Raw genomic sequence first — 55199 nt, forward strand, 5'->3', positions numbered from 1 at the left:
AAGACGCCCAGTCTTGACCCAAATTCGCGCCTTGCACTTCATCCCAAACGGGACTGGCTCGCACTCACGCCTATTTATGAAACGGGTTCTAGTTTTCAACATTCAACGCGACGAGGCAGGCGGTGCTAAGCAAACGGCAATGGCAGTGGTGTGCGGCTCATGAACTTGGGATCAAGCTAGTTTTGTTGTACTTGTTTTTGGTGTTCTTGTTGGTCTACGGCTATAACTTTCTCAGTGTGTTTTGGTGGAATAACAAGATACCCATTCAGCATCGCCTTGACGTGTCTCAAATGGATCATCTCGAATGTGCCACCGATGAAATTTCAAAATTCATCATAAGAAAAAGAGCAAATCCGGATCCACTGACGCGCTATGACGCATCTCCTCTTCTTCTCGAAAAATATATGACTACCACTTTCGGATTAGAAATCGTGGGACTGCGGCCGGAGTGTGTAGGCGCATATATAGCCGATACGGTGGGATGGCCAGAACCCTTTGCGATTGTGATAGTAGACCGAGATACGGAAAAAAACATCTTTCGAATTACGTACCTGCGTGACCACCTTAAACGCTAATTAATTTATGAAAATTTAAGGAAGGAAAGCATGCTTAGCAGAAGGCAATGGCAGTGGTGTGCAGATCATGAACTTGGGATCAAGCTGGTTTTTCTGTACTTGTTTTTGGTGTTCTTGTTGGTCTACACCTATAACTTTCTCAGTGTGTTTTGGTGGAATAACAAAATTCCTATGCCTTATTACTCAGAAGGTTCGATGATGAAACATCTCAAATGCTTCGATGGTGAGAGTCGGGATTTCTTTATCGACAGGCGACCAAACATAGAACCGCTTGGAAGAGAAGATGCTTCGTTTCTACTATTAGAAAACTATGAAACGACAATCTTCGGGTCAGAAGTTCTGGAAAAACGCGCTGAGTGTCCGGGTGCTTACATCGCATACACTGCTGGCCGTACAGAACCTTATGCGATCTTGGTGGTAGACAGAAAAACGGGAAAGAACGTCTTTCGAATCGCATATCTCCGCGACTATCTTGAGCGCTAAATTTATTAGAAAAATTCGATGATCGTCCTGACGTGTCTCAAATGGATCACCACATGCGCACCGATATTGGAAGGAAGAAGTGCATCGGATTGCTCACTCACGAACTCGACCATATCTTGCCCCACAGTGATCTCCTTGAGCCAAAAACACCCCTGATGCCACTGAGCATTCTTCACGCGGACTGGAGGTATAAACATCATTTCTGAATAGATCGCTGCGCTCCAATTTTGTCTGGCATCGGCTTTGATCGACGAAAAATCATATGGAACAAAAACTAACTTTTTTGAATTTTCACAAAAGTCTATTTTGCTGCATTTCATTAATTTTACGACCGAACATCGTCGGGCAAAATCGACCTCTGTTTACCGTAAATGTTCGATAGGCTACGGGATGAAATCACGGTTCAATGTCGCAGGTTTTTATAAGACTTTTTGGCTAGACCAGTAGTCAGACGGACTATCGAATTGCATTTGCCGAGAACCTATCGGAACGCCATTTCCAGGAGGAGAACTTGTGAGCACTGGTCCCATTAATGAAATCGCCTCAATCAGAAAAATGCGCGAGATCGTCATTTCAGGCATGTTCTTGATGGCCACTTCATACGTCGCAGCCGAAAGCCATCAGGAGAAAGATGTAAAAACTAGAGCAGCAGGATGCTCTCCTGACTCAGTTATTCCGAGTCAGCCAGCAGAGGAAATTTCGATTGTCACAGCAGAGCAACTGCTATTAAAGCTACGGGAGATTCACGAGAATTTTCTCTTGCTGGACAAGGCGTTCATCAGTGAAAAAAATCTGAAGACAACATTTGGTCTTGCAAAAAGATATTACCCGCCGCTACTAGATATTCCCGAGGATCTGAGTTTCCACATACAGCCAGCGAGATCTGGGTTACTAGAAACAAATCTACATTTCTCGACTGCAGTGCTTTACCGAGACAAACCACGTTCGAGAGTGTCTCGCATACATGTAGCGCCCTTCCAAGACTCAAAGCTCTACCCAGCCGATTTGGTTGAGCGAACCATTGCAAAAGATATTGTGGGGAGGGACTTTATAGCTGAGGCAGCCTTAGGCCTTTCCGACGCAAGAGTCAGCCATCCGACCGAAAGCTATATTTTGCGAGGACCGGCACTCCATCCGAAAGGGTTTCTCGTGTATAGCCACGTCATTGAAAATGAAAATTTCAGGTCGGATTTGCATGTTCGCCTAGATGAATCCGGCAATGTTTTCAATATTGGAATTAAACAAGAGGAAAAGTAAAAATGGAGAATTTATCCGCTCAAACAAAAAAATTCATCAAGGGCTTTGGAGAAGAATATAGCCTTCCAGATGTAGCAGAATTCTTGATTAGCGCTAGCACGCTATCGCCATATTTAGCGAGCCAGCTTAATGCGTTTTCAGATAGAAATCTGAACCTAAAACTAGGTTCACCGGGAAAGGGAACCAGTTCGGATGAGTTCATAGTGGCCATAGATCCAAATGTAATCAAGAGCTACATGCGCACCGACATCGGCAGAAAACAGCTCGCCACCTTGCTCGCTCACGAACTCGGCCACATCTTGTCCCCCGGTGGCCTTAATGACCCCATAACCACCCCCGACGCAGCCGTACGATCCGCACATCGAGCAGAAGGAATAGCGCTCACATCTGAAATGATCGTTGCGTCTCAATTGGGCCTGGGTTCCATCAACGGTTTCAGTTATAGCGACAATGCTCAACTCAAACCGAGAGGTACACTCTCCGCCGAGTTCAGAAAAATGACTGATTTCGCCGACGTCAGCACCTGGACAATGAACAGCCAGGCCGCCTTGGCCGCAGTCTCCGCAAAAAGTCCATTGGTAGAGAAATTTGGTGGTTGGAGTGGTAAAGCCAACAGCTCCGTTGCCCCGAAACTGACGTATGACGAATACAACGCGGGCTTCGCTGCATTGACCAAATGCGGCATCAGCAATCCCAACACCATCGACTGGGAAAAGGTCTTCCCCAATCAGATCAAGATCGAGACCGACATCAACAATGAATGCAAGATCAAGTCTGTTAAAGATCTTCCGTTGAAGACCGGCGGCACGATGCATCTGGAAGGCCTGATCGACGGACAAGGAAAATTGCTCAGCGCCGCCATCACGATGGCCCTCGATGACACTGCCAAGATCGACTCCGCTGCGCTGCGGCTTGTGAAGACCTTCAACGGCAGCGACGACGTGCCGACTTATGAATTGAAGAGCGGCACCGGAAGCACCTCGCGCGGCAATATCGCTTCCAACGGCAATATCTCTTTCCACGTCGATGGAAAGATTTACGTCTTCAGCGAAGACAAGCAGATCGGCAGCTTCACCCTGGCCAACAACACCGGCACCCTCGCCGACGGCACCTCCGGCAACTTCCGCTACGACGCCGCCTCAGGCCAGATCACCCGCAGCAGCAACAACATCGGCGGTCTCAACGTCAACGGCTTCGCCTATACCGACCGCTCCAACAACGGCATCCGATGGAATGACCGCAGTTACCAGTTCAATGACGTCAACGCCGCCAACTCGGCCGATCACGCAGCCTGGGCGGCCTTTGCCAATGGCGCGCTGGACAAATCCGGTTTCGAAAACTTCGTCAATGCCTCCACCGATTTCCTGGTCAACAATCGCTTCACCTACACGCCAGGCATCCAGTACACACCCAGCTTCCCGCTACCGGACCTGTTCCCCATCGGCGCCTTCTACGAAAGCAAATCCACCGTCACCGACCGTGCAGACTCCATCGCGCAACGCACCTTCCGCATCCTCAACAGCACCAATCTCGCCCTGAGCGCCACGCAACTCGGCAACTTCGATGCCAACCGCGACGGCCAGCTCAATGGCAGCGAACTCAATGGCCTCACAGCCTGGACCGACAGCAACGAGGACGGTATCGCCCAGACGCCCGAACTGACCACACTGTCGATGGCCATGATGCGCGCCGGCCTGACCACCGTGCGGGCGACGGACTACGGTTTCTACACGGCCGGCAACGCCGGCTTCCGCGGTGAAGCACAACTACAACGCGCACCGGCTTCGCCTTCCGGGGACAGGGAGCCCGTCCTCCCCTGGGCGCAATTCAGCAGCTACGACTTCCTGCGCCGCTCCGACAATACGTATTACATCAATGCCACGCAGTACATCCAGTTCGGCCCCAACCAGGTCAAGATCAACAGCAACAACCGCGACAGCCTCATCGGCACCGATGGCGACGACAGCTTCAGTGCCAATTACTATGCGGCCTACAACGGCATCTACTTCAACACCGATCTGCTGGTGAAATTCTATGCAGGCGGCGGCAACGACCTGATGGGCGGAAGCAGCCGCAACGATACGCTGTGGGGCGGCACTGGCAACGACGCCCTGTGGGGCTACGAGGGCAATGACACCTTGTACGGTGAAGAAGGCAACGATGAACTCATCGGTGGCGCGGGCAATGATCTGCTCGACGGCGGTACCGGCGACGATATGCTGTTTGCTGAAGCCGGCAATGACACCTTGATCGGCGGCGAAGGCAACGATGAACTCCAGGCCGGCGACGGCAATGATGCCCTCTACGGTGGCGCAGGCCATGACAGGCTGTTCGGCCAGGCCGGTGACGATACCCTGTACGGCGGCGACGGCGATGATGTACTGGTCGGCTTTACCCCATCCAACGACAGCAAGCAGACCCTGGCCGCAGGCGAATCCGACAACGACACCCTGCGCGGCGGCAGGGGCAACGACAGCCTGTATGGCGGCCTGGGCAATGACACTCTCGATGGCGGAGAGCACAACGACCTGATCTTCGGCGATGCCGGCAATGACACCCTCTTCGGCAGCGCCGGGGAAGATGAACTCGACGGGGGTGCCGGCAACGATAGCGTGGACGGCGGCGCCGGTATCGACAAGATCTTCGGCGGCGTAGGAAACGACACGCTGTGGGGAGGTAGCGGCAACGATATCCTCGTCGGCTTCACACCGTCCAATGACAGCAAGCAGAGCCTGTCAGCCGGCGAGACCGACGATGACACGATGTACGGCGGCACGGGCGATGACTTCATGGTCGGCGCATTCGGCAACGACCAGATGTGGGGTGGCATCGGCAACGACGAGGCGCAAGGCGGCGTGGGCGATGACCAGCTCTATGGCGAAGAAGGAAATGACCGTCTCTTTGGCGGGGCCGGCAATGACGTGATCTATGGCGGCACGGGTGACGACATCATCGTCGGCGGTGCGGCTTCGAATGAGGCCGGGCTGGCGGCCGGAGTGAGCGATAGCAACTTCCTCTATGGCGGCACCGGAAATGACATCATCATTGGCGGCATCGGCAACGACTATATCGACGGCGGCGCGGGGGCCGACCAGATGGAAGGCGGCAAGGGCGATGACATCTACATCGTCAACAGCATCAACGATGTCATCCTCGAACATGCGGGCGAAGGCTACGATACCGTCATCGCCAGCAGCAACACCATGCTCGGCACCAACGTGGAGGAGCTGCGCCTGCTGGAGGGCGGCAACTTCAACGGCACCGGCAACAGCGGCGCCAACAAGCTCATCGGCAACAGCCAGGCCAATATCCTGGATGGCGTCACGGGTGCCGACATCATGATCGGCGGACAGGGCAACGATATCTATTACGTCGACGACCTCGGCGATCGCGTCATCGAACTGGCCGGCGAGGGCAACGATACGGTGCTCTCCAGCATCAGCCACACGCTGGGCGCACAGATCGAGAACCTCGGTTTGCTGGACTTTTCCAAACCCGAGAAGGGCGTCGCCGATGGCGTCGACATCCTGGTCTATGGCTATCCCAAAGCCAATGAACTGGACTACATGCAGGGCAATGCGGTGCGCGACTATGCCGGCACCTGCGCCCTGACCAGCATCGCCAATCTGGCCATCCAGGCCAACCAGAACCTGTCGGAAGCCCAGGTGGTGCAGCGTGCCATCGACAACCAATGGTGCGTCACCGACAGCACCGTCAGCGACTACGAACGCGGCGGCTCCAATTACCTCGGTCAGCGCGCCCTGCTGGACAGCTACGGTATCCGCAACGGCCTCATGCAGGGCTACAACGAACAGGGCATCGCCAACCTGATCAAGGGTGGCCGCGGCGTGATCATCGCCGTGAATGCGGGCAAGCTGTGGGGGGAAGACGCCTACCTCGACGGCGGCGCTGTCAACCACGTGGTGACCGTGACCGGCGTGGCCTGCGACGCTGCCACCGGTGCCATCAACGGCTTCTATATCGCCGACTCGGGCCGTGGCCTGGTCAGTGACATGACGCGCTACCTGTCACTGGAAGAGTTCCGACGCGATGCCAACGTCGCCAATGCCTACAGCATCTATACCATCGACCCGATCAAGCTGCGCAACGAGAACATCGACGGCACCGGCAACGAACTGGCCAACATCATCACCGGTAACCGGGGTGACAATATCCTCACCGGTGGCCGGGGCAATGACACGATCATCGGCCAGGCCGGCAACGACACCTATCGCTTCAGCCGGGGTGACGGCATCGACACCCTCATCGACAACGATGCCACGCTGGGCAATATCGATGTGCTGGAACTCTCGGGCATCCAGCAGCAAAACCTGTGGTTCCGGCATGTGGGCGACGATCTGCAGATCAACGTGATGGGGACGGCGGACCAGATTGTGGTCAAGGGCTGGTACAGCATGGGCGCAGAGGAAAGCACCGGTCGCATCGAACGCATCAAGACTGCCGATGGATTGAATCTGCACGATACCGATGTCGAGCAATTCGTCCAGGCCATGGCCGGCTTTGCTGCACCGTCGGCTGCGCAAACCAGCTGGACCAACGGGCAGACCAGCAACGGCCGCATTCTGATGACCGTGACGCATTGATTCACAGCAGCGGCGGCAGCTCACTCGTGTGAAAGCGGGTCCTGCCGCTGCCAGCGATCCCGGTGCTCCACACTGCACCGTTCTCCTCGTCATCAAGACACCTCCCTGCGAAGTACACCAGCGTGAACGACCAAGAGAACCATCCTGAAACTCCCGATAGCGGCCTGCTGTGCCTGCTCATGATGGCCAGGCTGCACGACATCGCTGCAGATCCGCATCAGCTGCGGCATGAGTTTGGCCGCGAGCCCTTCACCATCCAGACCCTGCTGCTGGCCGCCAGGAAACTGGGGCTGTCCGCCCGCTGCGTCAGGCAAGACCCGGCCCGCCTGGAACGGGTGCCGCTGCCGGCCATCGCCGTGGACCGTGACGGCAAGTTCTTCCTGATCGGAAAGATCGACCGCAGCCAAGCCATCTGGCGCATTCTTGTGCAACGCCCGGGCGAGCGGCCTGCCATCATGCTGCGCCCTGCCTTCGATGAATGCTGGAGCGGCCAGGTGATCTTCATGACCAGCAAGGCGAGCTTTGCGGGCAGCATGAGCAAGTTTGATTTCACCTGGTTCATCCCGGCGGTGGTCAAGTATCGCAAGGCGCTGGGTGAAGTGCTGTTGATCTCGCTGATGCTGCAGCTGATCGGCTTGTGTACGCCGCTGTTCTTTCAGGTGGTGATGGACAAGGTGCTGGTCAATCATGCCATGAAGACGCTCAACGTAATCGCTATCGGGCTGATCGCTGCGACCTTGTTCGAAGCCATCCTGGGCGGCATCCGGACCGCCTTGTTTGCCCATACCAGCAGCAAGATCGATGTGGAACTGGGCTCCAGATTGTTCGCGCATTTGCTGAGCTTGCCCATCACCTATTTCCAGTCGCGGCGTGCTGGCGATTCCATCGCGCGCATCCGGGAGCTGGAGAACATCCGCTCCTTCCTGACCGGCAATGCCATGACCCTGCTGCTGGATCTGGTGTTCTCCTTCGTCTTCCTGGGCGTGATGCTTTGGTACAGCGTTACCCTGTCCTTGATCGTGCTGGTGTCGATTCCTCTGTATCTGGGCCTTTCCTTCATCTTCACACCCATCTTGCGGACCAGGCTGGACGACAAGTTCAACAAGAGCGCGGAAAACCAGGCGTTTCTGGTGGAGTCGCTCACCGGCATGGATACGATCAAGTCCCTGGCCGTCGAGCCACGCTGGCAGCAGAAATGGGACAAGCAATTGGCCGCCTACGTCAGCGCAGGACTCAGCACCGCCAACATCGGCCTGCTGGCAAGCGGCAGCGTCAGCCTGGTCAGCAAACTGGTGACGGTCGCCATCATGTGGCTGGGCGCCACCCTGGTGATCGACCAGCAACTCACGGTCGGCGAACTGGTAGCCTTCAACATGCTGGCGGGCCAGGTGGCCGCTCCGGTGCTGAGGCTGGCCCAGTTGTGGAACGATTTCCAACAGGTCGGGATCTCGATGAGCCGGCTCGGCGATGTCCTGGATACCCGCTCGGAAGTCACGGGAAAGAAAACCCGCTTGCCAAGGCTATCCGGTGCAATCGTCCTTGACCAGGTTTCGTTTCGATATCGCCCGGAAGCCTCGGAGGTACTCCGCTCTCTCACCTTGAGCATTCGGCCTGGCGAGGTCGTGGGCATCGTCGGTCGCTCCGGCTCGGGCAAAAGTACCCTGACCAAGCTGGTTCAGCGTCTCTACGTCTGTGATCGCGGCAAGGTCATGATCGATGGACAGGATTTGGCCATCATCGATACCGCCTCGCTGCGCCAGCAGATCGGGGTGGTATTGCAGGAAAACATGCTGTTCTCACGCTCCATCCGGGACAACATCGCTCTCACCGATCCCTCCCTGCCGATAGAAGCCGTCATCGCTGCGGCCAAGCTGGCGGGTGCCCATGAATTCATCTGCGAGTTGCCCGAGGCGTATGACACCCTGGTCGGCGAACATGGGACTGGCCTCTCCGGCGGACAGCGGCAGCGCATTGCCATCGCCCGCGCACTGATCTCGAATCCGGCCATCCTCATCTTCGACGAAGCCACCAGCGCACTGGACTATGAATCCGAAAAAGTCATTCAGGACAACATGCGCCAGATCTGCGCAGGAAGAACCGTGCTGATCATCGCGCATCGCCTCTCGGCAGTGCGTGATGCCCACCGCATCATCGTTCTGGACAAGGGTCAGATCGTTGAAAGCGGGCGCCACGACGAGCTGCTGCGCAAGCCCGGTGGCATCTATGCGCATCTGCATGAACTGCAAATGACACAAGGCGCTTCCAGCACTTCTCCATTGGGTTGACGATATGAAACTGCTTCAATGGATGGCCGCATGGCGCGCCCTGTGGCAACGCTACCTTGGCATCTTTCTGCATTTCTGGAGCGTGCGGAAAAACCTGCGCACGGATTACTACAACCAGCAGGAAGCCCAGTTTCTGCCAGGCGTACTGGCCCTGCAGGAGTCGCCGGCTTCACCGACCTTGCGATGGACAGGGCGCATTCTGATGAGTCTGGTGGCCTTCTTCTTCCTGTGGGCGATCTTCGGACGCATCGACATCATCGTCCATGCCACCGGCAAGATCATTCCCTCATCCCGTACCAAGACCATCGCTTCGATCGATGTGGCCAGCGTCAAGGCTCTGCATGTGGTGGAGGGACAGACGGTCAAGGCAGGCGAGTTGCTCATCGAGCTCGATTCCAGCAGCAGCGACGCTGAGCATGACAAGGCCGCCGATGCCGTGGCACAGGCGCGATTGCAGCTTGCGCGGGCAAACGCATTGCGCGAAGCCGTAGCATCCGGCGCAAACCCGAGATTGCCGCAGGTACCGGCAGCGACTGCTGCGCAATGGGAAGCGGCGCAGCGGCAACTGGAAAGCCAATATCGGGATGTCAAAAGCAAGCTGGATCGCCTGGATGATGAAATCGTACGCTACGGTGCCGCCCTGCCCTTGGCCAGGCAGCTTGCCGAAGACTATCAATCGCTGCTGGCCGACAATACGGTCTCGCGCCATGCCTGGCAGGAGAAAGAGCAAGCCAGGATTGAGCTCCAGGGACAGCTTGCCGATGCCCGCAACCAGCGTTCCGCGCTGATTGCCCAAACCCTGAAAGAAGCGCACGACGAGGGCATCGACGCCAGCAAGCGAATCGAAGCAGGCTTGCAGGATCAGCGTCGCGCTGGCGAGCACAGCAAGTTGCTCAAGCTGGTAGCGCCGGTCAGTGGAACGGTGCAGCAACTCAATGTCCATACCGTGGGTGGCGTGGTGCCGGCAGCCCAGCCGCTCATGCAGATCGTTCCGCAGGAAGCAGCCGTGGAGGTGGAAGCGTTTCTGGAGAACAAGGATATCGGCTTCGTCCAGGTTGGCCAGGACGCCAAGGTCAAGATAGAAGCCTTCGACTACACCAGGTACGGCACGGTCCCGGCAACGGTGCGGCATGTTTCGCATGACGCCATCGAAGACGAGAAGCGCGGCCTGATCTACGCCAGCAAGATCGTTCTGTCACGCCATACGCTGGCAGCAGAGGGGCGCACGCTGGCGCTTGCGCCGGGCATGTCGGTCACCGTCGAGATCCGGACGGGAACACGACGGGTCATCGAATACGTGCTCTCCCCTCTGATTCGCCACCAGCAGGAGTCCCTCAATGAACGTTAGAACTGTCTGCGTAGTCCTGATGGCAGCAGCGCCGGTATGTCTGACGGACATGGCCCACGCACGGGAATGGCTGGAACGGGCCTCGGCGCCTCTTGAGGATCCCTTGTTGGCGCGACCACCGGAACTGGACGAAGGCAAATTGCTTCCGGGAGATGCCCATACCCTGGTTTGCGATGGCCGTTCTGCCGTACCAACTGCGCCACTCACCTTGGGGGATGCGATCGACCTGGGCTTGTGTCATCACGCCCAGGTGAAGGCCGGCTGGGCGCGCATCAAAGTGCAAGCAGCGCAAAAGGGTGAAGCCAGGGCGGCCTATTTACCCAGCATCAACGCTGGACTGCGCTTTCAGCAAGAACGCGTGCAGCAGCCCGATTCGCTACTACCTCTGGAGAACCAACGCAAGAGCCGCTCCCAGTACTACACGCTGACCTGGCGCCTGTTGGACTTCGGTGGCCGCAGCGCCAACCTGCGCGCAGCCGATGCCTTGCTCGACGCCGCCCTGGCCAGTCATGACGCCATCTTGCAAAAGACCATGAGCAGCGTCATTGCGGCCTATTACGACGTTCAAACAAGCGGTGCCAATCGCCAGGCCCGTGAACTGAACGAACGCCTGGCACGCCAGATCATGGAGATCACCCACAAGCGTGCCGAACGGGGCATGGCCGCGCGCTCCGACCTGTTGCAAGTCCAGACCTCCCTGTCCAAAGCGGAACTGGAACATGCGCGTGCCATCGGCCAACATGAAAAAGCCCTGGTCACCTTGTCGGTCTCATTGGGACTGCGAGGACAGGGAGCTCGCCTGCAAGTCCCCATCGACAGTCCCGACTCGGCCATCGAGGCCGGTCAGATTGCGCAAGACCTGGTGCAATGGATGGAGCTCGCTGGGCAGCAACATCCTGCCTTGCTTGCCTCCAGGGCGCAATTGGCCTCGTCGCGCGAGAAGCTGGCGGCCACGCGCGCCGAAGGCTTGCCCAGTCTGGATTTTTCTCATGGATACTACGTCAACGGACGCCCCAATCAGGGGAGTGCGGGCACGCAAACACGCGAGACGGTGAGCGCACTGGCCTTGAACTTCCCGCTCTTCGACGGCTTTGCTCACACCTACAAGGTACGCAACGCCCAGGCACAGATCGACCTCCGGGAAGCCGGACTGCTGGAGGCCGAGGGGCAGGTCATCAGCGAACTCGCCAATGCCTTCGCGGAGAATCAGGCTGCCCAACGCAACCTGAGCTCATCCCTGCGCCTGCTGGAAAGCGCGAAGATGGCCATGGAAGACGTTCAGCGCAAATATGAACGCGGACTGAGCGACATCATCGGCATCCTCAATGTGCAGGCCGCACTGGCCGATGCAAGCCAGGAACGCATACGTGCCCTGGCCGAATGGCGTTCTGCCAGGTTGCGGCTATTGGCCAGCGCCGGAGAATTGGGACGCACGCGGATCGCTGAACAAGGCAAGTGAGGGGTGGCGATCAACACACGACGGGCGCTCAAGGTGGTTCAGCGCTGCATGCTCTCCCACACCTTCTGCAAGCGCTTCACCGACACCGGCATCGGCGTCTTCAGTTCCTGCGCGTAGAGCGACACGCGCAGTTCCTCCAGCATCCAGCGGAACTCGGTCATCTTGGGATCCACCCGCCCGGCGCGATCCTTGAGCGCGCGCTGGTAAGGCTGCGCCACCGAATTCCACTCGGCCAGCAAGCGCGTATCGCGGGCCGGATCGGCGCGCAGTTTGTCCAGCCGTACGTTGATGGCCTTGAGGTAACGTGGGTAGTGACTCAGATTGGTGTAATCCGTCTCGGCCACGAAACGCTTGCCCACCAGTTGCGACAACTGCGCCTGCATGTCGGTCGCCGCAGCCGCATGCGCCTTGATACCCTGCAGCTTCTTGGGCAGGGCGTGATACTCGGCCAGCACCTGGCCGCACAGGCGCGCGATCTCGTTGACCAGCAAACCCAGACGCGCCTTGCCCTCATCACGGCGGCGATTGAATTCGTCCGCATTGCGCGGCAGCGGGTCTTGCAGGAAGGCGCGTTCCAGCCCGGCATTGAGGATCTGTTCCCGCAATTCCTCCTGCGAGCCCAGGGCCATGAATTGCATGCCCATCTGCTGCAGACCCGGAATGTTCTTCTCCAGATACTTGAGCTGTTCCTTCATCTGCAACGCAAACAGGCGACGCAGACCCGCATGGTGGAAGCGCGCCGCCTCGGCCGGATCATCAAAGACCTCCAGGTCGCAATGCGTCTTGCGATCCACCAGCGCCGGGAATCCGATCAGCGTCTGCGCCTGCTTGCCACTGCCGCGCGTGATCTCCAGCAGTTCGGGCAATTCGCCAAAACTCCAGCTGGTGAGATTGCTGTACTCGCCCACTGACGCGGGGGCCGCCGGGGCTGCATTCGCGGCTCCCTTGCCGAGGGCTGCAGGTGCCGGTGCGGTGCTGTCCTCCTCCTCGCGCGGGGCAATGGCAACCTGCTCGGCCAGCTTCTGGAACTGCTGGCGCGCCTGGCCGCCGAATTCGGCTTGCAGGGCCGCGAGGTTGCGGCCCATCTCCAGCTGGCGACCATGCTCATCGACGATCTTGAAGTTCATCGCGTGGTGCGCCGACAGCGTCTCCTGCTTGAAGTCGCTGGGCTTGACCAGGATCGTGATCTGCTCGCGGATGTCGGCAATGATGGCGTCGATCAGGTTGCCCCGGCCAAAGGTCTTGCGCTCCTCCATGCGCTCGCAGAAACGTGCGGCGTAATCGGGCAGCGGTACGCAGTGGCGGCGCAACTTCTGCGGCAGGGACTTCAACAGCAGATGCACCTTCTCCTTCAACATGCCCGGCACCAGCCAGTCGCAGCGATCCGCCGAGACCTGGTTGAGCGCATACAGCGGCACGGTCAGCGTGACGCCATCGCGCGCCGCACCCGGCTCGAAGTGATAGCTCAAGGCCATGGCGATGCCCGCCACGTTCATGGTCTTGGGGAACAGCTCGGTGGTGACGCCCGCTGCTTCATGACGCATCAGGTCGTCACGGTTCAGGTACAGCAACTTGGGATCGGCGGCCGTGGCTTGCTTGTGCCACTTCTCGAAGTCCACGCCATTGCAGATGTCGTGCGGGATCAGCTTGTCGTAGAAACCGATGATCAGTTCATCGTCCACCAGCACATCGAGGCGACGGGACTTGTGTTCCAGGTTTTCGATCTCCCGCACCAGTTTCTGGTTGTGCGCAAAGAATGGTGCGCGAGTCTCGAAGTCGCCACCGACCAGGGCGTCGCGAATGAAAATCTCGCGCGCGTCGGCCGGGTTGATCTTGCCGTAGTTGATGCGGCGCTGGCTGTACACCACCAGCCCGTAGAGCGTGGCGCGTTCGGAGGCGGTGACCTGGGCGGCGCGTTTTTCCCAGCGCGGTTCGCCCCAGGATTTCTTGAGCAGATGGCCGCCCAGTTTCTCCAGCCATTCGGGCTGGATGTTGGCGACGCAGCGCGCATACAGGCGGGCGGTATCGACCAGCTCAGCGGCCATCACCCAGCGGCCCGGCTTCTTGGTCAGATGCGCACCGGGCCAGATGTTGAACTTGATGCCGCGTGCGCCCAGGTATTGCGCATCGTCCTCACTCTTGAAACCAACGTTGCCCAGCAAGCCCGTCAGCAGCGCCAGGTGCAGCTGGTCATAGGTGGCGGGGGCTTCATTGAGTCGCCAGCCCTGTTCCTTCACGATGGTCAGCAACTGCGAATGGACATCGCGCCACTCGCGCAGACGCAATTGCGAGAGGAAATTCTCACGGCAGTGTTCCTGCAGCTGGCGATTCGATTTCTTGTGGGCGATGGCCTCCTCGAACCACTTCCAGATCTTCAGATAACTGGCGAATTCCGATTTCTCGTCGGCGAATTTCTTGTGGGCGTTGTCCGCTGCATTCTGCGCATCCATGGGCCGGTCGCGCGGGTCCTGCACGGATACCGCTGCGGCGATGATGAGCAGTTCGGTCAGGCAGGCATTGTCGCGTCCCGCCAGGATCATGCGCCCTACGCGCGGGTCCAGCGGCAACCGGGCCAGCTGCTTGCCCAGTGCAGTCAGGCGATTGACGCCGCCCTGCTCTTCTACCGCACCCAGCTCCTGCAACAGCTGATAGCCGTCGGCGATAGCGCGACCCAGCGGTGGTTCAATGAAGGGGAAACTCTCCACATCGGTCAGGTGCAGCGACTTCATGCGCAGAATCACCGAGGCCAGCGAGGAGCGCAAGATCTCGGGATCGGTGAACTTGGGACGCTGCAGGAAATCCTGCTCATCATACAGACGGATGCACACGCCCGCGGCCACCCGGCCGCATCGTCCGGCACGCTGGTTGGCCGCCGATTGCGCCACCGGCTCGATCTGCAACTGTTCGACCTTGTTGCGATAGCTGTAACGCTTCACACGTGCGAGACCGGCATCGACCACATAGCGGATCCCCGGCACGGTCAGTGAAGTTTCCGCCACATTGGTCGCCAGCACGATGCGACGGGCATTGCTGGTCTTGAAGACGCGTTCCTGCTCCTGCGCAGACAGGCGCGCAAACAGCGGCAGGATTTCCACATGCGGGGGATGATGCTTGCGCAGTGCTTCGGCAGCATCGCGAATCTCGCGCTCGCCGGGCAGGAACACCAGCACGTCCCCCGACCCGATGCGCGCCAGTTCATCCACGGCATCGACCACGGCATCCATCAGGTCGCGCTGCTCGCGGTCCTTCTGGGCCTGGCTGGCGCGGCCCTCGGCGCGCGCACGCGCCTGCGCCACTTCGGTGGAGACGCCGCTGCGGTCGGCATTGTCGATGGGACGATAGCGGATCTCCACCGGATACAAGCGGCCCGAGACCTCGATCACCGGAGCCGGTACGATCTCGCCCTTGACCTCGCGGCCAAAATGGCGGGCGAAACGGTCGGCATCGATGGTGGCCGAGGTGATAATGATCTTCAGATCGGGGCGCCTGGGCAGCAACTGCTTCAGATAGCCCAACAGGAAATCGATGTTGAGGCTGCGTTCATGCGCCTCATCGATGATGATGGTGTCGTACTGGCGCAAGAGCGGATCGGTCTGGGTCTCGGCCAGCAGAATGCCGTCGGTCATCAGCTTGATCCATGCGCCCTTGGACAGCGTGTCGTTGAACCGGACCTTGTAGCCCACCAGTTCACCCGGCGGGGAATTCAGTTCCTGCGCAATGCGCTTGGCGGTCGAGGAGGCAGCGATACGGCGCGGCTGGGTGTGGCCGATCAGGCCCTTCTCACCACGGCCCAGCTCCAGGCAGATCTTGGGCAGCTGGGTGGTCTTGCCGGAACCGGTCTCGCCGCTGACGATGATGACCTGATGACGGCGCAGGGCTTCGGCGATCTCGTGGCGGCGGCCGGAGACGGGCAGCTCTTCGGGAAAGGTGACCGGGGGCAGCGCATTGCGGACCGGTGGCGCGGCCTCGGCGGCAGACTCGGCGCGACGGGGAGCACGCGGCTCGCGCGGGCCGCGCCCACGGTCCTGTTGCGGGTTCTGCTGCGACTGGGCGCCTGGGGGAGTGTGGGGTGCTTTGGTAACGGACATGAGGCCGACATTATACCTGCCACCGCCCGCCCGGTCAGGCTGGATGCGGCTGGAGGGCCGATAGTGCAGGTTTTGGCGAGCCTTGCCGTGCCAATGGCTCCGCTTTGCAACATCCGCACAAGAAATCTGCTCCCAAGCGGCCCGCAAGCCTACGGCCCGCCGCGACGCTGGTTATAATGCGCGTCATGGAAAAACAGACCGAATTCGTCAACTGGCTGCGTTCCGTCGCGCCCTATGTCCACGCCTTCCGCGGCAAGACCTTCGTGGTCGCCTTTCCGGGTGAGCTGGTCACGGCCGGCGGCCTGCAGGTACTGGCCCAGGATCTCTCGCTGCTGCATGCCTTGGGCATCCGCGTGGTGGTGGTGCATGGCTCGCGCCCGCAGGTGGCCGAGCAACTGGCCCTGCGCAATGTCGAGGCGCGCTTCCAGAACGGCCTGCGCGTGACCGACAGCGCCGCGCTGGAATGCGCCAAGGAAGCCGCCGGCGAACTGCGCCTGGACATCGAGGCCGCCTTCAGCCAGGGCTTGCCCAATACCCCCATGGCGCATTCGGCCATCCGCGTGATCTCCGGCAACTTCGTCACGGCTCGCCCCATGGGCGTGATCGATGGCGTGGACCTGCAACTGACCGGCGTGGTGCGCAAGATCGCCGCCGACGTCATCCAGCCCATCATGAATGCGGGCGGCATCGTGCTGCTCTCGCCGCTGGGCTTCTCGCCCACCGGCGAAGCCTTCAATCTGACCATGGAAGACGTGGCCGTGTCCGCCGCCATCGCGCTGCGCGCCGAAAAGCTGATCTTCCTGTCCGAAACCCCGCTGATGAAGGATGCCGGCGGTGCTGAAATCCGCGAGCTGTCCTCGCACCAGGCCGAGGCGGTGCTGTCGGCCGGCTTCCTGCCCGCGGATGCGGCTTTCTACCTGGCCAGCGTGGTCAAGGCCTGCAATGCCGGCGTCTCGCGCGCCCACATCGTGCCCTTCTCCACCGATGGCTCGGCACTGCTGGAACTGTTCACCCACGACGGCGTGGGCACCATGGTCACCTACGAGAACCTGGAAAGCCTGCGCCAGGCCACCATCGAGGATGTGGGCGGCATCCTCAAGCTGATCGAACCGCTGGAAGCCGATGGCACCCTGGTCAAGCGCGGCCGCGAACTGATCGAACGGGAAATCGACTACTTCTCCGTGATCGAACACGACAACGTCATCTTCGGCTGTGCTGCCCTGTATCCCTTCCCCAAGGAACGCATGGGCGAGATGGCCTGCCTCACCGTCAATCCGGAAGTGCAAGGCCAGGGCGACGGCGACCGCATCCTCAAGCACATCGAAACCCGTGCGCGCGAAGCCGGGCTGACCAAGCTCTTCGTGCTCACCACCCGTACCTCGCACTGGTTCTTGAAGCGCGGCTTCGTGCTGGCCGGTGTCAACGACCTGCCGCAGGATCGCCAGCAGATCTACAACTGGCAGCGCAAGTCGCAGGTATTGATCAAGAATTTGTATTAATCATTTTTCCGTCAGGACGTGAGCAGGCTCAACCGCTGACCCCCATCGCTGGCCCGCCCGTCCCAGGCATTTCAACTTAACGAACCAAGGAATCGACATGGCACGCATGGTCCACTGCATCAAACTGAACAAGGAAGCCGAAGGCCTGGACTTCCCGCCCTATCCGGGCGAACTGGGCAAGCGCATTTATGAAAGTGTTTCCAAGGAAGCCTGGGCTGCCTGGCTCAAGCACCAGACCATGCTGGTCAACGAAAACCGCCTGATGCTGGCCGACGCCCGCGCCCGCAAGTACCTGGCCGCACAAATGGAAAAGCATTTCTTCGGCGAAGGTGCCGATGCCGCAGCGGGCTACGTACCGCCGAGCGAGTAAATCGGACCGCGTCATTGCTGGCGCACCGACTGTAACGCCGCCCTGGCTCGCCACGGCGGCGTTTGTTTTGCGTCCGGGGGTTGCAGCGCAGTAGAGGGCGCTACAATGCGCGCTTCGTTTCCGACTTCCTGCTGGAGCCTATCTTGTCCTTGCGTCGCATGCGCCTTGCCCTGCTATCCCTCAGTCTGGGCCTTGCCCTCTTGCCCCCGCAGATCCACGCGGCAACAGCTGCGCCAAACCTGCCGCCGGGCATTACGCAGGGCCCCAGCGCCGAGGGCATCAGCGAGTACCGGTTTGCCAATGGCTTCAAGCTGCTCCTGCTGCCGGACGATTCCAAGCCCACGGTCACGGTCAACATCACCTACCTGGTCGGCTCGCGCCATGAAAACTATGGTGAAACCGGCATGGCCCATCTGCTGGAACACCTGATGTTCAAGGGCTCGCCGCACAACCCGGCGATCCCGCAGGAATTCAGCAAGCGCGGCATGAACTTCAACGGTACCACCTGGCTGGACCGCACCAACTACTACGAGACCTTCGAGGCCGGCAAGGACAACCTGCAATGGGCCATTGCGATGGAAGCTGATCGCATGGTCAATTCCCGCATCGCGCGCAAGGATCTGGACAGCGAGATGACGGTGGTGCGCAACGAATATGAAGCCGGCGAGACCTCTCCCTCGCGCGTGATGTTGAAGCGCATGCAGAGCGTGGCCTATGACTGGCACAGCTATGGCCGCAGCACCATCGGCGCGCGCAGCGATATCGAAAACGTGCGCATCGAGAACCTGCAAGCCTTCTATCGGACCTACTACCAGCCCGACAATGCGGTGCTGCTCATCGCCGGCAAGTTCGAGCCGGCGCAGGTACTGCAATGGGTCAACCAGAGCTTCGGCCGCCTGCCCAGACCCAAGCGCAAGCTGCCTGAATTCTGGACGGTGGAACCGACCCAGGATGGCGAACGCCAGTTCGTGATCCGCCGTCGGGGGGACGTGCAACTGGTGGCGCTGGGCTACAAGATGCCCTCCGCGCTGCATCCGGATACCACCGCCCTTGCCTTCGCCGCCGACATCCTGACCGATACGCCCAATGGTCGCCTGCACAAATTGCTGGTCGAGAAAGGTCTGGCCACGCAGGTCTATGCGATGCAGCTCAGTGGCTTTGCGCCGGGGCTACAGATGATCGTGGCGCAGCTCAAGGCGGGGGCCGACATCGAACCGGTCAAGCAGGCCATGATCAGCGCCGTCGAATCCTTCAGCACGACACCGCCAACCGTCGAGGAAGTGGCACGCCTGCACCGCGAGAGCAGCAACAATTTCGAGACGCTGCAGAACAATCCGCAGCAGATGGCGGTGGCCATGTCCAACGCGATTGCACGCGGTGACTGGCGCCTGGTCTTCATCGAACGCGACCTGGAGCAACGCCTGAGCAGTGCAGACATCGCCGCTGCCGCCGGCAGATACTTCCGTCGCGACAATCGCACCGTCGGTCTCTACCTGCCGGAAGATCATCCGCTGCGCGCCGACGTCCCGGCTGCCCCCAGCGTGGCATCGCTGCTGACGCAATACCAGCCGCGCCCGGCCATCGCCTCCGGCGAAGCCTTCGACCCGGCACCGGGCAACATCGAACAGCGCACTACCCTCATCGCGCCGGGCCAGTCGCCGCACACGGCACTCAAGCTGGCGCTGCTGCCCAAGCAATCGCGCGGGCAGACGGTGTCGGTGAGCATGAATCTGGAGTTCGGCGATGCCCAGACCCTGTTCGGTCAGCGCGCCGTGGCACAACTGACGGCGGCCATGCTCATGCGCGGCACCCGCAATCTTGATCGGCGCCAACTGGCCGACGAGTTCACGCGCCTGAAGATCAACGGCAACGTCTATCGCTTCCAGACCACGCGCGAGAACCTGGTCCCGGCGTTCGCGCTGGTGGGCGAGGTCTTGCGCTACCCGCGCATGGATCCGGTCGAGTTTGCACAGTTGAAGAACGAGACCGTGGCCGCGCTTGAAGCCACCCGCAAGGAGCCGGATGCGCGCGCCGGCGAGGCCCTGCAGCTGCACTTCAACCATTACCCGGCCGGTGACTGGCGCGCCGCGCAAACGCTGGAGCAGCGCATCGCCGCCGTGCAGGCGGTGACGCTGGAACAGGTGCAGGACTTCCATCACCGTTTCTATGGCGCCTCGCATGGTGAGGTGGCCGTGGTCGGTGACTTCGATGCGCAGACCGCGCGCCAGGCGATTGATGCAGCCTTCGGCGGCTGGGCCAGTGCGGCGCCCTATGCGCGCGTGCTGCAGAGCTGGGCCGACATCCCGGCCAGGCGCATGGTCATCGATACGCCCGACAAGGAAAACGGTGTCTATCTGGCGCGCCAGAATATTCGCTTGCGTGACGATGATCCCGACTACCCGGCCCTGGCCGTGGCCAATTACCTGCTCGGCGGCTCCAGCCTGAAGTCGCGCCTGGCGGACCGCATCCGCCAGAAGGATGGTTTGTCCTATGGCATCAACAGTGGCCTGCAGATTGGCGCCATCAGCGATGCCGGCTACTTCATGGTGCGCGCCATCGCCGCGCCACAGAACCTGGACAAGGTCGATGCGGCGGTACACGAAGAAATCGCCCGCCTCATCAAGGACGGCTTCACCGAGGATGAACTGCAACGCGCCAAGTCCGGCATCCTGCAGCAGCGCAACCAGCAGCGCGCCGGCGACGGCGGCATCGCCACCAGCTGGAGTGCCTTGATGAACCTGGACCGCAGCTTCCTGTGGCAGCAGCAGCTGGACCTGAAGCTGGCCGACCTGACGCTGGCGCAACTCAACGCGGCCGTGCGCAAGTACATCGATCCGGCGCGCATGAGCGTGGTGATTGCACGGGATGAGGCCAAGGCCGGCCAGCCCTGAGGCAAGGCGTGCAATGAAGGGATGAAGGGATGAGGGGATGAAAAAATGCCCGTGTCATAGGACAACGGGCATTTTTGTCTGAGACAAAGACCAACGGCAGTGGGCAGTGGGCAGTGGGCAGTGGGCAGTGCGTCAGAACTCCAGTTTCCTGACGCCCTCAGCCGTGCCCAGCAGACAGACGTTGGCACCCTGGCGCGCGAAGAGGCCATTGGTGACCACGCCGACAATATTGTTGATCTTGTCTTCGATGTCAGCTGGATCGGTGATGGACAGTCCCAGCACATCGATGATGTAGCAGCCATTGTCGGTAACCAGCGGCTGGCCGTCGCCGTTCTTGTTCAGACGCAGGCGCGGCTGGCCGCCCAGTGCCGCCAGCTTGCGGGCCACCACGGCATGCGACATCGGGATCACTTCCACCGGCAGCGGGAAGTTGCCCAGCACCTCAACCAGCTTGGAACCATCAGCGATGCAGACGAATTTCTGCGCCACGGAAGCCACGATCTTCTCGCGCGTGAGGGCAGCGCCCCCGCCCTTGATCATGGCACCGGCACCATTGATTTCATCGGCGCCGTCGATGTAGACGGGCATGGTCTCGACCTCGTTGAGATCGAACACGGTGATGCCGTGCGAACGCAGCCGTTCTGCCGTGGCTTCGGAAGAGGCAACCGCACCCTTGATGCGGTGCTTGATCTTGCCCAGTTCATCGATGAAGAAGTTGGCCGTGGAGCCGGTGCCCACGCCGATGATTTCGCCGTCGACCACGTAGTCGATGGCGGCCTTGGCTACGGCTTGCTTGAGTTCGTCTTGAGTCATGATGGTTCAGTTCAACGTAAATAAAATCGGGGGCGTGCCGTTTCCGGTCACGCCCGAATTCTCAAATGACCGGATCGACGTGCTCAATGCACATCGTCCGGCTGCTCATCCAGCGTCTCGAAGAGCGCAATCTGCAGCCGCGAATGCAGCTTGACCAGCTTGCTCCACAGCAACCACAGCAGCGCGGCGGCCGCCGCCAGCACGAAGGCCAGCAGGTTCAGCGGTGGCAAGATGCTGGCGCTCAACACGAAGATCAGCAGCATGATGCCCACGATGGACATGATGGGCAAGACCTCCGAGACCACCTTGCGCACGCCCGAAGTATACGCTCCTGCGAACTCGGGCTTGACGCTGACCTCGGCCAGCAGCATCGACAGCGCCTGCAACTTGCGATAGGTGGCAATGAGGAAGGGCAAGGAGAGCACCAGGGCACAGCCCCAGATGATGGCCTTCTGCATCTCCGGGTCAGGCGTCCATGCCGAGAGCTGCCGCGAGAGACCGTCCACGAAGAAGGCCCCGGCCAGGAATACTGCAATCACCAGGGCCAGGTTCACCATCACCTGCATGAGGATGCGGCGGATGATGCGCGTGAGTTCGGCACGATCCCCCGTAGGCTGCAGGCTTTCCAGCCAGCGTGAATACATGCCCAGCAGGCCGGAGACGCGTGCCGGCACCAGCGTGACAGCCTTGGCCGAGAGCGGATCGGCGGCCTTGATGAGGTAAGGCGTAAGCAAGGCGGTGACCGCCGAGACCGCCACCACGATGGGATAGAGGAAGTCGCTGGTCACCTTCAGGCTCTGGCCCAGCGCGGCGATGATGAAGGAGAATTCGCCGATCTGCGCCAGGCCCATGCCCACGCGCATGGGCGTACGCCCGCCCTGCCCCGCCACGAAGGTCCCCAGCCCGCAACTGATGAGCTTGCCGAAGACCACCGCCAGCGTGATGACGGTGATCGGCATCCAATACTTGACCAGCACGCCGGGATCGAACAGCAAGCCAATGGCCACGAAGAAGATGGCCGAGAACATGTCGCGGATCGGCTCCACCAGGCGCTCGATGCGATGCAGCTGGCGCGACTCGGCCATCACCGCACCGACCAGGAAGGCGCCGAGGGCCACACTGTATTGCAGCTTCATCACCAGCAGGCAGAAGCCGAACAGCACGCCCAGCACCGCCACCAGCAGCATCTCGTTGCTCTTGAAACGGGAGATGAAACTGAGCAGGCGCGGCACCGCCAGGATGCCCACCACCAGCGAGACCGTCATGAACAGCACCAGTTTGCCCACCGTCGTAAAGACTTCGGTGGAATCCACCGAGCCGCTGGTAGCCACGCCCGAAAGCAGCGCGATCATGCCGATGGCGAGGATGTCTTCCACGATCAGGATGCCGAAGATGATCTGGGCGAACTTCTCGTTCTTCATGCCCAGCTCGTTGAGAGCCTTGACGATGATGGTGGTGGAGGACACGGCCAGCATGGCCCCCAGGAAGATGGCGTCCATGCGCTTCCATCCGAAGTACAGGCCGATCTCGTAGCCGATCCAGATCATCAGCAGGATCTCGGCGGCGGCGGCAATGAAGGCGGTGGCGCCAACCTTGGCCAGTTTCTTCAGGCTGAATTCCAGACCCAGCGAGAACAGCAGGAAGATCACGCCCAATTCTGAAAGAATATGCACGGTCTTCTCATCCTGGATCAGGTCGTAGGGCGGTGTATGCGGACCGATGATCACGCCGGCCACGATATAGCCCAGCACCACCGGCTGCTTCAACTTGTTGAAGACCACGGTGACGATGCCGGCAATGAGCATGATGATGGCCATGTCCTGGATGAATAACTCGACTTCGTGCATCGTGCGGGATTTCCTTTCTGTGTTGCCGTAGAGATGGCCGGTTGGCGCCGCAGGAGGCTGCGGCACCGGGCATGGCTGCGCCCTGCGGCTGTGGCCGCGGACGGTGGATGACAAGGGTTACGGGTACTGCTGGCGGGCCGACCACAGGAGGCGCCGGCGCTGGGTGCTGATCTGTGTCCGCTCTTGTTGCTGGTGACCACGGTACGGCTTGAACGGGCTTGAGCGAAGACGCAGTGGCGCAACATCTCTTCATCGCACACTGCGGGATGCCCCGAAAATAACACAACTGACAAGCGCACTGCAATGCAAAGTGCGTGCCTGCTCATGGACAAACGAGGATCCTGCACCATGAGATTGCATCAACGAGAAATGAAAAACTTAGTAATTTCGGCGCATCTTCTACGGGAAGCAGGCACCGAACCTAACAAAAATCCTGCCGGATGCGTTGACGGCATCCTCCGTGCGGACTTGCGCAACAGTCTCAGCCCGGCACGCGCACCTGCACCTCGACGGCCTTTTCATCGAAAGCGATGCGGGTGGTGAACTTGGCGCGCTTCATGGGGAAGCGTGACTGGAAGTGACGCACATTGCCTGAGCCAGAAATCACACGTCTGACGAACTGGTAATAGGCATCCATGTCGATGACGTGCACGGCCAGGAAGTAGTCATATTCGCCGGAGACGAAGTAGCACTGCATCACCTCGGCCTCCTTGGCCATGCGTTGCTCGAAGTCCTGCATGTGCTGGTCGGACTGGTTGTTGAGCGAGATCTCGAGAAAGGCCAGCATGCCGTAGCCCAGCGCGAAGGGATCGACCATGGCCACTTCGGCGCTGATGATGCCGGCCTCGCGCAGTTCGCGGATGCGGCGCAGGCAGGTCGGTTGCGAGATGTGCAGCTTTTCAGCCAGTACCCGCGTGGAGATCTGGTTGTCCTTCTGCAGCATGTTGAGCAGTTTGCGATCCACCTTGTCGAGGGTATGAAGTTTGGCAGCCATGGGACAGAGTCGAGGAAGATTGTTCAGGCCGGCCGCTCAAAAAAAACTTGGCTTGGCCGATTCTTATGTTGTACCGTCGCATTATTCAGAAAGTCGGAGACGAAAGCAAAGCGGTACGCCAGGTCGCCGCAACAGGGATCTGAATAAACTGTGTTGTGAGACAAAACATTAAAAGTGGTCAATCCAATCTACAGAGGAAAGTTATGAAACTCAAGTGCGCCATTATTCCATTAACCGCCGCTGTTGGTCTGGCATTCGCTGGCGCCGCGTATGCCCAGGAAGTGGTCAGGATCGCTCATGTGGGTCCGCTGTCCGGTCCTAACGCCCACATGGGCAAGGACAACGAGAACGGCGCGCGCATGGCGGTCGACGAATTGAACGCCAAGGGCTTCACCATTGGCGGCAAGAAGGTCAGGTTCGAGCTGCTGGGCGAAGATGATGCCTCCGATCCCAAGCAGGCCACTGCCGTGGCCACCAAGCTGGTCGACCAGAAGGTTGCTGCCGTGATCGGCCATCTGAACTCCGGCACCACCATTCCGGCCTCGAAGATCTACAGCGATGCGGGCATCCCGCAAGTATCGCCCTCGGCCACCAATCCAAAGTATACGCAGCAAGGCTTCAAGACCACTTTCCGCGTGGTCGCCAACGACGCGCAGCTGGGTGCCGCACTGGGCAAGTATGCGGTGCAGAAGCTGGGCACCACGAAGATTGCCGTGATCGATGACCGCACCGCCTACGGCCAGGGCGTCGCCGAGGAATTCGCCAAGGGCGCCAAGGCTGCTGGCGGCAGCATCGTGGCCACCCAGTACACCAATGACAAGGCCACCGACTTCAATGCCATCCTGACCTCGATCAAGGGCAAGAAGCCGCAGGTGATCTTCTTTGGCGGCATGGACGCAGTGGGTGGCCCGATGCTGCGACAGATGAAGCAGCTGGGCATCGGCGCCAAGTTCATGGGCGGTGACGGTATCTGCACCGGCTCGCTGCCCGGCCTGGCCGGCGATGGACTGGGTGAAGACCAGGTGATCTGTGCCGAAGCCGGTGGCGTGGATGCCTCAGGCAAGAAGGGGATGGATGATTTCCGTGCGGCCTACAAGAAGAAGTTCGGCATTGACGTGGTCTACAACGCTGCCTATGCCTACGATGCCACCATGACCGTGGCAGACGCCATGGCCAAGGCCGGCTCCGCCGATCCCAAGAAATACCTGCCCGAGCTGGCCAAGATCAGCCACAAGGGCGTGACCGGTGTAATCGCCTTTGATGCCAAGGGTGATATCAAGGATGGTTCGCTGACACTGTACACCTACAAGGGCGGCCAACGTACCGTGCTGGCGGTGACCAAGTAATAGCGAAGATCTTTTCTGGTGGCCGCTTTGCGGGATGGCCTCCAGCGCGAAGATGAGGCAGCGCCCCCGATGTAGATCGGGGGCGCTTTCTTTTGGTAGAAAAGTTTTTACCAGGTCGGGACGTGCTGACCGCGCTGCGCATATTGTTTTAATGATTTTCGCCATGTTCCGGTTTACTTAGTTTTTTCTCCTGCACATCCAGACCGGATACTTAGACCCTGTCGTTCAGCTGGAGAGCGCCTTTTGCAGCGCCGCCTTGTTCATCGTCGAGCGGCCCTTGATGCCACGCGTGCGCGCTTGCGCATACAACTGCTTGTAGGTAGGGCCACCGGAGCCGGTGTGTGAACGTAGCCCCCCTCGACGCGAGGCGGGCATATCTTGGGTGGACGTCTTGCTGGCCTTCTTGGATTCGCCGTGCTGGGCGCGTTCCTTGTTGACGGTGCGCGCGGCGATTTCCTCGGCACGTTGGATGCCGGTGCCACGTTTCATGGTGCCGGACTTGATGTGCTGGTACTGGCGTTCACGTTTTTTGCTCCATGCGGCTTGCGGCATGATGGCCTCCTCAGGCTGGCGCCCACCCATGGACAGGCGGACAGTGGATGGGGATCGACTGCTCAGAGAATTGTTTTCCCCAGGAAGAATTCATCTTCCCTCCCTCCCCTTGGCCCCGCCATCCGATAGAGACTGAAAGCCCTGTAGGAAGACGAGAACACGAACGCCTTGCCGATCTGCCCGGCCATTTCTGGAGCGCGGTGCAAGCGTGCGCATTGGTCATCCTTTCCCGGGTGCCTCGCGGCGGTGATGCCGACAGGAAACGTCACAAGGAAAATCATGAGACAACCTTTCTGTGCCTCATCAGTCCAACCGCTCATCACAAAACGGACGGGAGAAAAGAATGAAACGGATCACGGCGGCTTTTGGCGTGGTGCATGCGGTGATTGCGGTCTTGTTTGCGCTGGGTGCACTGGCATTGATCGCCATTGCTGCGCGCATGGGATTTGACGCGGTGACCGAAGGTCTGGGGCTGGTGCAGGCGCAGGCGCTGATCGAGGCCATTGGTATTCTGGCCGCAGCGGTGGTGGCATTTCAGATTGCCGAGACCATTACGGAAGAGGAGGTGGTCCGGGACGCCAACATCAGCGCGCCGACGCGGGTACGGCGGTTTCTGTCGCGGTTTTTCGTGGTGGTGATCGTGGCGCTGGCCATCGAGGGCCTGGTGATGACCTTTCGCGCCGCGCACGAGGAGGCCGCTGACATGATCTACGCCGCGGCGTTGCTGGTGGGGACAGGGGTGTTGCTGGCCTCCTGGGGCTATTTCATCTATTGCAACCGTTCGGCCGAAGAGCTGGAGCCGGACGCCATGGAAGAGGCCAAGGAAGAGGACAAGAAAATTGATGGGTGAGCGGTAGTGGCCGGTCTTGGCGGCCTGGGCCAGCGCGCAGCACGGGCCTGCCTCTTGGGGCAGGCCGGCTGAAAATTTCTGGCAGGGATCTGGATGAAGCCGAAATAACCCGTTATAATCGCGGACTTTTGCTGATGTAGCTCAGTTGGTAGAGCAACTGATTCGTAATCAGTAGGTCGACGGTTCGATTCCGCCCATCAGCACCAGAATAGAAGCGGCTTGCAGCGATGCAGGCCGCTTTTTTTTGCTCCGCAATTCTGGCTTTGCTCCGCAAAGAATCAAGTTATCGTACTTTAGGCTATTGAGACTCGCGTCTTCTCAGCCGATAATTGGCTCCAGACTCAGCTCATAAAAAGGGAGGATGCGTTGATTAATTGCAAATTCGTCTACTGCTTTGCTAACGGCGCAGCTTCAGATAGCTTGCGCACTCAATACGATGTTCAGTATGTGCCTTCAATAGGAGATTCCCTGTTTTTAGATGATCAGGAATCAAAGTTCGTGGTGACTCAAGTTGCGCATCGTATCAACAGGTCGACAGGCGACCACGAGGTTTTCGTCTACTACAAAGATGCCGAATGATGGTGCGAAAAAAAGCCGCAGATGCGGCTTTTTTACTTTGTGGGGCTTACCTTTTCCCCCCGCCGCTTTCGAACGTAGATTTCCGTCGTCGTCACGCTCTTGTGCCCGAGCTGCCCTTGCGCCGCCCTCACCCCTTGGGAGTCGGTCTTGTCCGTTCCAGCCTTGGCGCGCAGGTCTCGAAATTGAAACTCGGCAAACGGAATACCGGCATCTTCCCGTGCCTTGTCGAACCTGCTCCGCAAGGTTTCATAGGTGAGCGGCTGGCCCTCTTCGTTCACCAGCAGGCGGGTTGTAGCTACCTTTCCGACAATACTTCTTTTCCTGGCCAGGATTTTGTCGACGACAACCTGCAACTCCCCGGTAATCTCGATGCGCACCTTGCTGTTGGTCTTGTTCTGCGTTACCTCGATAGCCCCATCGCGGATATGCTTCTCGTCCACCTTGAGCACGTCGGCCACCCGACCGCCGAGCAGGTATGCCAGATCCATGGCCTCGCGCAGCACCTGGCCACTTTTCTCCCATACTTGGGAATACATGTCGTCGTATACATAGACGTCCCTCCCCTCCTCGCGGAATGACTTGATGCCAGCGCAGGGATTGGGCAAATCAGTCAGCCCCTCGGCCCGGGCCGCATTCCAGACGTGCGAAATCAGCGCCTTGTCACGATTGGCCGCTACGCGCCCTTCGTCGCCCTTCACCTCAAGCCCCTTTTCGCGCAAAGAATCCTGCCGCTTCATGCTGCGCCAGGCCATGTACTGACGGACGTGGATCGGCTTGATTTCTTCGAGCGGTGCCGGTGGATTGTCGAAAAATTCGAAGAGGAACGGGAATTGCCGCAGCTTCTCGCGCCTGGTCTTGGGGCTGTTATCCAGCATGTATTTCTGCTGATACACCTCGCAGGCATAGCGGAAGGTCACCACCTTGGACACGGTGGAAGGCGGCATCGCCTCCAATTCGGCCCACTTCCGCACTGCCTCGACGTAGTTAGAGCCGAGCGGAATCTCACGACGTGGCTTGCCGCCGGCATCGTAGTAGTAATAAATCACCCCACTACGCTGCTCACGCGCGCGTACGCCGCGCGGAAGATTCGAATTTTTCGACGGCCTGCGCCCCATATCATGCCCCAATCACTGCCGGTTTCCATCCGACTTTCGGCACCTCAGAAGGGCGGCGTGACTCCACTGCCGACAGCAGGACCACCGGCCGGCCCCTGGCGTTCGAGATGAACGGAATCCCGATTTCGCGCAGGAATGCGGCCTGCATTGCATACTTCGACCGCTTGATCCCCAAACGGGTGGAACCGCGTCGAATACCCGTCAGCTCGTCGAGCTCGCTGGAACTGAGAAACAACTGCTCGGCTTTCATAAAATCTCCTGCATTACTTTGATGAACAGCGCCGCCTGCCAGGCATTGATCGCATTGCCATAACCGCGCAGTCGTCCCACTCGCGCGGGTATCCCATGAGCCAGCGGGAATGTGCCGGGTTCAACTGGCCGCCACTTTCCATCCCGGCAGAAGAGCCAGTCAGCATCTCGCCAGTGGCCGTTAATCGGGCCGGCATCACCAGTTGCACCCAGTCCTTGAGCCCCGACTGGATGACATTGCCGCTCGGCCGCTTCTGCCCTTGGATCTTCTTCATGGCCAGCTTCCAGCTGCCGCCGCCGAAGTGGTCGCTGGCCGTCGCCGTCGGCCAACCCGCCAGATTGCTCTGCCGCGCCAGCTGGTCCAGCCGAAGCGTCCCATCGCTCCTGGGCTGCAGGTCGGCCCCGCCGTCCTTCCAGTCCCGCCCGGTCGGCGTCGTCCACCCGGCCAGCGCCGCGATCTGGTTCAGCGGGCGGCCGGTGTCCCACGGGCGCGCGTCCTTGGCGCCGCGCACCGCGTCCTGGGCCGTCGCCGTGGGCCACCCAGTAAGTCCGCTCCCGGATGTGCGGAGCACCGACGCCCGCAGCCGGGAACGCAACCGCCCCGAAGGCATAACCCAGGGCTTCCAGGTCATCTTGTACAAGGTCGAGCCAAGCATCTGCATGCTTGCTCGCAACCTGCTCTCCAGCCACGACTGCAGGCCGGCGCTCCTGGATGAGCCAGTGGAGGCAGGGCCACAGGTGCCGCTGGTCATGAAACCCAGCTCCCTGGCCTGCCGTGCTGAAAGGTTGGCACGGACAGGAACCGGTCCAAACAGGTCGGTCATCGGGCCATCCGGCAAGGCGCAGCGCATATGACCACCCGCCGATGCCGGCGAAGAAGTGGCATTGCGTGAATCCCCGCAAGTCTTCCGGCTGCACATCTTCAATGCTCCTGGTGTCGACCTCGCCCGGCGCAATGTGGCCAGCCGCCGCGAGCTCGCGCAGCCACGCGGCTGCATGAGGATCGATCTCGTTGTAATAGGCGCTCATGCACGTGTCACTCCCCGCCGGCCTGCCAGGCGTCGTTGAGCTGCGTGCTGAAGTCGCCCAGGTAGCGCCGCCGCACCGGCGGCAAGGCGGGAACACTCCCCGGGCGGATCCCGGAGTCATCGCAGGTGAGAATGTCCGTCAGCAGCACCGCCCTGAAAGCACCCGGCAGCGCCGCGTCCATCTCCACCCAGGCGAAGCGCTGGCCATTGCCGATATGGCGGCTCAGCATCGAGACATATCCGGCCTGCACGCCCTCGTCGGCCGTGCTGAAGGTGATGCGATCCATGGGCCGGGGCGGCTGCAGGTTGAAATCGCGTCGGGGTTGGGTTTTCACAGCTTCTTCTCCTTGATCGCCGTCACGGAACACACCCCAAAGCGATCGACGGCAGCAGCAATCACGTCGCAGCAGTGCGCTGCGATGGCGGTGTAGGAATGGTGCGCGGACGCAGTCCGCACAACGACACGAAACGCGGTCATGTGGCGTTCCCTTTCGATGAATGAGTGGAAGTTCTGGCAGCGCGAGCAGCGCGCACTGGCGGCCCATGGCGCGGCCAGGGGCTGGCCCGGATGGCATCCCAGGCCTGCACCAGCCAGTCGCGCTGCGCACCGGCTGGCACGTCCTCCGGATGCACCAGCTGCTGCGCCGCCTGGCCGGGCGTCAGGCGTGCGCGGCGCGGATCGTCCGCACGCGGCCACGGGCAGGCACCGATGGCCTCCCACGCCTCCATCAACCTGGTGCGCTCGGGACCGGCGCGCACCTTGGCCGGATGCAGATAGATGCCGCTGGCCAGCAGCGGCGAGAACATTTCCGGTACCGAAGCGGCAGGAGATGGCGGTACCGCTGGCCGACTGGCCGCAAAGTCAGCACCAGCGGGCTGCGTACAGTTATTTACACGAGTCCAAGGAACCCCAACCCCCGCCGCAGCGCGACCACCGGTGCCCAGCACCGGCGTCCACACATGCCGCACCGACTTGAAGACCACCCCGTCCATCTGCCGGCATCTCACCCCATAGGGCAGCGCCCGCAGCACCTGGCCATAGCGTCCCGCCACCAGCTTCTCGTCCTTGGCCAGCCGGATCTGCAGCGCCTTGCGCGCCACCAGCGCACCGCCCTGGGCGCGCAGGTAGCTGGCCCAGCAGGCGCGCTTCTCGCCTTCGATCTTCTGCACCGCCTCCCAAGCCTGTGCCATCGCCGGAGGGGCTTCGCGCACCATCTCCTTGGGCACGCGGCGCAGCTCGCGCCATACGGTCACCGGCGCGCCGCCCCATTGCTGGAACTGGCGAATGCCCCACGTGGCCGCCCACGCTTCCACCCGGGCCGACGGCTGCAGCTCCACATCGCCCAGCTGGTCGGTCACCACGAGGTAGCCTTCCTGCGTCTTGTGGTCGGCCACGCCGTCGATGTTCTTGGCCACGTACTTCGCGATATACCCGGCGGCGCTGCCGCGTGACCAGTCGATGCGCACGGTTTGCAGCCTCCGCTCGAAGGCCCCCGGCTCGCCCCGGTCTACCCGCCACGCGTAGCGCTTCATGATGCGTTCCACCCGCGTGGCCACATCCTTGACCCATGGGCTGGTGTAGTCCTCGGTGGCGCGCACAAAGACCAGCATGTGCCAGTGGGGGCAGCCATCGTGATGCGGCTCGGCGATGCGGAATCCATACAGCCCGATGCCGCGCCGGGCCAGCGCCGACCTGGCCAGCGCCGTCATCTTGCAGAGGTAGCGATTGGCATCGCGCGGGGTTGAGCCGTCGTAGCGTGGATTGGCCCGGCCATCGTGGCGCGTCGCATGGAAACGCGACGGGCAGGTCCAGGTGAGAAACAGCCCCGTATCCCCGCAGTCCCGGGCGATCTGGTCGAACCCATTGATGCGCACCATCAGCTCACCACGGCGAATCGCCTTGTTGGCCGTGGTTCGCTCGGCCAGCTCGGCGATGGTGAACTGCTGCCCGGCCTCGTTCTCCATGAGCGTGGCCTCCAGCGCGGCGGCGTTTCTGCGGTTCTGCGCCAGGCGGGAGAGCACGGCCTCGTTGCTGGCATAGGGCTCACCGCGATAGGCCACATATCCCAATCGAATGTTGCCGCCCTCGAAAGCGCGCTTGACCACTTTGCGCAACTGCCGCCGCCACCAGCGCGCATCGATGGCGCGGGCAATCACGGCGCTCAGGTCATCTTCAAAGGCCGGTGGAGCGATGCCATAGTCCGCGCATTCCTGTTGGATCAAGGCCAGTGCATGCTCATCGGAGGTCGCCGTCCACAGCATCTTGACCACGTTGGCCGCAGCCCGGTCGGCGTTGGCGCAGATATCCGCATCGTCCTGGGTGATATCGACCGCTGCAGGCACGTAGCGCGCAGCGAAATCGCGCACGAATTCCACCGCCAGCGGCTCATAGATGCGGTACCAGCTCCACGGTGCCATGCGCTCCAGCGTCTGGCCCACCAGGCGGCTTCGCCACTTCAGCGGAATGCGCTCCAGCTCCAGCGCAAAATGCGGCGACTGGAGGAAGGCGCGATGGCGGCGCAGCGTTCTGGCGTCCTGTTCAAATCGCATTGAGCAGCCTCTCGTAGGCGCGGATGGCGCGATGGGCGGCGGCGCGCATCGCGATGCGTTCGCTGTCGGTGAAGGAATGGATGGGAGATTCCCAGCGATCCGGCGACAGGCCGGCCAGGCTCAGGATGTTGCGGCGGATGGCACGCGGCGTGGCCGCCCAGGAGAAGGCGATGCCGGCCTGCAAATTGGGGCGCGGCCGCTGCTGCAGCAGGCGCTTGGACTTGTCGATCTCGGCCAGCGCCGCGCTGTTGCCGGGCGGCGTGGGTCGCCAGCTGGCCCGCTCCTGCAGCACCACGGATGCAGGTCGGAAGGAGGCGTGATCCTTGATGCGGGCGCAGCGCATGGTCAGTCCTTCACCAGGCCGATTGCGGCCAGCGCCAGCGGGGCCAGCAGCACCGCCCAGGCGAGGAAGTAGGCGAGCACGATGCGCATCACCATTCTCCTGCCATGCCGCCCAGGTGGTGGATGCAGCGGGCCAGCTTGTCTTCGAGCTGGCGGCGGCCGTAGTAGACGACGGTCCACTTCAACTCGCAGCGCTGGATGCTCCGCAGCTCGATCATCCGCTGTGCGCAGCGGAATTCCGGCAGGTACGTATCGAAATTGCGGCGCCACGGCGCTCTCTCTGCACGCGGGGCTTCAGAAAGATTCATCGCGCTGGTGTTCACGATGCACCTTCGACGCATTCAGCAGTGGATGCCTGCTCATCAGGCCGATTGCGCAGCAGAACTTTGCGCAGGTACTTTCGGAGGTAGGTTTCACGCGAGCCTGTCAGCGTGACGCCGAGTTCAATCACCAATGAGAATGGAGAGTAATCAGCATGATGCTCACTACCCTGATGGATGGAGTCCGCATCAGCGCCCGCGATGGCCTGGTTCTGCAGGCGATACAGGCCGAGCCCGCCGACCTCAAGATGGTCCGGCAGCAGCGCATGCAGATCGGCGTCCGTAATGAAGACGGCGCAATTTACCGGGTGATCGGTGTGGAGGGGATTGCAGAATTCCTGAACCTCATCGAGCAGTTCACCGAACTCGACTACGTCGATGAACTTGAGGAAAAGTCGTCCGCCTGGAAGGGATACGACGTGATTTTCAAGGCCAGGTGACTGCGTTCCAGGTTTGTTCATTTTGTGATCCTTGCAAAATTCAGGGTGAGCAAATCCGCCGCGCGCCTTTCGGCGCTCGTTGGGCATTGGGTTATCGGGGATCAGTCGCTGGTCAGGCGGCCAGGTCCAGGGTGAGTTGATGCTTGGCCGCCGCCAGGGCGCGCGGCGAAATACGGATCTGCACTTCCGCGCTGGGCATGGCCGAGAGCGTGGTGGTGCGCAGCACTTCCAGCGCGGCCACGAAGCAGTGGCCGCACTCGATGTTGGTGCACTGGTAGGAAATTTCCTTGTAGAGCGCCGTCACGGGACGGCTCTTGGCCGCGCGCACCGGGCTCTTGCAGTGCGGGCAGGGCAGGCTGATTACGCGCATGGTGGTGTCTTCCCCTCGTAGTCATCCAAGCGCAGCTTCTGGCCGTGCTGACGAACGCGGTTTGGATCGGAATACATGGGCCGCTCCTCAGACCGCCGTGGTCTCGCGTTCTTTTTCGTAGGAGGCCAGACCGCGCAGAAACATCACCCGAATGAAGGCAGAACGCGTGCGATGGTCCTCCTTGGCCAGACGCTCAGCCTTTTCCGCAGCTCCCGCCGGCAGGCGGACGGTAATGAGGCGGGACGCCGGATCGTCCGCGCCGGGGAGTACCTCACCGGGATGGTCTTGGATGCTCATGGGGTAATATGTGCACGATGTACACGTCATTTGGCGATGACGAAAATATAGAGTCCATTTGGACCCATGTCAAACGGTATTTTGCGTCTTTATGAACACAATTGGGGAACGACTGAAGGCCGAACGCACACGGCTTGGTTTCAATCAGACTGAATTTGCAGCAGTCGGCGGTGTGCAACGGCGCGCGCAGCTGTTCTATGAACAGGATGAGCGGCGGCCAGATGCAGGTTACTTGGAGGCCATCGCACGCCTCGGCGTGGACGTGCAGTACGTCATCACCGGCAGGCCCAGCATGCAGGCAATTTCGGAGGATGAGGCGGAACTTCTGGAGGGTTTCCGCAGGCTCGACTTGAAAAACAAAGCACGGGTGCTCGGCGTAATCGAGGGTGCTAGTCCCCTTACCGAACAAGCGTCCAAAACTACTGTTACCGTCGGTGGCGATGTCGGCCAGCAGATTAATGGCGATATCCACGGCAAGGTTATCGGCCCTCGCACGTTGAAATCCCAAACGAAGAAAAAATAATCTGCTGCTTTCGCAGTACTCAACAATCGGCGCCTCGGCGCCGATTTTCGTTTTGACGACGTAAGTTTTCTAGACGCACACCGAAGCTTTTCTAGATCGCGCAGCAATCTCATTTTGCGGGGCTTGAAAGTCACTCCCGGTCAGGATTTAGGCCGTGTACATTCGAATACATCCATTACCATTTGTGTGCGCCCAACGCGTTTTGGAGACTCCGCGTTCGGGCCCGGAGACAGGTCTGCGCATGAGTGAATTTCGCAATCGCCTCAGAAAAGTTCGAAAGGACTTGCGGATGAAGCTGACCACGTTTGCTGCTTGGGTTGGAGTGTCACGCGCCGAGCAGTTCAGCTATGAATCTGGTCGGCTTGAACCAGATGCAAGGTATCTTGCGCAGCTGCAGCAGGCTGGTGTGGATGTTCCTTTCCTGCTTACTGGCAGGCCGACGCGAGACGGCCTGACTGACGATGAAACAGAGTTGCTGACCAAATATCGTGTCCTCGATGTGCGGAGCAAGGTGCGCATGCTGGATGTCATTGACGACGTTCAAGGGCGCCGGCATTCAAATGCTGGTTCGGTCGTGGCGGAAAACATCGGGCAACAGATCATCGGCAATGTCTACGGGAATGTGACCTGTGCGCACCATCGAAAATCGAGTCCGAAAAGAAAATAGTGGCCGAAGCCGGCCGCCAAGTTGACGAGGTCCAGATGGAAGTGCTGATTCTGTTGTTGCTCGCGCTCGTGGGTGTTGCGACCGTCTTCTCAATCGGTGCCGACCACCGGCGCCGCTCCAGAGAAGATGGTAATCCGACCGGAACGCTACTGTGGCATTTCCGTCGGGAGTTCTATGAAGCTCACGAACTCAGCGCAAAGATGAACCGGAGGCGAGAAGATGCGCGCATCGTTCGCAATAATGCCCGTCACGAGCAGATGGCGGCGCTCAATTCACATCTGCAGAAGCATGGCGATCAGGTGAAAGCTGCCGTCAGCTCCCCGCTGCCGCGCCGCGAAAAGAACAGGAAGAAGCGGCAAAGCCATGAGCAGTCTTTTTCTCCGTTCTCCTCATCCTCTTCCGCGAACTCGGTTCCTGGCGGGCAGGTAGCAGCCGAGAAAGCCATCGCTGCCGACACATACCTAGCCAAGGAAGTGGCCAAGGTATCCGTCAATGAGGCGGCTGAAGCCTCCATCAAAAAAGAAGCAGCACCTCCTGTGTCTGGCGTCTTGGGCACGATCCGTTTCACCTATGCCTCCGACGGCGGCCAACGAGTTCGTGAAGTTGATGCGCGTGGTGCCGATGGGACCTACCTAAAGGGTTTCTGCCATCTGCGACGCATGATACGCACCTTCCGATTTGATCGAATCGTTGGCGATATCACCTGCCTCGATACCGGCGAAATGATGTCGCCTGGCGCGTGGAAGCGATACGCCCGTGAGCTGGCGTTAGCAAGGCAAGAGGTATCTGCCCCGGCGAGATCCGGGCGCAGCAAGGCTAGTGCCGGATCGTCGGAGATCCCGCAGCATGGGGGTTGGTTGCAGGACAGTGGTGGTTATGTGGCGGTGTATTTCGCAGGGTTTCATACAAACCATCGGGAGCGCCTCGAGCAGATGGCGCGCGATGCAGGTTTCATGGTGCGCGATACCCTTGATGCTGCAGTCGACGTGATGATTACCGGACCCATGACGGGCGATCGACAGCTGCGCCAGGCGGCAACGTACGATATCCGGGTGGTAGACGAAGACACATATCGACAGGTGGCCGCCGATACATGATGCCTCAAACGAGATCAACGAATGCTGTGCAGCATCCGTTGATCTCAATTCTCGTCAGCTTTAGAAATGTCCTGCTCTCAGGGGCGCTCGTATCCCGTTGGGAAAGGCCAGGCAGCAGCAGGATTAAGCACAGACTTCGCTTTCGGCGCGGGCTTTTCAATCACTTCCGTGCTCTCCTGATTCTTGACTTTTCCACGCGTTTTTCCAATCAACTTGGTCGTAGCATCATCACCACTTCCTTCCGAGATCAGTGAGAGCATATCTTCGTTCTTTCCCTCAACAAACTCTGCAATCTGTTCCCATGGAACGGTTGGGAGAGACAGCAAATGATCTTTGCTGAAGTCGAGCAAGCTAAGCCGGAATTTCTTGGCCTCACGAGCTATGATCGCCGCACCACCCTTGGCGGGAGCAACATGATTCAAGGCCACGAGGCGAACAGATTCCGCCACCAACCAAGGCCCGAGCCAGCCCATTTTCTGCTCGTTCAGTCTGTTCTTTGCGTAATCAATCTGCTTGGTAATCTGCAGCACCGAATGCTTCACCGTGCTGAGATCATCGAGTTCCAATGCCAATTGAAGACTCTGAATCTGCCCCTTCAGATCTTCCCATTGTTCTCGCTCAATTTTTTCTGAAACCTGGGCGACGATATCAGCGGTGGCCCGATCCAATTTCCCGGCCAGATCACCGACAGCCTCAATCAATCGCGAATCTGCCGCCTTTGCTTTGATGGCTGTCATCTTCACTTTGTGATCTTCGGATGACTTCTGTCGCAAGTACGACAGAAATTCGTTGGCCAGAGCAAAGCCTTTTTCGATCAGGTCCAGACGCATTACTTCCCCCAAAAAGTTTACTTGTTCCGGAACTTTACACGTTTATGACCTTGTCCGCCCACGTATCCTCTGTGGGTACATCGGCCTGTCAGCAGTACCAATGGCCTCCGGAAAAGACCAGATGATCAATCTCGTCGGGCCGCTGACCTACTCGCGATTGTTCTCGGCCACGATCTCCCTCACCTCCCGAATCTTCGCCCACTCCAACATCGCCGCGCGCTTGGCACTTTGCTTGCTGGCATACACCCGTTTCAAGGTCTTGGCGTTCTCGGCCTGGCCAACTAGCTCGCTCCCCTTGCCATGCCTGGTCCGCCCCTTGTCCTCCCAGTTCGCTTTCACGCCCGTGATGCCTTCCTCCGGATCATGATCGAGCTCCCGCTCGGCCTCGGCCGGCTCGGTGCGGGTCTCAAACTCAATGCGCGTGGTGAACCCGCTGCCGCTGATGCTGTGCGTGACCATCTTGCACAGCCAGTCCGTCCCATCGATCTCCGGCTTGAACCCGCGCACGGCCACCGGTGACTGCGGCACCACCCGCGGATCGCCCAGCGCCAGCTGCATCTCGAAGGTAGCCAGTCCGCGTTCGATGCGCTGCCACTCCGCAATGGCCGCCGTGCGCGCGTCCGCCTCGGTACCGAAGGTGGTGCGCAGCCGTTTGCTGTTGCCCGCCTGCCCGGCGACGACGCTGCGCCGGCGGCCGTAGCGGTCATCCATCCAGAAGGCGCGCACGCCGCTGTAGGCGTCCGATTCCGCGCTGTGGTACCGGTGCTGGTCACCCAGCGCGCGCACGATGGTCACCAGTGGCAGCGGCTGGCCACTGGCGGTGCGGTTGTCGTTGATGGGCAGGAAAAGCAGCGTGGCATTCTTGACCGTGGCCACGGCGTCATACTTCTTGCCCAGCCGTCGCAGCAGGGCAGCGTCGCTCTCATGGGTCTGGTCCAGATGCGCAATGGCAACGCTGCGCAGGCGCTCGGCGATGCCGCTGGCCAGGCCATTGCCAGCGGCGACGGTATCGATGACGGCGCCCAGCGTGCTGTCGTGGAAGCTCCGGTCTCGCTGCTGGCGGAAGGCATCAATCATGCTGGCTGACCGGGCGCGCAGAGTCAGCTTGTCCGGGGTGCCGCCGTGCTCCACCTCGGTGACAACAAAGCTGCCCTTGTCGACCAGTGGCTGACCGTGCCAGCCCAAGGCGAAGCGCAGCCGCGCCCCCTTTGGCGGGATGGCGAGCTGGCCATCGCTGTCATCCAGATCGATATCGAGCTGGTCGGCTTCGTCGCCCCGGCATTCACGCAGCGTCAGGCTGATGAGTCGGTCAGAGACGATGCGGGTGATGTCCTTGTCCTCGATCGTCACCCGAAACGCTGGCGCCACGGTACTCACGGGCTGCCCGTATCGATATGGTCGGCCAACCCGCTGATCTTGCCGGCCACCTCGCCGACGATATTGCGGGCCCTATCGGCAAGCGCACCGGCCAGGCCATCCACGTCCATCATCCCGCGCAGGCCGCTGATATCCCCCAGGCCCAGGGTGCTGAGCACGCTGTCATCGGTACGCTTGAGCTTGATGGTGAACTCGATGCGCCGGGCATCGCCGCTGCCGTCGAGCACGGTGCGGCCCTCTTCAATGCTCTCGATCAGGTAGGCGCCATAGATGCGGCCGGTGCCCTGGATCAGGAACCAGCTCTTGCCGGTATCAGCCATGAGGCGCAGCGCGTCCAGCGAGAAGACACTACCCGTCAGCTCCGGTGCGATCCACCCGGAGAGGGTAATGGTGTCATCCCCCTTGCCGGTGAACTGCTGCGCATCGCGCCGGCCGACGCGCGGATTGCTGGCGTACTTCCACTGCGTCTGCCGCTGCAGCTCCTGGTAGGCCAGCGTGCGCAGGCTGAAGACGAACATCCCCAAGGCCATCATCATGGTGCTGCTCCTCAGTCGAAATCGGCCAGGCGGGCGCGCTGGCGAGATGCTCGGGCCAGGTCGCGCCGGTCCAGTTCGGCGGCGACGGCACGGGCCAGCGCCTGCTCGTCCATGCCGGGGGCAGCGTGGACGGTGATCTGGATGCTATCCCCCTGGTAGACGACGGATGGCGCGGCTGCGGCGGCCAGCGGCGGGCGGGTGTCGAAAGCCATCGCGGGCAGGCTGGCACCGCCAATGGTCACCGCAGCGCCGGCGGCAGTGAGTTTGCCGGCCAGCTGGCCGATGGTGGCCAGCGGTCCATCCTGGCCGCGCTGCAGGCCCAGCGCCAGGCCCTGCATGGTGTAGTCGCCCAGCTCGGCAAAGATCCGGCTGGGGCTGCGGATGCCCAGCTTGTCCTTGAACCAGCCGATGATGCTGCTGCCGGCGCTCATGAGCGTGTCCTTGACCAGGCCCAGGCCGCTGACGATGCCATTGGCCAGGCCGCGCAGGAGCATGACGCCGAACTCGGAGAATTTGCCGGGCAACTCAATGCCGAACCAGCTCATGACCTGGGCGAAGGCGAGATAGAAGCGGCCCAGCGGTGACCAGTTCAGGATCTGCGCGAGGATCCCGGAGAGTCCCCCGGAAAACGTCGCACCGATCTGCTGCCACACGCTCTTGAAGAAAGCCACGATGGGATCCCAGTAGGTGTAGATCAGATAGACCGCCCCGACAATGGCCGTGATGGCCAGCCCGATGGGATTGAACAGGAAGACGCGGCCCAGCCACATGAAGGCGGTGCCGATACCGCGCAGCGCGGCCATGACCATCCCGCCACTGAGACCGATCCGGCTGAATACGAACTGCAGTACCGCGAACGGGCCCAGCACGGACGCCACCGCCAGCAGCAGCGGTCCCACCACCACCAGGACCGCCGCCAGACTGCCCAGTCCAATCGCCAGCGCCTGAACCAGAGACGGATTGCGCTCCATGAAGCCCGTGAAGCCCTCGATGGCCTCCGTGGCAAGTTCGAGGGCCGACGTGTAGAGAGGCAGGATCAGCTCGCCCAGCTTCAGCTTGAGATCCGCCAGCTTGGACAAAGCCTCCAGCTCCTTGCCGGTGGCCGTGTCCCTGCCCAATTTGTCCAGCTGGTCGATGTTGGCCGCTCCGCGATTGAGCTGCTCATTTTTGTGGATCTGCGTGCGCTGCTGGTACATCGTCGAGAACAACTGCGCCGCCGTGCGATTGGAAAAGATACCGCCGATGGCGTCGAGGATGCCTTTCTCATCGGTGATGCCCTTGGCCGCCAGCGAGGGCAGCAGCACCTTCTCCATCCAGTCGAACTGATTCTCCCGAAAGAGCTCGGCCCCCTTGATGGCACCAGGATTGAGGAAGGAGACCTGACCGGCCTTGTCGTGCTTCACCTTGGAGGCGTCACCGATCAGGCCCAGGTCTGCCAGCATGGCGATAGAGCGCTTGGTGGTGCGGCCCTGATACAGGTTCTGATAGGCGCTCATCATCGAGGTGCCAACCCGATTGCCGCTCATCATCTGCACCAGCGTTTCCATCTGGTAGTAGAACGCTTCGTCCTTCATGCCCTTGGCAGCAATGCCGCCAGTTTTGATGAGGTTCAGCCACTCTTCCGGGCCGACGCGGCCACCGGTGGCCGTCAACACCTGCTGGACCATGTTGGCCTGCTTCGTAAAGGTGGCGATATCCTTGGTACCGTTGCGCATCTCGATGACCTTGAGCATGTCCATGAACTTGCGCTCGTTGTCGGCACCCTCCGCCTCGCCGTAGAAGGCGTGATTGGCGAATTTCATCTTGGCCAGCACCGGTGCCACCATCTCGGCGTGGTGCGTGTCTCCGAAGGCGGTGATGCCGTCGCGCAGCAGCTGCAGGTTGTCCAGCTGGCTGGTGCCGTAGGTCTTCATCTCGCGTGCGAATTTGACGGCCTCGGCACTGGCGGAGTCGCCCAGGCCCAGCGCGCGGACGCGACCGGTTTCCGTTTCGTAGTGCTTGGCTTCCTTGAGGCCGGCCACCAGTGGGAGGCCCATGGCAGTCCCCGTCGCAGTAGCCGCCACGCCGCTGGCCGTCATCCTGCCTGCGCGCGCCCGAAGCTGGTCCTGCCGCCTGTGCAGCCGCTCACTGGCGGCCAGCTTTTCTTTCTGCGCGGTCAGCTGGGTATTCGTCGCGGCAATGCTCGACTGCAGCGTGCGCTGGGTCGCACTGTATTTTTCGGCGCTGATACCGGCTGCAGACAGGCGGTCGCTTACCTCGCGGAGTTGGGCGCGGTATTTCTCTCCCTCCGCGTGAAGATTCTTGACCTTGAATTGGGCGGCATCGAAGCTGCGTGTCATGGCGAGCGTCGGATTTTCTACGCCCCGCATCTTCACAGCCAGGTCTTCCAGCTCCTTTTTGGCGGCGGAGAAAGCGGTATGGCTGGAGCGGACCTTGCCAGCGAGCTCGCGCGCGCTGTTGAGATCCTTCTGCTGCTTCTCCAGCTCGCGCAGGCGGTCCCGGGTTTCTTTGAGCGCGCGTCCTGCAGCACCGGCGCCACTGCCAATCTTCTTCAGCGGCGCCGTCACCTTCTCGATCATCGAAAACACCACCTGCATCTTCAGCTCATTGGCCATCTACTGCTCCCCGCTGCGCACGCGCGCACGCTCGCGCCACTGCATGAGCTCATCCAGCGGCAGGTCATCCATGGCCACCGGCGGCCAGTGGAAGACGGTGGCGATATCGGCCATGGCCTCTTCTACTTCCCGGGGGAGGCCAAGGCGCGATCCTCCTTCTGCGCCAAAAAAAGCGAGACCTCGATGCCGCACTTGACCAGGTCCGCCGGATCCATGGCGGCCACGTCGTGCTGCGTGAGCGTGGGCTCAGTGATACGCGGCAGCACCACCTGCAGGGCGCTCACGTTCATGTTCATGAGATCCATCAGGCTCACGCCACGCAGCGCGCCGGCGCGCGGGCGCCGCAGCGTGAGCTGGGTGATGTAGCCGGTACCGCGTGCCAGCGGTTCGTCCAGTTCGACGATGGCGGTCTCGATCTTGATCGGGGTATCAGTGGTGATGCTCATGGTGCGTCCTTTCGCAAATGAGAAATGGCGGCATTACAAGCCAATGGCCTTGCGGATGCCGCCGCGCTGGTCCTGGCCACCGACGATCTCGATACCGTTCATGAAATCGAAATCGAAGATCACCTCGTTGTCGATGGTGAGCTTGTAGGCGCTCAGCGGCATGGTGAATTTGTGGGCGGTGTCGTCGGCCAGCTTGGCAGTCCCCATGTCGACCTCCTTGTAGCGGCCACGCACGGTCACCTCTACCGCCTGCACGGCGCCGGTGTCGTCGTTCTGGTAGGCGCCGGCAAAGCGCAGTTGCACGGCCCCGTGCGACGTGGCCGCGTACTGCTTGAGCGCCTCCCGGACCAGGCCGCCGGCTGTCCACTCCAGCTGCATGGCCTCCTGGCCCAGGTCCACCGAGACCGGGCCGGACATGCCGGCAGCGCGGTATTCCTCCATCTTGCGGGAGAGCTTGGGCAGCGTGACTTCGGTGGCCTGGCCAGCGTAGCTGATCCCGTTTTCGAAGAGATTGAAATCCTTGAGTTTGTGGGGCATGCCCATGGTGATGGCTCCTTGTCAGATAGGTCAGGCGGCGGTGATGCGGGCGGCGAAATCGATCAGGTAGCGGTCCGTAATACGCTGCTGGAATCGCAGGTTTTCCAACGGCGGGACCGGGCAATAGTCGTAGTCGATAGCAAGCTGGCCGGCCTTGAGGGTGTCCTTGTCGTTGAACTGGTCATCGAACCAGCATTCGCCGTCGATGAGATAGCCCTGGGTGCGCAGCGCCCGGAACTTGGCATTGATACTGGCCACCAGGTCGCGCACCAGCGAGGGCGTCATCGGCAAGTCCGCATAGACCATGTGCGCTTCAGCGATGGTGTCGGCCAGCACCTGGGCGGTGCGGGTGTAGTTCTCGAAGGGGAAGTAGCCGCCCTGCATCTCGCAGGTGCGCGAACCCCAGAAGCGGTAGCCGCTCATGTTGATGAGGGTGGTGACCTCTTTGGCGTTGAGTACGCCGGCATCGGTGGCCGGGTCCTGCAGATCCCAGAAGACATCCCTGCTGATGCCCGTGGGGCCGTTCACCACGACGTTGGAGAGCGTCTTGTGCCAGCCAACTTCTTCATCGATCTTGGCCCGCAGGCCCATGGCGTAGGCTACCGCCGACAGGCTGGTCTCAGCATTGCTGACCGTATCCCAGGAGAGGAACTCCGGCCAGATCAGCATCACCTCGCGCTGGCCGAACTGGCCGCGATAGGCGGTGGCGGCCACCACGCTGCTGCAGTTCCAGCAGGATGCATAGAGAAAACCGCGCAGGCTCTGCGCAAGCGCGGCCATGGCATTGGTGACCGGTTTGGTATCGAGGCCAGGCGCACCCAAGATACGCGGCTTGATGCCCAGCCGGGCTTGCGCGGCCAGCAGCGCCTTGGCGCCGGTGTAGTGGCCATCGGGGGTGACGCTGCCGATGACCAAGGAGGTCTGGGATTCTTCGTCCTCGCCTTCGGGCACGCGCACCAGCACCACCAGCGGCTTGCACTGGGCGGCGAAAGCTTCCAGCACGCGCCGCATGGTGCCGCGCTTGCCCGCCTTGGCCTGGGCGGAAACGACGTTGGTGATGAGCACGGCGGTGTCCAGCGGAAAGGCCTGCGGGTCGGCATCGTCGGCGGTGACGATCACGCCGATGACGGCGGTGGAGACGGTGCGGATGGGGCGCGTGCCTTCGTTGATCTCGATGACGCGTACGCCGTGGTGGTAGTCAGTGGGCATGGGATGGCTCCTGGTGAATGCAGATCAGGGTTGCGCCGGGGATCCGGCGGAGGGTTCTTCAGCCGGGTCAGGCGGCGCAGGGATCTCTTCGATGATCCACTCGCCGACCGTGTCGTAGTTGGGCTCCGCAGCTTTGAGCGGGGAGACCCAGCGCGCGCGGTGGCCATCCGGAATTTCTGGCGGTGCGATCTGAACTGCCTGGTATGGCACGTTGATCCGCTTTTCCAGTGGGAGGGGGTAAGCGGCGATTGCGTGGAGTAAAAGGCCGTTATCGTCGGTCTGGTAGCAAGTAATGGGCGTCATGGTCAGATATGAATTCGAGGGGCAAATGTGGTGTGTTTCGGAGCAGTTTCAGCGCTGCCCGTTGTGCCGGTTGCCGAGTTGCCAGTTGGTGCGCCGCCATTTGCGTATTGGCCGCCGATATAGCCACCAGCACCATTGGAATGAGAGTGCGCCTTGATGGTGTCTGCCTTGTAGGCGCCGATTGGTACAGGCGCGCCGGTGTCTGCATCCATACCCGCAAAGCGGACGAACACGTCACGCAGATCCGGGAGTCGAAAAGTATTTGCGTCTACATCGGCGAATTTGAACACCTTGGGCGTCCATGTAGCGGCCGCCACTGCATGGCCGTGCTGCTGCGCCCAGGCCCAGATGGAGGCATGCACCACCTTGGAGGCCAGGCCGCCGACCAGATCGGCTTCGAAGCTGCGGGGCGCTGCCGTCGTGCCGTATTCCAGGGTTCCACAGCGCAACGTGCGATAGCCGTGAAACTCTCCGGTACCGACAACTTCCACCCACTCCATGAAACCAATTCCCCGGGCCAGCACGGCTTCGGCTACTTTGGCCGAAGGGATGCCAGTCACGTAGGGCACAGCGGATGCCATGGCATTGCCGACCGTATTGACGACGAATTCGACGTTGGCGATCTGCTGACCGCCATCGGACTTGCCCGGAGTGGGCGTTGTCGGCTTGCCCGTGAGCGCCGGCGATCTCAGCGGCGCCAGATCGGCATGCGCGTGGTCTTTGGGCGCGAGATCCCGATGGGTATGTTCCTTGGGCGCCAGGTCAGCATGTGCATGGCGCAGCGGCGCCGCATAGGCGGCAATCGCATCGTCCGCATATTCGCGGGTCGCCATCACGATGGCGGGATCGATCTTGAGTTCGACCGCTGCAGCGCCGGTGACCATCAGTATCACGCGGATGATCTGATCCTTGCCGGCGCCATCGCTGAGCAGCGGCTTGAAACTGGAAGGACAGTTGGCCACGGCGCAGAGATCACCGGCCTCGTCGTAGACGCCGATCTCCCGGATCCACCAGCCGCCGACGTTGGCGGGCAGTACCTGTTCGACGATGACCTGGCCGGGGTTCCTGGGGTCGCGCATGAGGGCATTGATGGGGGCACGGTACTGCTCATGCACCAGCGCAGTCTGCTTGCGGTCTGGTGTTGGCAGTGCGCCGTTGCCGTCGCCCACGGCCATGTGCGTGAACCTCAGGGGAACGCCCAGCGCCAGTGCGCTGGCCATTTTGGCTTCGCCGACTTCAGTGGGCAATGAAAAATAGGAGCTCATGGGTAGATCGTCATGATGTCGATGAGATGGGCTGCACAGACAAAGCGGACCGGACCGCCGCTATCGATACTGTCGGGCGTCCAGGCATACACGGTCAGGGTTTCGCTCAGCAGGAGATGCGTACTCAGGAAGACGCCACCACGACTCTCCAGCGCGATGCGCAGGCCCCGCAGGTGGCGGGAGAGCGGCTTGGCGTCATCGATGAGCCGCTCCAGTTCTGCAAACATGGCATCGGTGATGCCTCGCTCCCGTACGCCGACTTCCAGTGCAAAGGTGCCACGCGGGCCGCGAGGCACGGTCTGCCACCACTCGCTGATGCGGATCCCGTAGCCCAGCGACTCCACCGCACCGCGCACGGCGGCAATCGTGCCCTTGTGCTGATGGATGGCACGCGCGGCCCTGATGGTGGCGCGCTTGACGGACTCCGGCCAGGCGTCATCCCAGCGATCCACCGAGACACTCCATGCCAGAAACGGCAGCAGCGCCACGGGGCAGCGTTGCGGGCTCCACAGGTCGCGCAGTGGTACCGGCGTGTCTGCCAGTGCCGCGCAGGCGCGGGCCAGGGCGCGCTCCAGCGGGGTGGTGTTGGGCGGCAGCGTGGAGTGGGCACTAGCCACGATCGGTCTCCTCGATCACTTCGGCGGTGATGCTGATGCGCGTGCAGCGCGCCGCCTGGGTGCGCCCGCACAGGATGTCAGCAGCTGGCTGGCGGATGACGACATTGCGCACGCCCTCCACCTTCAGCGCTGCGATGAAGGCGCTGCGATAGACGCTGTAGCCAAGCGGGCGCAGCGGGCGCGAGATGGCGGCGGCATTGGCCTGCGCGGCCTTGAGCGCGATGGCTGATTCCGGCCCCTTGCCGACGTAGACCACGGCCTGCAGTTCATAGTCAGTCACCTGGCCGGCCACGACGGTGACCAGGTCGCCCAGCGGGCGCACGTCTTCTGCCGACAGTGCGGCTGCCACTGCCTGCAGCAGGTCGGCGGGCGCCCGCCAGTCGGGCGTATTGGCCAGCACGGCCACCACGACCTCGCACGGGGCCGGGCTGGTGGCGCGCGCATCGAGCACGCGGCCATCGGCGCTGCGGGCGTGAAACTCGTAGGCTTCGCGCGGACCGGCGGTGGAGAGCGCGTCGGGTGCTTCCTGGATGCGCAGCCGATAGGCGTCGTCCGGCTCCAGCAGCTGGACCACGGGCGGGGAGGCGTGCGGGTCGGCCGGTACCAGCACCAGGCGCTGCACGTTGGTATTGGCGCCGATCTGGTCCAGGTCCGCACCGCGCGCGAAGGCCAGCATGACGGCGCGGGCGGCGTCGTTGATGCGGTGGCGCAGGAGCAGTTCCTGGTAGGCATTCTCTTCGAGGAGCTTGGTGACGGGTTCGGATTCCAGCGCCAGTACCTGGGCGGCTGCGGCACGCTCTTGCGGCGGCAGCAGCGCCAGCAGTGATTCCTTGCGGCTGGCCAGCAAGCGCTCGTAGTCCAGCGGCTCCAGCACCTGGGGTGCTGGCAGCAGGGTCAGGTCGATGGGGGAGCTCATGGCGCTTCTCCGTCTCGCACGGGCACGTCCAGCTCCACGGCCATGTCATCGGCCACGCCCTGCAGCACCAGTGAGAGTGCCCCGGTGGTGTCGCGCTGCAGATGCACGGCGGTGAGCGTCAGTCGCGGCTCCCACTGCGCCAGACGGTAGGCGGCGGCCGCGTACAGGCGCAGGATGGTCGGGCCGTGCAGGGGCTGGTCGATCAGCTCGGGGATCTCTGAGCCGTAGTCGCGCCGGCACAGTCGGCTGCCCAGGGGCGTGGTAAGGATGTCGCGCACGGACTGGCGCAGGTGGTCCAGCAGCGGCATGCGGCGGCCGGTGGCGGCGTTCATGGCGATCATGGCAGCGGGCCTCCGGATGTTTCGTCACCACGGCGGATTTTGCTGTGTGTGTGGCGGCGCAGGCTGATGTCTCCGGCCTTGACGTCGCCGGTGGCGGTGACGCCGCCCAGGATGGCCATGGCCGCGCCGCCGGTACCGCCCTTGACCTGGGCGCCATTGTTGAGGGCGCTGGTGCCGTCGACCACGAGATTGCCCTTGACGGTGAGGTCGCCCGTGCAGGTGGTCTGCGGGGCGTCGGCGGTGACGCTGTCGGCCTTGACGAGGGCGCTGCTGCCGGCGGGCAGGACGGCGGCCAGGGCGTGGCGGGCGAAGTGGTAGCGGACCACGGCGCCATCTGGGTAGTGGATGGCGCGCAGGGACAGGTCTGAGGATGGTGCGGGCGAGTCGGCGGAGAACAGGCCGGCAAGCACCTTGCCCCGCGTGAGGTCGCCTTCCGGGGAGAGCACGATGACCTGCTCGCCCGGCGAAGGCGGGCACCAGTCGATCACGTCACCGGCGCGCAAGGCGAGCCATTGCAGCCAGGTGGTGGTCAGTGTGGGGGATAGGCGCACGCGCACCTTGTCCGCACGGATCTCGGCGATGTGGCCGATGCGGATCAGGTTGGTGAGCTGGCGGGTGTGGTCGGCGTGGTCTGGGTGCATGCGATCCATGGTGGGGGATCGCGCGCGGGAAGGCACGGAGTGGCGGGTTGGTTACCCGGAATGTGGAGTTTCAGATGATCCGAGAGATTAATGGAGGCCGAAGGAAAAGTGGTCACTCCAATTGATGCAAGTGACCTCCCCCCTGCCGATGTTTCTATGCTGCGCTGACTAGTCGTTTTGGGGATCAGCTTTATCGATCGCCTTCAAGACTGATGTTTCAACTTTGGCCGGCTGACCGGAACATCCGGCCGCTAGTGCCATCGCCTTTTTAACAGCGATTACCGGTACTTTCTCATTCATGACGTCAGTGAAGTTTTCGTGGTAGAACTTGGCAACAGCACTTTGCTTCTTTACAGCGACAGAGCTGGAGAACACATCTGATAGCTGCTTTTGCATGCCGTTGGTTGCACCGCTAAGACCAGCCCAGCCCTTCGCAGCTGTTGGGCTAGCTACAGGTGCAATGACTGCACCAGAAATCGCTCCCAACCAACCGATTTCCAGCTGCGCGGCGTTCGAATAGTTGCCGGCAGTTTCGTAGAAGTTCCAAACGCCGCGGCAATACTGTGTGGCCTTTGTGAAAGCCACCAACGCGTCCTTGTCTTCACACGTCCCGCTTTTGCAGACTGTACCCTCCTGCTTGTCCGCATCAATCGGCCACGGCCAAGCAGGGCCTCTTACGGATTGGATCGCGGCGCACCCCGCAGTGGAGGCGCACAGGATCACCAGCAATATTTTTCTCATTTGTTTCCCCAGTCAAATTTTTTGGCGCGCAAACCAACCTCCGGCATGCGCGCATGCGGTTGAAGAAAGCGAACTGAAATTGCTCTACGGGATGAAAACTGCAGGAGGGATGATATGGCTTCCCCAAGCCATATCGGATTCAGGATAGATGCGTTGCAAAAAAAGTAAACCGTGAATCACGTGAAATTACTGATTTTTTAAGCGTTCACAACATGTAGAGATGGCGTTGTTTCGGTGCAGCATTATTTGCGCCAGGTTGAGTTGCTGGCCATAAATTTATTGCTCGCAGTGCCTTCAGACGGGGAAGCCTCACATGAACGTCAGCCTCTCTATTTATCGAGGCGTCGTCGACAAGTAATTCTCAGCTCGGATCCGATATCACACTCTTTTCAACCGGTAACAGGACGACCTCAATCTGCCAAGATCCCTTGCAGATCTTGGTCATTGCACGCTGGTGCATCTGCTCGGTGGTGACGAAATAGAACTTCCGACCCGGAGCGCTGGAGAGCTTGCTCAACGTTGACTGCATACGTCCATCGATAGTGCCAATCGGCCTTCTCGATGTCGTAATTTCAGCGGACACGGTGACCACGCCGAGCTCTTTACCTTCCAGATCCGGCTCGTCGATGGTTCCCGTCTGACGCGGATTCCAACGCCATTGCGTCTGATCACTGCAAATCTTCTGTTTGACCAGCCACTGCGCCGCCCTAAGCACCAGGTACTCGTGCTGGATCTGATTCAGATCTTCATAGATATCCGAACGCAATGCGTTGAGCAATTCGATACCGCCTTCCACCGTATCGATGGGCAGGGATGAGATATCCCGGATTTTCTTCAGACAGAGCTTGGTATCGGTCATGACCTTCTCTGCTGCCAGTTCGAAATTCGATAACGGCTCCATGCGTCACTCGTAGCGTTGGTCGCAGATTGGACGTCCCCTGGCTTCTTCTCGCTCCCACGCGAAGCGCGGGTCACCCGGTGCTACTTCATAGAGTCGGAAGTAGCAGCCATGACGATCACGCACCATCAGAATCTGCCCTGGCTGCATCTGAACGGCATTGGGATAGCGTCGCGCGGCCTGTTCGGGCGAGATCAGCGACTGTCCAAGCGCAGTAGGTTTGCTGCTGAAACAGATGCGTTGCCCCAACCGGTCGATGGTTGGCTTGATGAAGACGATGCCGTTTTCTGGCTGATTGATATCCCAGACACAGCTGTGCGTGTCGAAGAAGTAAGGTTTGTCAGTGAACGGGGATGGAGGCGCTTGAATTGCACCAGGAAAATCTTCAGCAGCCTTTTGTGGTGAGATCACATAAGGGTCTACCGGATAGTCTGAGGGAGGCTTGGCGTAGGCGGACAGTGCAGCGCATGCGAGCGTAGCTGTTGCGAGTGCGATCAGTTTTTTCATGTTTTCATTCTTCGGTTTTCTGCTAGCAGGAAGGATCGTACTCATCATCGAGCTGGCGCACCGCACAGCCGCCACAGCTTCCTGACTTCTGGCTCCAGTCGACCATATGATCTGGCCAACCGTACAGCTGCCCGACTTCCAAATTCAAGCTACTGATCCAGTCAATGAAGGGCTGGACAAGATGGTCGTTGGCTTGTCTCTTGTGCCCTTGGAAGGGATGGCGAATACCGTACAAATGCTCGGGAAGCAGAATGGCCTCTCTGCCGAAATAATAGAAATGGTCAGAGATAAGAACATTTTTACCCGACACGTCTCGAGGATAGTTGCCTTCATTGTGAACACTGCCTTTGCGTTGACGAAGATTACCTTCATGATCCTCGTAGTAGATGCAGTCTCCAAGTCGGTCTTGCAGTGATTTGCTGTTGATTTTCGGAATTCGATCGGGCCATTCAGACTGTGCTCGACGATGGTATTCGGCGAGTGGTATGCGTTCCTTCACGCGCATTGCGTAAACCAGCCGATGGCTCAGGTCGCGTCCATGTGCAGCGTTCGTGGGGCCAATTCCAGCAACCCAGTCATTTTCTGTTGCCGTCGAACGAATTCCAGGCTTGCAGATGGCCAGGGTGCACAGGCCGTTAAACGGATTGGGTGCGGCTCCGTCGTCATAACGAACGGTGTAGGAGAACAGACTAGTCATGTTGTTGATACCTCTAGGAGACGTCGTAAACCATTAATTGTTGGGGCGAAGAGCGGATCAAAGCAGTTCGAATGGCGATAGCACGCCCAACAGCCTGCTTGGTTCCAGAGGGTCAATGACAAGCCATAGCCATGGACGCTCGATATCTGCTGTAGCCCGTTTCAACACATCAGCAATCCGAGTGCTCGGACAGAGCAGCTGGTCATTGGGGACCTCAATCATGCTCAACTTCACACTGTCAATTTTCACGGCGAGGTTGTTCCCATCCCCACCCATCTTCACGCCCGGCTGTGGAGTTCGCTTGTATTCAGCTACAGCCAGATCCGAGATCAACTTCCATCGCCCTTCGATATAAATCGGCAAGTAGGAGAAGGAATTCTTCAACATAGTGCTGCGAACCTGGGATAACAATTGCCATGATTCGCATGTGACCACGTCTCTGATCATATGCTCGGATACGGTGTCAGAAATAACCATTAGGGCACTTTCCAAGAGAAGAGCAATATCGATAGCGGCTGAAGTTGCATGCCTCGCGTAGACGCCGGTATGGGCGGCATCATTTCTGGCAACACGGATTCGCTCGAAGAGCCCACTGAATGTCGGGTCGTGTTCACTACCGACGTTAAGCTGGGCCTCCTTGATCAGCTTTGCTAACGATTTTTTGTAGTCATTGAGTCCGATTCCCGAAGGCGTCAGGCGTTTTCCTAGGCTTTCTATCGCCCAGCACAGCTGCGCGAATCCTTCAGCATCCGCCAATGCAGCATAGCGAGCTTCTCGTAACTGATCGCGGTAGAAAACAGGCTCTTCTTTTGACCGCAAGAATGCATCAATGGACATTGGTCCTCCCCCGAAGACTTTGGTTTTGATTTTTGATCGAAGCACGCCCGGAGACGGAAATACTTCGCCGCGTATTGTGCCATTAGTTACGCGATTTGCAATCTGCAACGTTCACGATTTGTTGCGTCGACCGAGCCGCCGCAGCACGATATCCCTTACCAGTGCTTCATCGCCCGAACTGAACCCCAACAACCGCCGCACCGGATAGTCATACTCCGCCCCACCCGGTGCCACACGATCCCTACGCCCCTCCTGATGCACCCGTGCTACCCGCGCCGCCTTGTTCGTGAACCCCACTGACGCCTGCGTCGCATCCGCCTGCACCTTCAGCCAGCGGCTGGTCCGCAAGCCATTGAACATGGCCGCCTTCTGCCGTTTGATGCGTCCCTGCTTGTCGGTGAATTTCTTGCGCCGCTTGCGGGGTTCAAAGGCTCGCCCATCCGGTGCCACCTGCTGCTTGATGAGCAGCGCATGCGCCCGCCGCAGTTCGGTACCGACCTCACGCGCCAGCGTGCGTCGCTCTGCCGGACCGAGCTGGCGCAGCAGCGCGCCAACCCACTCCTCCAGTCGTTGCAGATCGCCGCTCATGGCAGTGCCGGTACCGACCATTCAGCCAGCACCTGCCCCTCCTTGCGCAGCTGCCAGCGCGCATCCTCGAAGGGCGGTGTCAGCTGCGGCTCGGCCGCGTGCGTGACCTCCAGATGCCCACCCTCCCGCCGATGCACCAGCGTGCGTTCTGTCAGCGCCAGGCGGATCGACAGATCCAGCGTGGTGGCGCTGGTCATGTCGACCTCGAAGCGCATGCCGCGCTGGCTGGCGGCGGGCAGCGCAAAGGCATCACGTTGATGCACCCGCATCCACGCCAGCAGCGGCACGAAAATCAGATCCAGATCCAGCCCGATGTCGGTCACGATCAGATTGAGCACGTAGTGATACTCGAAAGACAGTCCCGGCGTGGCCGTGGCCACCACGCGGCCTTCGTCCACGAAGAGGTGGAGCTTGTCCGGATCGCGGGCCAGCTCGCTACTGGCCTGCAGCAGGTAGCTGCGCAGATTCTGAGGCTTGTACATGGAGGCTTTCACGGGCGGCCTGGTAGGCGTCGATTACGGCATTGAGCTGGCGGATGGCGTCGTCGCCTTCGCCGGCGAGTTCGTCAAGGAATTCTGCAGCCGCTGGCGCAAGGTCGGCGCGCGCTTGCTGGCCAGCTCCGGCGACAGCGCAGGCAGCTGCGCGGTCGGTACCGGGCCGCACAGCGGCAGGGGCGATGGGGACTGACAGCCGAATAGCGCCGCTGCGCAGGCCAGCGCGGTAAGTGTCTTGTTCATGCTGGAGGCGCTCCTTCTGCTGGGCAAGATTGCGGGTGAGATTGTCGATGGCATCGCGTGCTGCGCGTTCGCTGGCCAGCACGCGGCGCGTCTGTTCGCTGCGGGCTTCGGCAGCGGCTTGTCTGCTGCGTGCTTCGGCGCTGCGCAGGTCAGCCAGCTCGCGCTGCAGCCGCCAGCCCTGCGCCGTCCAGCCCACGCCAACGGCGGCCAGCACCGCCCCCGCGCGCAACCAGCCCGGCGCGATCATGCGAGCGCTCCCCCGGCCTCGGCATAGGCCAGGTGCAGTTCGTCACTGGAGCGCACCAGCGGCAGCTCGGCGCTGCCACCCTCGCGGCGGAAAGCGGCTTCCAGATCGACGTACTGGTGCTCGAACTGGCCATAGCCCGCACCGGGCAGCGATGCCCAGATGTTGCGGCACTTGTCGATGGCGCGGGCCAGGCGGCCGGCATCGATGTCCGGCAGCGCGCCCTGCTCGCGGATCTGCTGCAGCGCAATCGCATCCTGCACCTCGGGCGTGAAGCCGGTCAGTCTGAGTTGGCGGCGATAGATGTCGTAGTAGCGCATGAGCAGCTGGTAACCACCAGCGGCGGTGGACCAGTTGCGGATGCGCGGGATCCAAACCCGCACGCGCGGATGATCGGCGTAGCTGGTGAAGCGCGTGCGGCCGACGATCTGGTCATAGCCGCGGTCGCGCGTGGTCGGGGAATTGGAGGTGCCTTCGGAGAAGCGCAGCATGGCCAGGAAAGCCTGGCGGTTGTCGGTGGCGTTCACAGCGTTTCCTTCACATCGCGGGCGATCTCGGCAATGTCCTTGCCCTGTCGGCGCTGCATCCACAGGGCGACGGCGCGAGTAATCCACCAGGCGGGGGCACCAATCATCACATCGACGGTTTTGGGGCCGAGTGCGTTGGCGATGGCGGCCTGGTACTGCAGCAGCAGCGAATAGCCCAGGTCGCCGAACATGATGGAGAAGGTGCCGGCACAGGCCAGGCGCACCACGAATTCCTTCTCGTTGAAACTGCCGTCGGCATTGCGCGGCGGTAGGACGATGTAGAGCAGCGCTGCGCCCAGCATGCCGAGCACGGCCTTGATGCCGTAGATCTTGAGTAGTGCGGCGATGCCGCTGGCGGATTCGGTGGCCATGTCGGGCTCCTTGGTGGTCAGGTTCAGTCCCACAGCCGGATGCTGTCGGGGGCAGTACTGCGAGCGGTGTCGGGCGGCGGCAGCTTCACCAGCGTGCCGCTGGGCAGGATGGCGCCGTAGGCAGCCAGGTGCGGATTGAGCTCCAGCGTCTGTTCCAGCAGGCCGGGCTGCGCGCCCCGGTAGCGGTGAATGAGGGCATCGAGCGTGTCGCCCTGCTGGCTGCGCACCTGCATCAGATCAGCTCCACGGTGGCATGCGGGCGGCCCAGGATGTCATTGACGGCCCAGTGCGCGTTGCGGCGCTGGACCTCCGGCGCCAGGTCCATCCATTCCATGCTCTTGCGGTCGGCCAGGCTGCTGGCGGTGGTGTCGATGTCGCGATGGCCCTCGAACAGGTCCGCCTTGGCGAAGCTGTAGACGGCGCGACGATACAGCGCGAGGTTGAGACTCTCGCCGTCCAGCTGCACGGCGGGCACGGCGGCCAGCGTGGTCCAGCCCGCAGCGCGCTGCGCCTGCTGCCAGCTCGCCAGCAACTGGTTGGTGCTGGCCATCGCGGCGACGATGGCCGGGCGCAGGCGGGCG

At 61.0% G+C, this 55199-nt stretch carries 59 protein-coding genes and 1 tRNA gene (1 of these 60 running past the window's edge); 17 read left to right on the top strand and 43 right to left on the bottom strand.

Features of this window, described 5'->3' with window-relative positions; genetic code table 11:
• Positions 1–290 precede the first annotated feature (290 nt).
• Positions 291–575: a hypothetical protein gene (locus ACODSZ_RS15415; RefSeq protein WP_488927951.1), complete on the top strand. Its 285-nt coding sequence runs from the start codon at positions 291–293 to the stop codon at positions 573–575.
• A gap of 30 nt (positions 576–605) precedes the next feature.
• Complete coding sequence (locus tag ACODSZ_RS15420) at positions 606–1058, top strand: hypothetical protein (protein WP_488927952.1); 453 nt, start codon at positions 606–608, stop codon at positions 1056–1058.
• Between the two features lie 5 nt (positions 1059–1063).
• Here the strand turns inward: ACODSZ_RS15420 and ACODSZ_RS15425 are convergent, their stop codons facing one another.
• On the bottom strand, positions 1064–1378 hold the full coding sequence (locus tag ACODSZ_RS15425; RefSeq protein ID WP_488927953.1) for a hypothetical protein: 315 nt from the start codon (positions 1376–1378) through the stop codon (positions 1064–1066).
• Between the two features lie 193 nt (positions 1379–1571).
• Between ACODSZ_RS15425 and ACODSZ_RS15430 the strand changes: the two genes are divergently transcribed.
• Complete coding sequence (locus ACODSZ_RS15430) at positions 1572–2315, top strand: hypothetical protein (RefSeq protein ID WP_488927954.1); 744 nt, start codon at positions 1572–1574, stop codon at positions 2313–2315.
• A 167-nt stretch (positions 2316–2482) separates the two neighbouring features.
• Here ACODSZ_RS15430 and ACODSZ_RS15435 read toward each other — a convergent pair whose 3' ends face one another.
• On the bottom strand, positions 2483–3154 hold the full coding sequence (locus ACODSZ_RS15435; RefSeq protein WP_488927955.1) for a hypothetical protein: 672 nt from the start codon (positions 3152–3154) through the stop codon (positions 2483–2485).
• Between ACODSZ_RS15435 and ACODSZ_RS15440 the strand changes: the two genes are divergently transcribed.
• From ACODSZ_RS15440 to ACODSZ_RS15455, 4 genes are all read left to right on the top strand, one after another.
• Positions 3125–6919 carry a calcium-binding protein gene (locus tag ACODSZ_RS15440; protein WP_488927956.1) on the top strand — a complete coding sequence of 1265 codons (3795 nt, stop codon included), beginning with the start codon at positions 3125–3127 and terminating at the stop codon, positions 6917–6919. The genes ACODSZ_RS15435 and ACODSZ_RS15440 overlap by 30 nt on opposite strands.
• Before the next feature lie 122 nt (positions 6920–7041).
• A complete protein-coding gene (locus tag ACODSZ_RS15445) occupies positions 7042–9204 on the top strand; it encodes a type I secretion system permease/ATPase (RefSeq protein ID WP_488927957.1) in 2163 nt (720 codons plus the stop codon).
• A gap of 4 nt (positions 9205–9208) precedes the next feature.
• A complete protein-coding gene (locus ACODSZ_RS15450; protein ID WP_175343986.1) occupies positions 9209–10552 on the top strand; it encodes an HlyD family type I secretion periplasmic adaptor subunit in 1344 nt (447 codons plus the stop codon).
• Positions 10542–12011: a TolC family protein gene (locus tag ACODSZ_RS15455; RefSeq protein WP_488927958.1), complete on the top strand. Its 1470-nt coding sequence runs from the start codon at positions 10542–10544 to the stop codon at positions 12009–12011. Before ACODSZ_RS15450 ends, ACODSZ_RS15455 begins: the two co-directional genes overlap by 11 nt.
• Positions 12012–12049: 38 nt before the next feature.
• Here ACODSZ_RS15455 and hrpA read toward each other — a convergent pair whose 3' ends face one another.
• Positions 12050–16099 (bottom strand): ATP-dependent RNA helicase HrpA, encoded by a 4050-nt coding sequence (gene hrpA, locus ACODSZ_RS15460; protein WP_488927959.1) that lies wholly within the window; start codon positions 16097–16099, stop codon positions 12050–12052.
• Positions 16100–16284: 185 nt separating this feature from the next.
• On the opposite strand from hrpA, the gene argA reads away from it, so the two are divergent.
• The 3 genes from argA (at position 16285) to ACODSZ_RS15475 (ending at position 20859) form a co-directional block, all read left to right on the top strand.
• Positions 16285–17598, top strand: coding sequence for an amino-acid N-acetyltransferase (gene argA, locus ACODSZ_RS15465; protein ID WP_008331208.1), 1314 nt, complete (start codon positions 16285–16287; stop codon positions 17596–17598).
• 97 nt (positions 17599–17695) lie between these two features.
• Positions 17696–17968, top strand: coding sequence for an oxidative damage protection protein (locus tag ACODSZ_RS15470; protein WP_008331210.1), 273 nt, complete (start codon positions 17696–17698; stop codon positions 17966–17968).
• 143 nt (positions 17969–18111) lie between these two features.
• On the top strand, positions 18112–20859 hold the full coding sequence (locus ACODSZ_RS15475; RefSeq protein ID WP_488927960.1) for a M16 family metallopeptidase: 2748 nt from the start codon (positions 18112–18114) through the stop codon (positions 20857–20859).
• Positions 20860–20991: 132 nt separating this feature from the next.
• Here the strand turns inward: ACODSZ_RS15475 and rpiA are convergent, their stop codons facing one another.
• The 3 genes from rpiA to ACODSZ_RS15490 all read right to left on the bottom strand — a co-directional run bounded on the left by rpiA (position 20992) and on the right by ACODSZ_RS15490 (position 24513).
• Positions 20992–21672 (bottom strand): ribose-5-phosphate isomerase RpiA, encoded by a 681-nt coding sequence (rpiA, locus tag ACODSZ_RS15480; RefSeq protein WP_008331214.1) that lies wholly within the window; start codon positions 21670–21672, stop codon positions 20992–20994.
• Positions 21673–21755: 83 nt separating this feature from the next.
• The gene (locus ACODSZ_RS15485; RefSeq protein WP_175343989.1) at positions 21756–23519 is read right to left on the bottom strand and encodes a cation:proton antiporter; all 1764 of its coding nucleotides are present in this window, start codon (positions 23517–23519) and stop codon (positions 21756–21758) included.
• Positions 23520–24000: 481 nt separating this feature from the next.
• Positions 24001–24513 (bottom strand): Lrp/AsnC family transcriptional regulator, encoded by a 513-nt coding sequence (locus tag ACODSZ_RS15490; RefSeq protein WP_008331218.1) that lies wholly within the window; start codon positions 24511–24513, stop codon positions 24001–24003.
• 203 nt (positions 24514–24716) lie between these two features.
• Between ACODSZ_RS15490 and ACODSZ_RS15495 the strand changes: the two genes are divergently transcribed.
• The gene (locus tag ACODSZ_RS15495; RefSeq protein WP_175343990.1) at positions 24717–25859 is read left to right on the top strand and encodes a branched-chain amino acid ABC transporter substrate-binding protein; all 1143 of its coding nucleotides are present in this window, start codon (positions 24717–24719) and stop codon (positions 25857–25859) included.
• A gap of 225 nt (positions 25860–26084) precedes the next feature.
• On the opposite strand, the gene ACODSZ_RS15500 is transcribed toward ACODSZ_RS15495, so the two are convergent.
• Positions 26085–26411 (bottom strand): plasmid stabilization protein, encoded by a 327-nt coding sequence (locus tag ACODSZ_RS15500; RefSeq protein ID WP_175343991.1) that lies wholly within the window; start codon positions 26409–26411, stop codon positions 26085–26087.
• Between the two features lie 343 nt (positions 26412–26754).
• On the opposite strand from ACODSZ_RS15500, the gene ACODSZ_RS15505 reads away from it, so the two are divergent.
• Together ACODSZ_RS15505 and ACODSZ_RS15510 are read left to right on the top strand one after the other, a co-directional pair.
• Positions 26755–27261 carry a hypothetical protein gene (locus ACODSZ_RS15505; protein WP_008331221.1) on the top strand — a complete coding sequence of 169 codons (507 nt, stop codon included), beginning with the start codon at positions 26755–26757 and terminating at the stop codon, positions 27259–27261.
• Positions 27262–27391: 130 nt separating this feature from the next.
• Positions 27392–27467: transfer RNA gene (locus tag ACODSZ_RS15510), tRNA-Thr, on the top strand.
• A 405-nt stretch (positions 27468–27872) separates the two neighbouring features.
• Here the strand turns inward: ACODSZ_RS15510 and ACODSZ_RS15515 are convergent.
• From ACODSZ_RS15515 to ACODSZ_RS15550, 8 genes are all read right to left on the bottom strand, one after another.
• Complete coding sequence (locus tag ACODSZ_RS15515; RefSeq protein WP_488927961.1) at positions 27873–28886, bottom strand: tyrosine-type recombinase/integrase; 1014 nt, start codon at positions 28884–28886, stop codon at positions 27873–27875.
• Between the two features lie 70 nt (positions 28887–28956).
• Positions 28957–29205, bottom strand: coding sequence for a DUF4224 domain-containing protein (locus ACODSZ_RS15520; protein WP_488927962.1), 249 nt, complete (start codon positions 29203–29205; stop codon positions 28957–28959).
• Complete coding sequence (locus tag ACODSZ_RS15525) at positions 29202–30353, bottom strand: DNA cytosine methyltransferase (RefSeq protein ID WP_488927963.1); 1152 nt, start codon at positions 30351–30353, stop codon at positions 29202–29204. The genes ACODSZ_RS15520 and ACODSZ_RS15525 overlap by 4 nt, the downstream gene beginning before the upstream one ends.
• The gene (locus ACODSZ_RS15530) at positions 30241–30567 is read right to left on the bottom strand and encodes a hypothetical protein (RefSeq protein ID WP_488927964.1); all 327 of its coding nucleotides are present in this window, start codon (positions 30565–30567) and stop codon (positions 30241–30243) included. Before ACODSZ_RS15530 ends, ACODSZ_RS15525 begins: the two co-directional genes overlap by 113 nt.
• Positions 30564–30710 (bottom strand): hypothetical protein, encoded by a 147-nt coding sequence (locus tag ACODSZ_RS15535; RefSeq protein WP_488927965.1) that lies wholly within the window; start codon positions 30708–30710, stop codon positions 30564–30566. Before ACODSZ_RS15535 ends, ACODSZ_RS15530 begins: the two co-directional genes overlap by 4 nt.
• On the bottom strand, positions 30707–32782 hold the full coding sequence (locus ACODSZ_RS15540) for a replication endonuclease (RefSeq protein WP_488927966.1): 2076 nt from the start codon (positions 32780–32782) through the stop codon (positions 30707–30709). Before ACODSZ_RS15540 ends, ACODSZ_RS15535 begins: the two co-directional genes overlap by 4 nt.
• On the bottom strand, positions 32772–33125 hold the full coding sequence (locus tag ACODSZ_RS15545; protein WP_488927967.1) for a hypothetical protein: 354 nt from the start codon (positions 33123–33125) through the stop codon (positions 32772–32774). Before ACODSZ_RS15545 ends, ACODSZ_RS15540 begins: the two co-directional genes overlap by 11 nt.
• An 88-nt stretch (positions 33126–33213) precedes the next feature.
• Positions 33214–33447, bottom strand: coding sequence for a hypothetical protein (locus tag ACODSZ_RS15550; protein ID WP_488927968.1), 234 nt, complete (start codon positions 33445–33447; stop codon positions 33214–33216).
• A 152-nt stretch (positions 33448–33599) separates the two neighbouring features.
• Here ACODSZ_RS15550 and ACODSZ_RS15555 point away from each other — a divergent pair, with 152 nt between their 5' ends.
• A complete protein-coding gene (locus ACODSZ_RS15555; RefSeq protein ID WP_488927969.1) occupies positions 33600–33884 on the top strand; it encodes a hypothetical protein in 285 nt (94 codons plus the stop codon).
• Between the two features lie 112 nt (positions 33885–33996).
• On the opposite strand, the gene ACODSZ_RS15560 is transcribed toward ACODSZ_RS15555, so the two are convergent.
• Together ACODSZ_RS15560 and ACODSZ_RS15565 are read right to left on the bottom strand one after the other, a co-directional pair.
• Complete coding sequence (locus tag ACODSZ_RS15560; protein ID WP_253547589.1) at positions 33997–34254, bottom strand: Ogr/Delta-like zinc finger protein; 258 nt, start codon at positions 34252–34254, stop codon at positions 33997–33999.
• An 87-nt stretch (positions 34255–34341) separates the two neighbouring features.
• On the bottom strand, positions 34342–34551 hold the full coding sequence (locus ACODSZ_RS15565; protein ID WP_488927970.1) for a hypothetical protein: 210 nt from the start codon (positions 34549–34551) through the stop codon (positions 34342–34344).
• A gap of 91 nt (positions 34552–34642) precedes the next feature.
• Between ACODSZ_RS15565 and ACODSZ_RS15570 the strand changes: the two genes are divergently transcribed.
• From ACODSZ_RS15570 to ACODSZ_RS15580, 3 genes are all read left to right on the top strand, one after another.
• Positions 34643–35074, top strand: coding sequence for a helix-turn-helix domain-containing protein (locus ACODSZ_RS15570; protein ID WP_488927971.1), 432 nt, complete (start codon positions 34643–34645; stop codon positions 35072–35074).
• 289 nt (positions 35075–35363) lie between these two features.
• Positions 35364–35741 (top strand): helix-turn-helix domain-containing protein, encoded by a 378-nt coding sequence (locus ACODSZ_RS15575; protein WP_488927972.1) that lies wholly within the window; start codon positions 35364–35366, stop codon positions 35739–35741.
• A gap of 35 nt (positions 35742–35776) precedes the next feature.
• The gene (locus ACODSZ_RS15580) at positions 35777–36838 is read left to right on the top strand and encodes a BRCT domain-containing protein (RefSeq protein WP_488927973.1); all 1062 of its coding nucleotides are present in this window, start codon (positions 35777–35779) and stop codon (positions 36836–36838) included.
• 77 nt (positions 36839–36915) lie between these two features.
• Here the strand turns inward: ACODSZ_RS15580 and ACODSZ_RS15585 are convergent, their stop codons facing one another.
• The 26 genes from ACODSZ_RS15585 to ACODSZ_RS15710 form a co-directional block, all read right to left on the bottom strand.
• A complete protein-coding gene (locus ACODSZ_RS15585) occupies positions 36916–37668 on the bottom strand; it encodes a hypothetical protein (protein ID WP_488927974.1) in 753 nt (250 codons plus the stop codon).
• A 147-nt stretch (positions 37669–37815) separates the two neighbouring features.
• Positions 37816–39036, bottom strand: a complete 1221-nt coding sequence (locus ACODSZ_RS15590; RefSeq protein WP_488927975.1) for a contractile injection system protein, VgrG/Pvc8 family — start codon at positions 39034–39036, stop codon at positions 37816–37818.
• 5 nt (positions 39037–39041) lie between these two features.
• Positions 39042–39581 carry a phage tail protein gene (locus ACODSZ_RS15595; RefSeq protein ID WP_488927976.1) on the bottom strand — a complete coding sequence of 180 codons (540 nt, stop codon included), beginning with the start codon at positions 39579–39581 and terminating at the stop codon, positions 39042–39044.
• A gap of 11 nt (positions 39582–39592) precedes the next feature.
• Positions 39593–42196, bottom strand: coding sequence for a phage tail tape measure protein (locus tag ACODSZ_RS15600; protein ID WP_488927977.1), 2604 nt, complete (start codon positions 42194–42196; stop codon positions 39593–39595).
• Positions 42197–42310, bottom strand: a complete 114-nt coding sequence (locus tag ACODSZ_RS15605) for a GpE family phage tail protein (RefSeq protein WP_488927978.1) — start codon at positions 42308–42310, stop codon at positions 42197–42199.
• An 8-nt stretch (positions 42311–42318) separates the two neighbouring features.
• Positions 42319–42642: a phage tail assembly protein gene (locus ACODSZ_RS15610; RefSeq protein WP_488927979.1), complete on the bottom strand. Its 324-nt coding sequence runs from the start codon at positions 42640–42642 to the stop codon at positions 42319–42321.
• A 33-nt stretch (positions 42643–42675) separates the two neighbouring features.
• On the bottom strand, positions 42676–43185 hold the full coding sequence (locus tag ACODSZ_RS15615; RefSeq protein WP_488927980.1) for a phage major tail tube protein: 510 nt from the start codon (positions 43183–43185) through the stop codon (positions 42676–42678).
• A 24-nt stretch (positions 43186–43209) separates the two neighbouring features.
• Positions 43210–44388, bottom strand: a complete 1179-nt coding sequence (locus ACODSZ_RS15620) for a phage tail sheath protein (protein WP_488927981.1) — start codon at positions 44386–44388, stop codon at positions 43210–43212.
• Positions 44389–44412: 24 nt separating this feature from the next.
• Positions 44413–44691 (bottom strand): phage tail protein, encoded by a 279-nt coding sequence (locus ACODSZ_RS15625; RefSeq protein WP_488927982.1) that lies wholly within the window; start codon positions 44689–44691, stop codon positions 44413–44415.
• A gap of 2 nt (positions 44692–44693) precedes the next feature.
• Complete coding sequence (locus ACODSZ_RS15630; RefSeq protein WP_488927983.1) at positions 44694–45956, bottom strand: phage tail protein; 1263 nt, start codon at positions 45954–45956, stop codon at positions 44694–44696.
• Positions 45953–46573, bottom strand: coding sequence for a phage tail protein I (locus ACODSZ_RS15635; protein ID WP_488927984.1), 621 nt, complete (start codon positions 46571–46573; stop codon positions 45953–45955). The genes ACODSZ_RS15630 and ACODSZ_RS15635 overlap by 4 nt, the downstream gene beginning before the upstream one ends.
• Complete coding sequence (locus tag ACODSZ_RS15640; protein WP_488927985.1) at positions 46566–47489, bottom strand: baseplate assembly protein; 924 nt, start codon at positions 47487–47489, stop codon at positions 46566–46568. Before ACODSZ_RS15640 ends, ACODSZ_RS15635 begins: the two co-directional genes overlap by 8 nt.
• Positions 47486–47830: a GPW/gp25 family protein gene (locus ACODSZ_RS15645; protein ID WP_488927986.1), complete on the bottom strand. Its 345-nt coding sequence runs from the start codon at positions 47828–47830 to the stop codon at positions 47486–47488. The genes ACODSZ_RS15640 and ACODSZ_RS15645 overlap by 4 nt, the downstream gene beginning before the upstream one ends.
• Positions 47827–48471 (bottom strand): phage baseplate assembly protein V, encoded by a 645-nt coding sequence (locus ACODSZ_RS15650; RefSeq protein WP_488927987.1) that lies wholly within the window; start codon positions 48469–48471, stop codon positions 47827–47829. The genes ACODSZ_RS15645 and ACODSZ_RS15650 overlap by 4 nt, the downstream gene beginning before the upstream one ends.
• A gap of 168 nt (positions 48472–48639) precedes the next feature.
• The gene (locus ACODSZ_RS15655; protein ID WP_488927988.1) at positions 48640–49212 is read right to left on the bottom strand and encodes a hypothetical protein; all 573 of its coding nucleotides are present in this window, start codon (positions 49210–49212) and stop codon (positions 48640–48642) included.
• 361 nt (positions 49213–49573) lie between these two features.
• Positions 49574–50113: a hypothetical protein gene (locus ACODSZ_RS15660; RefSeq protein WP_488927989.1), complete on the bottom strand. Its 540-nt coding sequence runs from the start codon at positions 50111–50113 to the stop codon at positions 49574–49576.
• A gap of 3 nt (positions 50114–50116) precedes the next feature.
• Positions 50117–50617, bottom strand: a complete 501-nt coding sequence (locus ACODSZ_RS15665; RefSeq protein ID WP_488927990.1) for a hypothetical protein — start codon at positions 50615–50617, stop codon at positions 50117–50119.
• A gap of 22 nt (positions 50618–50639) precedes the next feature.
• Complete coding sequence (locus ACODSZ_RS15670; protein WP_488927991.1) at positions 50640–51314, bottom strand: Nmad2 family putative nucleotide modification protein; 675 nt, start codon at positions 51312–51314, stop codon at positions 50640–50642.
• 57 nt (positions 51315–51371) lie between these two features.
• Positions 51372–52151, bottom strand: coding sequence for a hypothetical protein (locus ACODSZ_RS15675; RefSeq protein ID WP_488927992.1), 780 nt, complete (start codon positions 52149–52151; stop codon positions 51372–51374).
• 111 nt (positions 52152–52262) lie between these two features.
• Entirely contained in the window at positions 52263–52739 is a 477-nt protein-coding gene (locus ACODSZ_RS15680) for a phage virion morphogenesis protein (protein WP_488927993.1), read from the bottom strand.
• Positions 52736–53221, bottom strand: coding sequence for a phage tail protein (locus tag ACODSZ_RS15685; RefSeq protein WP_488927994.1), 486 nt, complete (start codon positions 53219–53221; stop codon positions 52736–52738). Before ACODSZ_RS15685 ends, ACODSZ_RS15680 begins: the two co-directional genes overlap by 4 nt.
• Entirely contained in the window at positions 53175–53723 is a 549-nt protein-coding gene (locus tag ACODSZ_RS15690; RefSeq protein WP_488927995.1) for a lysis system i-spanin subunit Rz, read from the bottom strand. The genes ACODSZ_RS15685 and ACODSZ_RS15690 overlap by 47 nt, the downstream gene beginning before the upstream one ends.
• On the bottom strand, positions 53720–54247 hold the full coding sequence (locus ACODSZ_RS15695; protein ID WP_488927996.1) for a glycoside hydrolase family 24 protein: 528 nt from the start codon (positions 54245–54247) through the stop codon (positions 53720–53722). The genes ACODSZ_RS15690 and ACODSZ_RS15695 overlap by 4 nt, the downstream gene beginning before the upstream one ends.
• Positions 54244–54618: a hypothetical protein gene (locus ACODSZ_RS15700; protein WP_488927997.1), complete on the bottom strand. Its 375-nt coding sequence runs from the start codon at positions 54616–54618 to the stop codon at positions 54244–54246. Before ACODSZ_RS15700 ends, ACODSZ_RS15695 begins: the two co-directional genes overlap by 4 nt.
• A 23-nt stretch (positions 54619–54641) precedes the next feature.
• On the bottom strand, positions 54642–54851 hold the full coding sequence (locus tag ACODSZ_RS15705; protein ID WP_488927998.1) for a tail protein X: 210 nt from the start codon (positions 54849–54851) through the stop codon (positions 54642–54644).
• A protein-coding gene (locus ACODSZ_RS15710; RefSeq protein WP_488927999.1) for a head completion/stabilization protein crosses the window boundary here: on the bottom strand, positions 54851–55199 show its 3' portion. 140 nt of this gene lie beyond the right edge of the window; the window shows 349 of its 489 coding nt (coding positions 141–489); its start codon lies off the right edge, out of view; it ends in the stop codon at positions 54851–54853. Before ACODSZ_RS15710 ends, ACODSZ_RS15705 begins: the two co-directional genes overlap by 1 nt.

It is taken from the genome of Herbaspirillum sp. FG34, from assembly GCF_057809315.1.

Bases quoted from the DNA above. Each gene is read 5' to 3' on its own strand.
- ACODSZ_RS15490 (WP_008331218.1), bottom strand. From the start codon at position 24,513: ATGGCTGCCAAACTTCATACCCTCGACAAGGTGGATCGCAAACTGCTC.
- ACODSZ_RS15640 (WP_488927985.1), bottom strand. From the start codon at position 47,489: ATGAGCTCCCCCATCGACCTGACCCTGCTGCCAGCACCCCAGGTGCTG.
- ACODSZ_RS15495 (WP_175343990.1), top strand. From the start codon at position 24,717: ATGAAACTCAAGTGCGCCATTATTCCATTAACCGCCGCTGTTGGTCTG.
- ACODSZ_RS15570 (WP_488927971.1), top strand. From the start codon at position 34,643: ATGAACACAATTGGGGAACGACTGAAGGCCGAACGCACACGGCTTGGT.
- ACODSZ_RS15555 (WP_488927969.1), top strand. From the start codon at position 33,600: ATGATGCTCACTACCCTGATGGATGGAGTCCGCATCAGCGCCCGCGAT.
- ACODSZ_RS15630 (WP_488927983.1), bottom strand. From the start codon at position 45,956: ATGAGCTCCTATTTTTCATTGCCCACTGAAGTCGGCGAAGCCAAAATG.
- ACODSZ_RS15685 (WP_488927994.1), bottom strand. From the start codon at position 53,221: ATGTACAAGCCTCAGAATCTGCGCAGCTACCTGCTGCAGGCCAGTAGC.
- ACODSZ_RS15600 (WP_488927977.1), bottom strand. From the start codon at position 42,196: ATGGCCAATGAGCTGAAGATGCAGGTGGTGTTTTCGATGATCGAGAAG.
- ACODSZ_RS15560 (WP_253547589.1), bottom strand. From the start codon at position 34,254: ATGCGCGTAATCAGCCTGCCCTGCCCGCACTGCAAGAGCCCGGTGCGC.
- ACODSZ_RS15415 (WP_488927951.1), top strand. From the start codon at position 291: ATGGATCATCTCGAATGTGCCACCGATGAAATTTCAAAATTCATCATA.
- ACODSZ_RS15690 (WP_488927995.1), bottom strand. From the start codon at position 53,723: ATGATCGCGCCGGGCTGGTTGCGCGCGGGGGCGGTGCTGGCCGCCGTT.
- ACODSZ_RS15485 (WP_175343989.1), bottom strand. From the start codon at position 23,519: ATGCACGAAGTCGAGTTATTCATCCAGGACATGGCCATCATCATGCTC.
- ACODSZ_RS15605 (WP_488927978.1), bottom strand. From the start codon at position 42,310: ATGGCCGATATCGCCACCGTCTTCCACTGGCCGCCGGTGGCCATGGAT.
- ACODSZ_RS15620 (WP_488927981.1), bottom strand. From the start codon at position 44,388: ATGCCCACTGACTACCACCACGGCGTACGCGTCATCGAGATCAACGAA.
- argA (WP_008331208.1), top strand. From the start codon at position 16,285: ATGGAAAAACAGACCGAATTCGTCAACTGGCTGCGTTCCGTCGCGCCC.
- ACODSZ_RS15425 (WP_488927953.1), bottom strand. From the start codon at position 1,378: ATGAAATGCAGCAAAATAGACTTTTGTGAAAATTCAAAAAAGTTAGTT.
- ACODSZ_RS15585 (WP_488927974.1), bottom strand. From the start codon at position 37,668: ATGCGTCTGGACCTGATCGAAAAAGGCTTTGCTCTGGCCAACGAATTT.
- ACODSZ_RS15520 (WP_488927962.1), bottom strand. From the start codon at position 29,205: ATGAAAGCCGAGCAGTTGTTTCTCAGTTCCAGCGAGCTCGACGAGCTG.
- ACODSZ_RS15700 (WP_488927997.1), bottom strand. From the start codon at position 54,618: ATGGCCACCGAATCCGCCAGCGGCATCGCCGCACTACTCAAGATCTAC.
- ACODSZ_RS15670 (WP_488927991.1), bottom strand. From the start codon at position 51,314: ATGACTAGTCTGTTCTCCTACACCGTTCGTTATGACGACGGAGCCGCA.
- ACODSZ_RS15505 (WP_008331221.1), top strand. From the start codon at position 26,755: ATGAAACGGATCACGGCGGCTTTTGGCGTGGTGCATGCGGTGATTGCG.
- ACODSZ_RS15535 (WP_488927965.1), bottom strand. From the start codon at position 30,710: ATGACCGCGTTTCGTGTCGTTGTGCGGACTGCGTCCGCGCACCATTCC.
- ACODSZ_RS15655 (WP_488927988.1), bottom strand. From the start codon at position 49,212: ATGAGAAAAATATTGCTGGTGATCCTGTGCGCCTCCACTGCGGGGTGC.
- ACODSZ_RS15675 (WP_488927992.1), bottom strand. From the start codon at position 52,151: ATGTCCATTGATGCATTCTTGCGGTCAAAAGAAGAGCCTGTTTTCTAC.
- ACODSZ_RS15650 (WP_488927987.1), bottom strand. From the start codon at position 48,471: ATGCACCCAGACCACGCCGACCACACCCGCCAGCTCACCAACCTGATC.
- ACODSZ_RS15565 (WP_488927970.1), bottom strand. From the start codon at position 34,551: ATGAGCATCCAAGACCATCCCGGTGAGGTACTCCCCGGCGCGGACGAT.
- ACODSZ_RS15625 (WP_488927982.1), bottom strand. From the start codon at position 44,691: ATGACGCCCATTACTTGCTACCAGACCGACGATAACGGCCTTTTACTC.
- ACODSZ_RS15615 (WP_488927980.1), bottom strand. From the start codon at position 43,185: ATGGGCATGCCCCACAAACTCAAGGATTTCAATCTCTTCGAAAACGGG.
- ACODSZ_RS15660 (WP_488927989.1), bottom strand. From the start codon at position 50,113: ATGGAGCCGTTATCGAATTTCGAACTGGCAGCAGAGAAGGTCATGACC.
- ACODSZ_RS15680 (WP_488927993.1), bottom strand. From the start codon at position 52,739: ATGAGCGGCGATCTGCAACGACTGGAGGAGTGGGTTGGCGCGCTGCTG.
- ACODSZ_RS15500 (WP_175343991.1), bottom strand. From the start codon at position 26,411: ATGCCGCAAGCCGCATGGAGCAAAAAACGTGAACGCCAGTACCAGCAC.
- ACODSZ_RS15575 (WP_488927972.1), top strand. From the start codon at position 35,364: ATGAAGCTGACCACGTTTGCTGCTTGGGTTGGAGTGTCACGCGCCGAG.
- ACODSZ_RS15540 (WP_488927966.1), bottom strand. From the start codon at position 32,782: ATGCGATTTGAACAGGACGCCAGAACGCTGCGCCGCCATCGCGCCTTC.
- ACODSZ_RS15450 (WP_175343986.1), top strand. From the start codon at position 9,209: ATGAAACTGCTTCAATGGATGGCCGCATGGCGCGCCCTGTGGCAACGC.
- ACODSZ_RS15420 (WP_488927952.1), top strand. From the start codon at position 606: ATGCTTAGCAGAAGGCAATGGCAGTGGTGTGCAGATCATGAACTTGGG.
- ACODSZ_RS15610 (WP_488927979.1), bottom strand. From the start codon at position 42,642: ATGAGCATCACCACTGATACCCCGATCAAGATCGAGACCGCCATCGTC.
- ACODSZ_RS15645 (WP_488927986.1), bottom strand. From the start codon at position 47,830: ATGATCGCCATGAACGCCGCCACCGGCCGCCGCATGCCGCTGCTGGAC.
- ACODSZ_RS15525 (WP_488927963.1), bottom strand. From the start codon at position 30,353: ATGACTCCGGGATCCGCCCGGGGAGTGTTCCCGCCTTGCCGCCGGTGC.
- ACODSZ_RS15665 (WP_488927990.1), bottom strand. From the start codon at position 50,617: ATGAAAAAACTGATCGCACTCGCAACAGCTACGCTCGCATGCGCTGCA.
- hrpA (WP_488927959.1), bottom strand. From the start codon at position 16,099: ATGTCCGTTACCAAAGCACCCCACACTCCCCCAGGCGCCCAGTCGCAG.
- ACODSZ_RS15470 (WP_008331210.1), top strand. From the start codon at position 17,696: ATGGCACGCATGGTCCACTGCATCAAACTGAACAAGGAAGCCGAAGGC.
- ACODSZ_RS15440 (WP_488927956.1), top strand. From the start codon at position 3,125: ATGCATCTGGAAGGCCTGATCGACGGACAAGGAAAATTGCTCAGCGCC.
- ACODSZ_RS15595 (WP_488927976.1), bottom strand. From the start codon at position 39,581: ATGATGATGGCCTTGGGGATGTTCGTCTTCAGCCTGCGCACGCTGGCC.
- ACODSZ_RS15705 (WP_488927998.1), bottom strand. From the start codon at position 54,851: ATGCAGGTGCGCAGCCAGCAGGGCGACACGCTCGATGCCCTCATTCAC.
- ACODSZ_RS15455 (WP_488927958.1), top strand. From the start codon at position 10,542: ATGAACGTTAGAACTGTCTGCGTAGTCCTGATGGCAGCAGCGCCGGTA.
- ACODSZ_RS15545 (WP_488927967.1), bottom strand. From the start codon at position 33,125: ATGCGCTGCGCCCGCATCAAGGATCACGCCTCCTTCCGACCTGCATCC.
- ACODSZ_RS15580 (WP_488927973.1), top strand. From the start codon at position 35,777: ATGGAAGTGCTGATTCTGTTGTTGCTCGCGCTCGTGGGTGTTGCGACC.
- rpiA (WP_008331214.1), bottom strand. From the start codon at position 21,672: ATGACTCAAGACGAACTCAAGCAAGCCGTAGCCAAGGCCGCCATCGAC.